Origin of the sequence: Rhodococcoides fascians A44A, from assembly GCF_000760735.1 — a bacterium.
Classification (GTDB): domain Bacteria; phylum Actinomycetota; class Actinomycetes; order Mycobacteriales; family Mycobacteriaceae; genus Rhodococcoides; species Rhodococcoides fascians_E.
In genome coordinates, this window is sequence record NZ_JMEX01000003.1 from 1 (window position 1) to 56,862 (window position 56,862).

At 65.1% G+C, this 56,862-nt stretch carries 54 protein-coding genes and 2 tRNA genes (1 of these 56 only partly in view); 15 read left to right on the plus strand and 41 right to left on the minus strand.

Translation table 11 applies throughout. The features are described from left to right. Positions 1–396: 396 nt before the first annotated feature. On the minus strand, positions 397–1,080 hold the full coding sequence (locus BH95_RS00530) for a pyridoxamine 5'-phosphate oxidase family protein (RefSeq protein ID WP_037180613.1): 684 nt from the start codon (positions 1,078–1,080) through the stop codon (positions 397–399). Positions 1,081–1,168: 88 nt separating this feature from the next. Between BH95_RS00530 and pdxR the strand changes: the two genes are divergently transcribed. Further along, on the plus strand, positions 1,169–2,557 hold the full coding sequence (pdxR, locus tag BH95_RS00535) for a MocR-like pyridoxine biosynthesis transcription factor PdxR (RefSeq protein ID WP_244164747.1): 1,389 nt from the start codon (positions 1,169–1,171) through the stop codon (positions 2,555–2,557). On the opposite strand, the gene murA is transcribed toward pdxR, so the two are convergent. Beyond that, positions 2,550–3,803, minus strand: coding sequence for a UDP-N-acetylglucosamine 1-carboxyvinyltransferase (gene murA, locus BH95_RS00540; protein ID WP_037180617.1), 1,254 nt, complete (start codon positions 3,801–3,803; stop codon positions 2,550–2,552). The two genes, pdxR and murA, sit on opposite strands and share 8 nt — an antisense overlap. Before the next feature lie 55 nt (positions 3,804–3,858). Between murA and BH95_RS00545 the strand changes: the two genes are divergently transcribed. Then, the gene (locus BH95_RS00545; protein ID WP_019667288.1) at positions 3,859–4,443 is read left to right on the plus strand and encodes a cob(I)yrinic acid a,c-diamide adenosyltransferase; all 585 of its coding nucleotides are present in this window, start codon (positions 3,859–3,861) and stop codon (positions 4,441–4,443) included. Position 4,444: 1 nt separating this feature from the next. Here the strand turns inward: BH95_RS00545 and BH95_RS00550 are convergent, their stop codons facing one another. The 23 genes from BH95_RS00550 to argS all read right to left on the minus strand — a co-directional run bounded on the left by BH95_RS00550 (position 4,445) and on the right by argS (position 28,316). Next, positions 4,445–4,882 (minus strand): DUF2550 domain-containing protein, encoded by a 438-nt coding sequence (locus BH95_RS00550; protein WP_037162297.1) that lies wholly within the window; start codon positions 4,880–4,882, stop codon positions 4,445–4,447. A gap of 32 nt (positions 4,883–4,914) precedes the next feature. Next, positions 4,915–5,274, minus strand: a complete 360-nt coding sequence (locus BH95_RS00555) for a F0F1 ATP synthase subunit epsilon (RefSeq protein ID WP_019667286.1) — start codon at positions 5,272–5,274, stop codon at positions 4,915–4,917. Positions 5,275–5,304: 30 nt separating this feature from the next. Beyond that, the gene (gene atpD / locus BH95_RS00560; RefSeq protein WP_019667285.1) at positions 5,305–6,753 is read right to left on the minus strand and encodes a F0F1 ATP synthase subunit beta; all 1,449 of its coding nucleotides are present in this window, start codon (positions 6,751–6,753) and stop codon (positions 5,305–5,307) included. Between the two features lie 3 nt (positions 6,754–6,756). Further along, positions 6,757–7,731 (minus strand): F0F1 ATP synthase subunit gamma, encoded by a 975-nt coding sequence (locus tag BH95_RS00565; RefSeq protein WP_019667284.1) that lies wholly within the window; start codon positions 7,729–7,731, stop codon positions 6,757–6,759. 55 nt (positions 7,732–7,786) lie between these two features. Continuing rightward, on the minus strand, positions 7,787–9,430 hold the full coding sequence (gene atpA, locus BH95_RS00570) for a F0F1 ATP synthase subunit alpha (protein WP_019667283.1): 1,644 nt from the start codon (positions 9,428–9,430) through the stop codon (positions 7,787–7,789). A 91-nt stretch (positions 9,431–9,521) separates the two neighbouring features. Continuing rightward, positions 9,522–10,343, minus strand: coding sequence for a F0F1 ATP synthase subunit delta (locus BH95_RS00575; protein WP_019667282.1), 822 nt, complete (start codon positions 10,341–10,343; stop codon positions 9,522–9,524). A 7-nt stretch (positions 10,344–10,350) separates the two neighbouring features. Further along, positions 10,351–10,914, minus strand: a complete 564-nt coding sequence (locus BH95_RS00580; protein ID WP_019667281.1) for a F0F1 ATP synthase subunit B — start codon at positions 10,912–10,914, stop codon at positions 10,351–10,353. Between the two features lie 6 nt (positions 10,915–10,920). Further along, a complete protein-coding gene (locus BH95_RS00585) occupies positions 10,921–11,172 on the minus strand; it encodes an ATP synthase F0 subunit C (protein ID WP_019667280.1) in 252 nt (83 codons plus the stop codon). Between the two features lie 93 nt (positions 11,173–11,265). Beyond that, positions 11,266–11,991, minus strand: a complete 726-nt coding sequence (gene atpB / locus BH95_RS00590; RefSeq protein WP_019667279.1) for a F0F1 ATP synthase subunit A — start codon at positions 11,989–11,991, stop codon at positions 11,266–11,268. A gap of 408 nt (positions 11,992–12,399) precedes the next feature. Further along, positions 12,400–12,840 carry a hypothetical protein gene (locus tag BH95_RS00595; protein ID WP_019667277.1) on the minus strand — a complete coding sequence of 147 codons (441 nt, stop codon included), beginning with the start codon at positions 12,838–12,840 and terminating at the stop codon, positions 12,400–12,402. Positions 12,841–12,871: 31 nt separating this feature from the next. After that, complete coding sequence (locus BH95_RS00600; RefSeq protein WP_019667276.1) at positions 12,872–14,086, minus strand: glycosyltransferase family 4 protein; 1,215 nt, start codon at positions 14,084–14,086, stop codon at positions 12,872–12,874. After that, on the minus strand, positions 14,083–15,366 hold the full coding sequence (gene glyA, locus BH95_RS00605) for a serine hydroxymethyltransferase (protein ID WP_019667275.1): 1,284 nt from the start codon (positions 15,364–15,366) through the stop codon (positions 14,083–14,085). Before glyA ends, BH95_RS00600 begins: the two co-directional genes overlap by 4 nt. Beyond that, complete coding sequence (locus BH95_RS00610; protein WP_026348158.1) at positions 15,363–16,028, minus strand: L-threonylcarbamoyladenylate synthase; 666 nt, start codon at positions 16,026–16,028, stop codon at positions 15,363–15,365. Before BH95_RS00610 ends, glyA begins: the two co-directional genes overlap by 4 nt. Positions 16,029–16,113: 85 nt before the next feature. Beyond that, complete coding sequence (gene prmC / locus BH95_RS00615) at positions 16,114–16,998, minus strand: peptide chain release factor N(5)-glutamine methyltransferase (RefSeq protein ID WP_037180668.1); 885 nt, start codon at positions 16,996–16,998, stop codon at positions 16,114–16,116. A gap of 41 nt (positions 16,999–17,039) precedes the next feature. Next, positions 17,040–17,780, minus strand: coding sequence for an SHOCT domain-containing protein (locus tag BH95_RS00620; protein WP_037180619.1), 741 nt, complete (start codon positions 17,778–17,780; stop codon positions 17,040–17,042). 61 nt (positions 17,781–17,841) lie between these two features. After that, complete coding sequence (gene prfA / locus BH95_RS00625) at positions 17,842–18,921, minus strand: peptide chain release factor 1 (protein WP_019667271.1); 1,080 nt, start codon at positions 18,919–18,921, stop codon at positions 17,842–17,844. 95 nt (positions 18,922–19,016) lie between these two features. Then, positions 19,017–19,250 (minus strand): 50S ribosomal protein L31, encoded by a 234-nt coding sequence (gene rpmE, locus BH95_RS00630; RefSeq protein WP_019667270.1) that lies wholly within the window; start codon positions 19,248–19,250, stop codon positions 19,017–19,019. Positions 19,251–19,451: 201 nt separating this feature from the next. Then, a complete protein-coding gene (rho, locus tag BH95_RS00635; protein ID WP_037180621.1) occupies positions 19,452–21,527 on the minus strand; it encodes a transcription termination factor Rho in 2,076 nt (691 codons plus the stop codon). A gap of 415 nt (positions 21,528–21,942) precedes the next feature. Then, entirely contained in the window at positions 21,943–22,869 is a 927-nt protein-coding gene (gene thrB, locus BH95_RS00640) for a homoserine kinase (RefSeq protein WP_037180623.1), read from the minus strand. Positions 22,870–22,886: 17 nt separating this feature from the next. Further along, positions 22,887–23,954, minus strand: a complete 1,068-nt coding sequence (thrC, locus tag BH95_RS00645) for a threonine synthase (protein WP_019667267.1) — start codon at positions 23,952–23,954, stop codon at positions 22,887–22,889. Beyond that, positions 23,951–25,249, minus strand: a complete 1,299-nt coding sequence (locus BH95_RS00650; protein WP_019667266.1) for a homoserine dehydrogenase — start codon at positions 25,247–25,249, stop codon at positions 23,951–23,953. The genes thrC and BH95_RS00650 overlap by 4 nt, the downstream gene beginning before the upstream one ends. Further along, entirely contained in the window at positions 25,246–26,667 is a 1,422-nt protein-coding gene (gene lysA / locus BH95_RS00655; RefSeq protein ID WP_037180625.1) for a diaminopimelate decarboxylase, read from the minus strand. Before lysA ends, BH95_RS00650 begins: the two co-directional genes overlap by 4 nt. Next, positions 26,664–28,316: an arginine--tRNA ligase gene (gene argS / locus BH95_RS00660; protein ID WP_020113161.1), complete on the minus strand. Its 1,653-nt coding sequence runs from the start codon at positions 28,314–28,316 to the stop codon at positions 26,664–26,666. The genes lysA and argS overlap by 4 nt, the downstream gene beginning before the upstream one ends. A 220-nt stretch (positions 28,317–28,536) precedes the next feature. Between argS and BH95_RS00665 the strand changes: the two genes are divergently transcribed. Both BH95_RS00665 and BH95_RS00670 read left to right on the plus strand, forming a co-directional pair. After that, positions 28,537–29,451, plus strand: a complete 915-nt coding sequence (locus BH95_RS00665; RefSeq protein ID WP_019667263.1) for a DUF3105 domain-containing protein — start codon at positions 28,537–28,539, stop codon at positions 29,449–29,451. Next, on the plus strand, positions 29,451–30,158 hold the full coding sequence (locus BH95_RS00670; RefSeq protein WP_020113160.1) for a DUF305 domain-containing protein: 708 nt from the start codon (positions 29,451–29,453) through the stop codon (positions 30,156–30,158). Before BH95_RS00665 ends, BH95_RS00670 begins: the two co-directional genes overlap by 1 nt. On the opposite strand, the gene BH95_RS00675 is transcribed toward BH95_RS00670, so the two are convergent. Further along, positions 30,151–32,547 carry a phosphoketolase family protein gene (locus BH95_RS00675; protein ID WP_037180627.1) on the minus strand — a complete coding sequence of 799 codons (2,397 nt, stop codon included), beginning with the start codon at positions 32,545–32,547 and terminating at the stop codon, positions 30,151–30,153. The genes BH95_RS00670 and BH95_RS00675 overlap by 8 nt on opposite strands. A 122-nt stretch (positions 32,548–32,669) precedes the next feature. Between BH95_RS00675 and BH95_RS00680 the strand changes: the two genes are divergently transcribed. Next, a tRNA-Arg gene (locus tag BH95_RS00680) sits at positions 32,670–32,742 on the plus strand. A 34-nt stretch (positions 32,743–32,776) separates the two neighbouring features. Continuing rightward, the gene (locus BH95_RS00685; protein WP_037180670.1) at positions 32,777–33,697 is read left to right on the plus strand and encodes a hypothetical protein; all 921 of its coding nucleotides are present in this window, start codon (positions 32,777–32,779) and stop codon (positions 33,695–33,697) included. Here the strand turns inward: BH95_RS00685 and BH95_RS00690 are convergent. Continuing rightward, the gene (locus tag BH95_RS00690; protein ID WP_037180629.1) at positions 33,627–34,421 is read right to left on the minus strand and encodes a TioE family transcriptional regulator; all 795 of its coding nucleotides are present in this window, start codon (positions 34,419–34,421) and stop codon (positions 33,627–33,629) included. The two genes, BH95_RS00685 and BH95_RS00690, sit on opposite strands and share 71 nt — an antisense overlap. A 52-nt stretch (positions 34,422–34,473) precedes the next feature. Between BH95_RS00690 and BH95_RS00695 the strand changes: the two genes are divergently transcribed. After that, entirely contained in the window at positions 34,474–35,706 is a 1,233-nt protein-coding gene (locus BH95_RS00695; RefSeq protein WP_037180630.1) for an erythromycin esterase family protein, read from the plus strand. On the opposite strand, the gene BH95_RS00700 is transcribed toward BH95_RS00695, so the two are convergent. Next, positions 35,667–36,812 carry a 3'(2'),5'-bisphosphate nucleotidase CysQ gene (locus tag BH95_RS00700; RefSeq protein WP_033190364.1) on the minus strand — a complete coding sequence of 382 codons (1,146 nt, stop codon included), beginning with the start codon at positions 36,810–36,812 and terminating at the stop codon, positions 35,667–35,669. The genes BH95_RS00695 and BH95_RS00700 overlap by 40 nt on opposite strands. Before the next feature lie 72 nt (positions 36,813–36,884). Between BH95_RS00700 and BH95_RS00705 the strand changes: the two genes are divergently transcribed. Beyond that, a complete protein-coding gene (locus tag BH95_RS00705; RefSeq protein WP_037180672.1) occupies positions 36,885–37,475 on the plus strand; it encodes a class I SAM-dependent methyltransferase in 591 nt (196 codons plus the stop codon). On the opposite strand, the gene BH95_RS00710 is transcribed toward BH95_RS00705, so the two are convergent. Continuing rightward, positions 37,441–38,004: a PadR family transcriptional regulator gene (locus BH95_RS00710; protein ID WP_244164749.1), complete on the minus strand. Its 564-nt coding sequence runs from the start codon at positions 38,002–38,004 to the stop codon at positions 37,441–37,443. The two genes, BH95_RS00705 and BH95_RS00710, sit on opposite strands and share 35 nt — an antisense overlap. Before the next feature lie 100 nt (positions 38,005–38,104). On the opposite strand from BH95_RS00710, the gene BH95_RS00715 reads away from it, so the two are divergent. After that, positions 38,105–38,551, plus strand: coding sequence for a DUF1707 SHOCT-like domain-containing protein (locus BH95_RS00715; RefSeq protein WP_033190598.1), 447 nt, complete (start codon positions 38,105–38,107; stop codon positions 38,549–38,551). A gap of 7 nt (positions 38,552–38,558) precedes the next feature. On the opposite strand, the gene BH95_RS00720 is transcribed toward BH95_RS00715, so the two are convergent. Beyond that, a complete protein-coding gene (locus BH95_RS00720; protein WP_019667253.1) occupies positions 38,559–39,500 on the minus strand; it encodes an NADP-dependent oxidoreductase in 942 nt (313 codons plus the stop codon). A 115-nt stretch (positions 39,501–39,615) separates the two neighbouring features. On the opposite strand from BH95_RS00720, the gene BH95_RS00725 reads away from it, so the two are divergent. Further along, the gene (locus tag BH95_RS00725) at positions 39,616–40,113 is read left to right on the plus strand and encodes a MarR family winged helix-turn-helix transcriptional regulator (RefSeq protein WP_019667252.1); all 498 of its coding nucleotides are present in this window, start codon (positions 39,616–39,618) and stop codon (positions 40,111–40,113) included. An 88-nt stretch (positions 40,114–40,201) separates the two neighbouring features. Here BH95_RS00725 and BH95_RS00730 read toward each other — a convergent pair. Further along, a tRNA-Cys gene (locus BH95_RS00730) sits at positions 40,202–40,272 on the minus strand. Between the two features lie 115 nt (positions 40,273–40,387). On the opposite strand from BH95_RS00730, the gene BH95_RS00735 reads away from it, so the two are divergent. After that, complete coding sequence (locus BH95_RS00735) at positions 40,388–40,921, plus strand: MarR family winged helix-turn-helix transcriptional regulator (protein WP_026348155.1); 534 nt, start codon at positions 40,388–40,390, stop codon at positions 40,919–40,921. Between the two features lie 77 nt (positions 40,922–40,998). Continuing rightward, on the plus strand, positions 40,999–41,850 hold the full coding sequence (locus tag BH95_RS00740; RefSeq protein ID WP_244164750.1) for a hypothetical protein: 852 nt from the start codon (positions 40,999–41,001) through the stop codon (positions 41,848–41,850). Here the strand turns inward: BH95_RS00740 and BH95_RS00745 are convergent. The 7 genes from BH95_RS00745 to BH95_RS00775 all read right to left on the minus strand — a co-directional run bounded on the left by BH95_RS00745 (position 41,840) and on the right by BH95_RS00775 (position 50,910). Next, a complete protein-coding gene (locus BH95_RS00745) occupies positions 41,840–42,616 on the minus strand; it encodes an enoyl-CoA hydratase (protein ID WP_037180634.1) in 777 nt (258 codons plus the stop codon). The two genes, BH95_RS00740 and BH95_RS00745, sit on opposite strands and share 11 nt — an antisense overlap. After that, positions 42,613–43,521 (minus strand): 3-hydroxyisobutyrate dehydrogenase, encoded by a 909-nt coding sequence (gene mmsB, locus BH95_RS00750; RefSeq protein WP_019667248.1) that lies wholly within the window; start codon positions 43,519–43,521, stop codon positions 42,613–42,615. Before mmsB ends, BH95_RS00745 begins: the two co-directional genes overlap by 4 nt. Continuing rightward, complete coding sequence (locus BH95_RS00755) at positions 43,518–44,615, minus strand: enoyl-CoA hydratase/isomerase family protein (protein WP_037180637.1); 1,098 nt, start codon at positions 44,613–44,615, stop codon at positions 43,518–43,520. The genes mmsB and BH95_RS00755 overlap by 4 nt, the downstream gene beginning before the upstream one ends. Next, the gene (locus BH95_RS00760) at positions 44,612–45,751 is read right to left on the minus strand and encodes an isobutyryl-CoA dehydrogenase (RefSeq protein ID WP_019667246.1); all 1,140 of its coding nucleotides are present in this window, start codon (positions 45,749–45,751) and stop codon (positions 44,612–44,614) included. The genes BH95_RS00755 and BH95_RS00760 overlap by 4 nt, the downstream gene beginning before the upstream one ends. Positions 45,752–45,754: 3 nt before the next feature. After that, entirely contained in the window at positions 45,755–47,260 is a 1,506-nt protein-coding gene (locus BH95_RS00765) for a CoA-acylating methylmalonate-semialdehyde dehydrogenase (RefSeq protein ID WP_037180638.1), read from the minus strand. A gap of 81 nt (positions 47,261–47,341) precedes the next feature. Then, positions 47,342–48,094 carry an SWIM zinc finger family protein gene (locus tag BH95_RS00770; RefSeq protein ID WP_020113146.1) on the minus strand — a complete coding sequence of 251 codons (753 nt, stop codon included), beginning with the start codon at positions 48,092–48,094 and terminating at the stop codon, positions 47,342–47,344. Further along, positions 48,094–50,910, minus strand: a complete 2,817-nt coding sequence (locus BH95_RS00775; RefSeq protein ID WP_037180640.1) for a DEAD/DEAH box helicase — start codon at positions 50,908–50,910, stop codon at positions 48,094–48,096. Before BH95_RS00775 ends, BH95_RS00770 begins: the two co-directional genes overlap by 1 nt. 142 nt (positions 50,911–51,052) lie before the next feature. Between BH95_RS00775 and BH95_RS00780 the strand changes: the two genes are divergently transcribed. The 3 genes from BH95_RS00780 to BH95_RS00790 all read left to right on the plus strand — a co-directional run bounded on the left by BH95_RS00780 (position 51,053) and on the right by BH95_RS00790 (position 53,577). After that, entirely contained in the window at positions 51,053–51,958 is a 906-nt protein-coding gene (locus tag BH95_RS00780) for an NADP-dependent oxidoreductase (RefSeq protein ID WP_037180642.1), read from the plus strand. Between the two features lie 115 nt (positions 51,959–52,073). Further along, positions 52,074–52,742: an HNH endonuclease family protein gene (locus tag BH95_RS00785; protein ID WP_037140428.1), complete on the plus strand. Its 669-nt coding sequence runs from the start codon at positions 52,074–52,076 to the stop codon at positions 52,740–52,742. A gap of 16 nt (positions 52,743–52,758) precedes the next feature. After that, the gene (locus BH95_RS00790; RefSeq protein WP_037180644.1) at positions 52,759–53,577 is read left to right on the plus strand and encodes a shikimate 5-dehydrogenase; all 819 of its coding nucleotides are present in this window, start codon (positions 52,759–52,761) and stop codon (positions 53,575–53,577) included. Positions 53,578–53,855: 278 nt separating this feature from the next. On the opposite strand, the gene BH95_RS00795 is transcribed toward BH95_RS00790, so the two are convergent. The 3 genes in view from BH95_RS00795 to BH95_RS00805 are tightly spaced (at most 8 nt apart) and all read right to left on the minus strand, a layout consistent with a single transcriptional unit that may run on beyond the window. Continuing rightward, positions 53,856–54,356, minus strand: coding sequence for a ribose-5-phosphate isomerase (locus tag BH95_RS00795; RefSeq protein ID WP_019667193.1), 501 nt, complete (start codon positions 54,354–54,356; stop codon positions 53,856–53,858). 3 nt (positions 54,357–54,359) lie between these two features. Then, the gene (locus BH95_RS00800; protein WP_037180646.1) at positions 54,360–56,084 is read right to left on the minus strand and encodes a dihydroxyacetone kinase family protein; all 1,725 of its coding nucleotides are present in this window, start codon (positions 56,082–56,084) and stop codon (positions 54,360–54,362) included. An 8-nt stretch (positions 56,085–56,092) separates the two neighbouring features. Continuing rightward, positions 56,093–56,862: the 3' portion of an ABC transporter ATP-binding protein gene (locus BH95_RS00805; protein ID WP_019667191.1), read on the minus strand. It continues 346 nt past the right edge of the window; 770 of the gene's 1,116 nt are visible here — the last part of the coding sequence; its start codon lies off the right edge, out of view; the stop codon is at positions 56,093–56,095.

The following is a 56,862-nucleotide window of genomic DNA, read 5'->3' on the forward strand; positions in this document are numbered from 1 at the left end:
ACATTCGGCACTGACATTCATCGACACACTGTTGAGTTCTCAAAGAACACGCACACACCGAACAGCCAAGAAACCGTAGCTTCAGGGTGTTTGGGGCAACTTCTCCAGCCTATCCCAGCTTGGTCTCGGATGCAAGCTCCGACTCTTGGTGGGTAGAACTGGAATTTCATGTTCCGTCAGGCTCCGACGTCCAACCTCGTGTCCGGGACCGTGTAGGCCCTGGTCGGTGTCCGTGTCGCTCTGACTCGACAAAAGTTACGCGAGCAGAATCCGTCGCGCAAATCGCCAGGTCGAGGAAATCCTGGACAACATTTCCGCAGGTAGCTCGCTCGTCACGACGAACTCGAAAGCGCCTCGTCGAAAAATTCGTGAATGTGACGCCGGACATAGACGCGTTCAGAATTGTCGAACGAGGGCCAGAACATGCTTGGGCACAGGGATTCTCACGTCCACGTCCGCCGCCCGAGTCGGCTCGGCGAAGTCGTCGCGCACGGGAACGACGCCTGCCCACACTCCACCCGCGTCGACATCTCGCTCGTCGTCCACCGGGTCTCCGGTCCGCGCCTTCACCGATGCCTCGTGGAGCGGGAGGGCGAGCACCACCGTTGCCGCCAACTCTTTCCGCGTGTGCGCACGAAGATGCTCACTGCGCCCGTCCACCACCTGATCGACGATCGCCGCAAGTGCGCGCACGCGTTCCTCGTCGTCGCCAACCAATCGCGGCCGGCCGTACACGACGGCGCTTCGGTAGTTCATGGAGTGATGGAACGCCGACCTCGCCAGAACCAGGCCGTCGAGCACGGTGACGGTCACGCAGATCTCCCCATTCGGCGCATCGACCAAGCTGCGAGCGGCCACCGATCCGTGCACGTACAGAGTGCCGCCGGGATCGGGACCGTCATGATCGACCGCGAACACAGTAGGAAGAACGCGCACGCTCCCGTCGACCACCACGCCGAGGTGGCATATCCGCGCGGTGGCCAGCACGTCCGCCAGGTCCGAGCGATCGGTTCGTGCTCGGACTCTGCCTCGCCTGATGGTGGTGCGTTCGGTCGGCGACAAATCGGCTTCGGTACTCATACTGTCGATCCTCGGTCATGATTGGCCTACTGTCATGATCCAATCAACTCGATTTCCAATAGACCACTTGGAGGCGAGCATGCTGCCGATGTCCCTGATCGTCTCGGTCGACCGGACGGATCCCCGCACGCTGCCGGTGCAGATCGCGGACGGGATACGCGCGGCCATAGACTCCGCTCGTATCGAACCGAACACCCGATTGCCAAGTAGCAGAGCGCTTTCGGTCGAGCTCGAAGTCGCTCGGGGCGTGGTGGAGAGCGCCTACGATCAACTGACCGCGGAGGGGTGGCTACAACCGCGCGCAGGATCGGGAACGTTCGTGCGCCGCCTCAGCGGCGTCACCACACCGACGCGGCCGTCGACCACATCCCGTACCGCCGGAACCACGGAAACCCTAGGCCGTATTCGACTTGCCACCGGAACACCGTGGGTGCCCCCGAGCTCGGCGGCGTGGAAGCGAGCGTGGCGGGACGTCAGCGCAGTCCCGCAACCGCAGGAATACCCGGACCCTCGCGGTGACCACCGACTCCGAGCCGCCCTTGCAGACCTACTGGGCCGCGCGCGTGGGCTTCACACGTCAGCCGAATCCATAGTGGTCACCACGGGGAGCATGCACGGGATGAGCCTGGCCCTGGCCGCACTGTCGACCGAAGACGGCACTTCACGTCCGGTCCTGGCACACGAGAACCCGGGCTACCGGGTCGCGACCACAGCCGCACGACGCTGGGGGTGGTCCGTCTTCGACGTTCCCGTCGACCTCGACGGAATTGTCACCGAACGTCTGGACATGACGCCACGGACCACACGCGCGGTGTACGTCACTCCGTCTCACCAGTACCCCACCGGCGGCCTTCTTACCGTCGGCCGCCGTCGCGCCCTCGCATCGTACGCACGATCACGCGACGCGATGATCATCGAAGACGACTACGATTCCGAATTCCGTTACGACGTAGCACCTTTGCCCACCATCGCGGAGCTGGCGCCCGACCGCACCGTCTATCTCGGAACGGTGGCGAAGACCCTGGGCGGAGGTATCAGACTCGGTTGGCTCGTTGCCCCGCCCGATGTCGTCGAACTCATCGCACACGTTCGCACCGACCTCGGCGACTATCCCTCCACACCGGTCCAACACGCGATGCTCTCGCTGCTACGCGACGGCGAGTGGGACAGAACTGTGCGTGCTGCCCGCCGCGTCTATCGGCAACGCGACAGACTGGTCGCCGCTGCTCTGGCGCCCTTCGGCGAACTTCGTGGTGTCGGCGCTGGAATGCACACCACACTCCTGCTCGACGCCACGGTCGCGGTCGCCGTGGCAGAACGAGCGGCAGCGGCCGGCGTCGATGTCGATACCCTCGCGAAATCCACACGTGCCCCGTCGCCCATGACGGGACTGATCGTCGGATACGGATCGGTGTCCGACGACGAACTGGCCTACGGACTCGACGTACTGGTCGACGCGCTGACGTCCGTCAGCTGACTCGCTCGATGCTTCCGCCGAGCTCCGTCAGGTTCTCCACGAACCTCGGGTAACCCCGATCGATGTGGTAGACGTCGTGCACCTCGGTGACCCCGTCGGCGCACAGTCCTGCGAGTACCAGACCTGCACCCGCCCTGATGTCGGACGACCACACGGGTGCACTCGACAACTGGGCTACGCCACGCACCACCGCGTGGTGACCATCGGTACGGGCGTCGGCGCCGAGTCGGATCATCTCCTCGACGAACCGGAAGCGCGCTTCGAACACGTTCTCGGTGATCATCGACGTTCCGTTGGCCACTGCCGCGAGGCCGATCGCCATCGGCTGCAGATCGGTGGGAAAACCGGGGAACGGCAACGTCGCGAAGTTCACGGCGGTCGGCCGCTCACGCTGGACCACGCGGAACCCGTCGGCCTCGGACGTCACCTCCGAACCCGCAAGCCTCAGCTTGTCCAACACGAGTGACAGATGCTTGGGGTTGACGCCTCGAACTCGCACGTCGCCCCGCGTCATCGCGGCAGCGATTCCCCACGTCGCGGCGACGATACGGTCACCGATCACTTTGTGCGTGGTGGGATTCAACGACTCGACGCCCCTGATGGTCAACGTGGAGGTGCCGGCGCCGCTGACCTGCGCCCCCATCTCGTTGAGCATGTTGCACACGTCGACGATGTCGGGTTCACGCGCAGCGTTGTCGATGACGGTGTCGCCCTTGGCGAGCACTGCTGCCATCAGGATGTTCTCCGTCGCGCCGACCGACGGGAAAGCAAGACGGATGTTGGCGCCCCGAAGTTCCTCGGCCTCCGCCACGACGCAGCCGTGCTGGATCTCGCTGTGCGCACCGAGCAGGCGCAGTCCCGACTGGTGCATGTCCAACGGACGAGACCCGATTGCGTCACCACCGGGAAGAGCCACCACCGCTCGTTTGCACCGGGCGACGAGCGGACCGAGGACACAGACCGATGCTCGGAACTGCGTGACGGCCGGGAAATCTGCATGGTGCTTGGGTTCCGCCGGCGTGGTGATGTGCACGACGTCGCCTTCCAGCACGACCTCGCACCCCAATCCTCGGAGAACCTCGGCCATCAACGGCACGTCGAGGATGTCGGGGCAGTTGGTGATGGTGCTCGTGCCCTCGGCGAGCAGCGCTGCCGCCATCAACTTGAGCACGCTGTTCTTCGCGCCGCCGACCGACACCTCACCGACGAGCCGGTTACCACCGGAGACCAAAAAGCGTTCACTCACAGTTCGACAGCGTAGCCAGGGTTCGGTCGCCCCATCCGGGCGGTACCGTAGCGCCATGGCTGTGCACCTGACTCGCATCTACACCCGCACCGGTGACGACGGAACCACCGGTCTCAGCGACTTCTCGCGGGTCGGGAAGAACGATCCGCGGCTCGTTGCGTACGCGGACTGCGACGAGACCAACGCGAGCCTCGGAGTCGTTCTGGCACTGGGCAATCCGTCGGAGAAGGTCGTTTCGGTCATTCGAACGATTCAAAGCGATCTGTTCGACGCCGGAGCCGATCTCTCGACACCCGTCGTCGCAGACCCCGAGTATCCACCCCTACGCATCGATCAGTCCTACGTCGACCGGCTCGAAGGATGGTGCGACGAGTTCAACGAAGGCCTGAAGGCGCTCGACTCGTTCATTCTTCCCGGCGGCACTCCCCTGGCGGCGCTGCTGCACACCTCCCGAACCGTGGCGCGTCGAGCAGAGCGCTCGGCATGGGCCGCGGTGGACGCCAACCCCGAGAACACGAGCGTCCTACCGGCGAAGTACTTGAACAGGCTCTCCGACCTGCTGTTCATCCTGAGCAGGTACGCGAACCCCGAAGGTGACGTGAAATGGGTGCCGGGAGCATCACGCTCCACCGACACGTAGATCAGGCGGCGGGCCGGCCCCGCCGAGAACGGCCGGACGGACGCGATTCCAACCACGACATGAATGCGGTGAGCGCACCGCGGTCGAGAGCGATCTCGTAGCCCTGGCCCTGATCGGTCAGCTCGAGAATCGCTATCTCGTCGGACATGATGTCGAACTCGTCGTTGCGTGGGGTGCGCCGCTCCCCGACCTCGATGCCCTGACGGCTCATCCGGTGGTCCGGGCCGGGCCGCAGGCTCGACAGCTTGAAGAACACCAGGGTGTTGTCTCCGTACCGGATGACCCCGTGCCGCCAACCGCTTCCACCCGCAGCGGGCGTCATGCGCAGAATGGCAGCCGTTCCACCGCGACGAAGAATGGTGAGACGGTACAGAAAAGCCGCGACGAGGCCTGCGAGCAGCACAACCAGAATGATCAGAACGATCACTCCCATGTGCATCACAGAACCTCGTCGCGGCTTTCTCTTGGAACCTAGGCCCGCTCGACGGCGCGAATTCGGCCCTTCGCCACAGCGAGGGCTTCCTTGTCGTCGCCGCCGGCGTCGAGGACCGAACGGGCTGCGTCGACGTCGATGTCCTGAGCGAAGTCCGCGGACTCCGCCAGGACCGTGACGGTCTTACCCGTCACGGACAGGAACCCACCGTGAACCGCAGCAACGATCTTCTCGCCGTCGGTCGTCGTGATGGACACCGTGCCTGCCTCGACGAGCTGGCCGAGCACTGGCTCGTGGCCGGCCATGATGCCGATCTCGCCCTCGGTCGTCTGAGCACTGACCAGAGTTGCGTTGCCGGACCACAACTCGCGCTCGACCGCGACGAGAGCGACCTCCATGCCGGAGCTTTCCGCAGAAGTCACGTCGGGCTACTTTCCGGCGATCTTCTTGGCTGCAGCCTCGACGTCGTCGAGTCCACCGCAGCTGTTGAATGCCTGCTCGGGAAGGTGGTCGTACTCGCCCTTGGTGACCTTGTCGAACGCCTCGATGGTGTCCGAGAGGGACACGACCGAGCCGGCCTCACCGGTGAACTTCTCGGCGACGATGAAGTTCTGTCCGAGGAACTTCTGGAGGCGACGTGCGCGACCGACCAGAACCTTGTCCTCTTCCTGAAGCTCGTCCATACCGAGGATGGCGATGATGTCCTGCAGTTCCTTGTACTTCTGCAGGATCCGCTTGACCTCGTTGGCGACGCGGAAGTGCTCCGCACCGACGATGCCCGGCTCGAGGATTCGCGACGTCGAGCTGAGCGGGTCCACAGCGGGGTAGATACCCATCTGCGAAATCGGACGCGACAGCTCGGTCGTTGCGTCGAGGTGGGCGAACGTCGTCGCAGGTGCCGGGTCGGTGTAGTCGTCGGCGGGAACGTAGATCGCCTGCAGCGAGGTGATCGAGCGTCCACGGGTCGAGGTGATGCGCTCCTGGAGCTCACCCATCTCGTCCGCCAGCGTCGGCTGGTAACCCACGGCAGAAGGCATACGTCCCAGAAGGGTCGACACCTCGGAACCTGCCTGCGTGAAACGGAAGATGTTGTCGATGAACAGCAGCACGTCCTGGCCCTGAACATCGCGGAAGTACTCCGCCATGGTCAGTGCGGACAGGGCGACGCGCATACGCGTGCCCGGCGGCTCGTCCATCTGGCCGAAGACGAGGGCGGTGTCCTGGAGGACGCCCATCTCTTCCATCTCGAGGTGGAGATCGGTTCCCTCACGGGTGCGCTCACCGACGCCGGCGAACACCGACGTACCGGAGAACTCACGCGCGATACGGGTGATCATCTCCTGGATCAGAACGGTCTTGCCGACACCGGCGCCACCGAACAGACCGATCTTTCCACCCTTCACGTACGGGGTGAGGAGGTCGATGACCTTGATGCCGGTCTCGAGGATCTCCGTCTTGCCCTCGAGCTGATCGAAGGCTGGTGGCTTGCGGTGGATGCCCCACTGCTCGCCGTCGCGTCCGAGGCCCGGGCTGTCGAGGCAGTCACCGAGGGCGTTGAACACGTGGCCCTTGACGACGTCGCCGACGGGCACCGAGATCGGCTTGCCGGAGTCGGACACCGAGGCGCCACGAACCAGACCGTCGGTCGGCTGCATCGAGATGGTGCGGACCAGGTTGTCACCGAGGTGCTGTGCAACCTCGAGTGTCAGGGTCTTCGCCACCGTCGGCAGCGTGATCTCTGCGTGGAGTGCGTTGAACAGGGCGGGGATGGAGCCGCGCGGGAACTCGACGTCCACAACGGGGCCGATGACCCGAACGACACGGCCGGACTGAGTGTCCGCTCCGCTCGCGTTCTCTTGGGCTACTGCTGCGGTCATTGCTTAGTCACTTCCTGCGCTGTCAGCCAACGCGTTTGCGCCACCAACGATTTCGCTGATTTCCTGGGTGATCTGGGCTTGCCGAGCCTGGTTCGCCTGACGGCTCAAGGTCTCGACCAATTCGTTCGCGTTGTCCGTGGCCGCCTTCATGGCAGTACGGCGCGCGGCCGACTCGGATGCAGCCGCATCGAGCAACGAAGAGTAGACCCTCGTGCTGATGTACTTCGGCAGCAGAGCCGACAGGAGAGTTCCGGCTTCGGGCTCGAAATCGTACTGAGCCTGAACCTCGGACGCCGACGGGGAATCGGTCAGAGCATCCGCGCCCAGCTCGATTTCCTCGTCCGTGTACGACACCTCGAGCGGAGCCATACGCCGGACCTCGGGCTTCTGCGTCAGCATCGACACGAACCGCGTGTAGACAATGTGCAGTTCGTCGACGCCCTCGACGGTGCCTTCACCGTTGGGAGCCTCGACCTCGGAGCCCGAACCCGCCATGAACAGCTCGACCAGGTGCTTGCTCGCCTTGGCTGCATCCGCGTAGCCGGGCTCCTGCGAGAAGCCGGTCCACGCGCCCTTCACGTCGCGCTGACGGAAGGTGTAGTAGCCGAGGCCCTTTGCGCCGAGCACGTAGATGACCGGATCCTTGCCCTCCTTGCGCAGAAGCTGGAACAGCTCCTCCGCTTCCTTGAGGACGTTGGAGTTGTAGCCACCGCACATGCCGCGGTCACTGGTGACGACCAGAACTGCTGCGCGCTTGGGCTCGTCACGCTCGTTCAGCAGCGGGTGGTCGAGCGAACCCGACGCACTGGCCAGTGCGGAGAGGACCTTGGTGATCTCCTCCGCGTACGGCTTCGACGCTGCTACGCGCGCCTGCGCCTTGGTGATTCGCGACGTCGCGATCAGCTCTTGAGCCTTGGTGATCTTCTTCGTCGAGTTGACCGACTTGATCCGGGAACGTAGCTCGAGAATGCTTGCCATCTAGCTGTTCACGCTCCCTTCTCTGCTCGTAAAGACACTTGGCATCTCGTAAGACCTACTTACTGACTGTCTTGCGAGTGACGTTGACCTGCTCCTGGCTGACCTCGTCGGGGTTCAGCGTGTCCGCCTCAGCCTCGTTGACGACGCGGTTGCCCTCGGAGTCGAGGAACCCTGCCTTGAACTTCTCAGTTGCCTCGAGCAGCGACTTCTGAGCGTCGTCGTCGAGAGCCTTGCCGCCGGCGATGCTGTCGTAGACGCCGCTCGCGTTGCGATGCAGGTCCTCGAGCAGCTCGCTCTCGAAGCGACGGACGTCGCCGACGGGAACGGAGTCGTACGTGCCCTGACCGGCGAGCCAGATCGAGACGATCTGATCCTCGACGGCGACCGGTGCGTACTGGTCCTGCTTGAGGAGCTCGACGAGGCGAGCACCGCGGTCCAGCTGAGCCTTCGATGCAGCATCCAGGTCCGACGCGAACGCCGAGAATGCTTCCAGCTCACGGAACTGAGCGAGCTCGAGACGAAGCGAACCGGAGACCTTCTTCATGCCCTTGGTCTGCGCAGCGCCACCGACTCGGGACACCGAGATACCGACGTTGATCGCGGGACGAACACCCTTGTTGAAGAGGTCCGACTCGAGGAAGACCTGTCCGTCGGTGATCGAGATGACGTTGGTCGGGATGTATGCCGAGACGTCGTTGGCCTTGGTCTCGATGATCGGCAGCGCCGTCAGCGATCCACCGCCGAGCTCGTCGGACAGCTTCGCCGAACGCTCGAGCAGACGAGAGTGCAAGTAGAAGACGTCACCGGGGTATGCCTCGCGGCCCGGCGGGCGACGCAGCAGAAGTGAGATGGCGCGGTACGCCTCGGCCTGCTTGGTCAGGTCGTCGAACACGATGAGGACGTGCTTGCCCTGGTACATCCAGTGCTGGCCGATGGCCGAACCGGTGTACGGAGCGAGCCACTTGAAGCCGGCCGAATCGGATGCGGGAGCCGCGACGATGGTCGTGTACTCGAGTGCACCCTGCTCTTCGAGCGCAGCCTTGACGCCTGCGATCGTGGAGCCCTTCTGACCGATGGCGACGTAGATGCAGCGAACCTGCTTCTTCTCGTCTCCGGACTCCCAGTTGGCCTTCTGGTTGAGGATGGCGTCGATGCAGACGGCGGTCTTGCCCGTCTTGCGGTCACCGATGACGAGCTGGCGCTGTCCGCGACCGATCGGCGTCATGGCGTCGATGGCCTTGATGCCGGTCTGCAGCGGCTCTTCCACCGGCTGGCGCTCGAGCACGGACGCAGCCTGCAGTTCGAGGGCGCGGTTCTCGCTGGACTCGATGTCGCCGAGGCCGTCGATGGGCTGGCCGAGTGGGTTGACGACGCGGCCGAGGTAGCCGTCGCCGACCGGCACGGACAGAACGTCGCCGGTGCGCTTGACTTCCTGGCCTTCTTCGATGTGCTCGTAGTCACCGAGGATGACGGCACCGATTTCGGTGGCATCCAGGTTGAGCGCCACACCGAGAACGCCACCGGGGAATTCCAGCAGCTCGTTGGACATCGCCGACGGCAGTCCGGACACGTGAGCGATACCGTCGCTCGTGTCGGTAACCGTGCCGACCTCCTCGCGAGAGGACTCCGGTGAGTAGCTCGCGGTGAAGTTCTCGATCGCGCTACGGATCTCGTCGGAGGAGATCGTCAGCTCCGCCATATTTTTTCCTGCTCTTCCTTCAATGTTCGCGGTGTGAAGGGCTTCGAAGGTTCGAAACGCTTCTTCGTAAGAAGTGGTGTCCGCTCGCGGACTACTTGAGGGTCTTTCGTAGTGCGGCGAGACGACCCGCCCCGCTGCCGTCGATGACCTCGTCGCCGACCCGGACCACCAGTCCGCTGAGCAGTTCGGCATCGACCTCGACATGCACGGTGACCGGCTTGCCGTAGGTGCGTGTGAGTGTCGCGGTCAGCTTCTCGAGCTGGCTGGCGCTGAGCGGAGCAGCACTCCGCACGTGTGCGACAGCCCGATCGCGAACCTGTGCCGCCAAGCCTGCAAGCGCATCGAGTGCGTCCGCAGGTGCCGTCTTGCGCAGGCGGCTGACCGTCTGGATTGCCAGGGCTTCGGTCACCGCGGTGACCTTGCCGTACAGCAACCGGCCCAGCAGCTCACGCTTCGCCTGAACCGGCTTGCCGAGATCCGACAATGCCTGTTCCAGCTGAGGATTCGCGGCGACGATGCGACCGAGGCGGAACAATTCGTCCTCGACCGTGTCGAGCTGATCCTGATCGGCCGCGGCGCGAAGCAGTGCTTCCCGACCCAGTTCGACCAGAGAGTTCAGCAGGTCCGACGCCTTGGACCAGTTGTCCGCGACGGCGGACTTCAGGATCTGCGCCGTGGTGGCGGAGACCTGACCGGCGAACACTTCCTCCGCGAGCGCGCTGCGACGTTCGGCAGAGACCGAAGCGTCGGCCAGCGCAGTACGCAACGTGCGCTGGCCGTCGAGGGCCTCCACGACTGCGAAGAGCTCTGCACCGGTCTGAGCAGCGACCGCTGTCGCGTCCCCCGCCTGTCCCAGTGCTTCGTTCGCAACCGAACGCGTGCGAGCGAGAGCCTCGCGAGAAGTTGCGTACATGGTTATCTCACTTTCCCGCTGCAGAGTCAGCGGTGACGGAGTCGAGTTCGCTCAGGAAGCGGTCGATCGAACCAGCGCGCTTGGCCTCGTCGGACAGCTGCTCTCCGATGACCTTCTCTGCGAGTTCGACTGCAGTGCGTCCCAGGTCGCCACGGAGTTCCGTCACGATCTGCTGGCGCTGCGCAGCGAGCTGGTTGTGGCCTGCAGCCACGATCCGGTCGCTTTCTTCCTGTGCCTTCGTCTTCATTTCGGCGAGGATGGCCTGGCCTTGAGTGCGCGCTTCCTCACGGATCTGCGCAGCCTCGGCGCGGGCGTCGGCAAGCTGCTTCTGGTACTGCTCGAGAGCAGCCTTGGCTTCTGCCTGAGCCTCTTCGGCCTTCTTGATGCCGCCTTCGATCAGATCGCTACGCTGCGCCAACACTTCCTGGAACTTCGGAAGGATGTACTTCCAGAAGACGAAGCCGATGACAGCGATGCAGACCGCAGACCAAACGATGTCGTATGTCGCGGGGAGGAGAGGATTGATGTCCTCGCCTTCCTCCGCGGCCAAGATCGCGATGTTGGTTGCCATAGTGGATTAACCGAACAGGAAGCCGGCGACGATACCGATCAGCGCGAGCGCTTCGGTGAACGCGATGCCGAGGAACATGTTGGTACGGATGGTGCCCTGAAGCTCAGGCTGACGAGCGATGCCCTCGATAGCCTTTCCGACCACGATGCCTACACCGATGCCAGGTCCGATGGCAGCGAGGCCGTAACCGATTGCGCCGTAGCCGCCACCCGTGACGGTGGTTTCGGTGACTTCCTGTGCCAGGTACGCGAGGCTCATTTGATTTCCGTTCCCTTTCTGTTGCCCATCACCGGTCGGTGCGTGGGTCAGGTAGATCTTGGTCGTGCGGTCTAGTGAGAATCGGCGTGCAGATCAGTGCGAGTCTGCATGCAGGGCGAGATCGATGTACACCGCGGTCAGCAGTGCGAACACGTACGCCTGCAGACCGATGACGAGCATCTCGAACAGCGTGAAGCCGAAGCCCGCTGCAAGGGAGAACACGCCGAAAATCTTCATTCCCGCCGCGGCCTGGAAGAAGAAGAACTGAGTCGCGCTGAAGAACAGCACGAGCATGAGGTGGCCGGCCAGCATGTTCGCCATGAGACGAACGGTGAGCGTGAACGGACGGAGGATGAACGTCGAGATGAACTCGATCGGAATCAGAATGATGTGCAGTGCGGGCGGGACGTCCGGAACCACGACGCTGCTCTTGACGTACTTGAAGAATCCGTACTTCTTGATTCCCACGTAGTTGAACGTCACGTAGGCGATCAGTGCGAGCACGATCGGCATACCGATTCGAGCGTTCGGCGAGATGTTCAGGAACGGGATGATGCCCGACAGGTTCATGAACAGCACGGCGAAGAAAATCGTCATGATGATCGGCAGGAACCGCCTGCCCTGCTCCTTGCCGAGAATCTCGTCGGCGATCTGCACCTTGACGAAGTCCAGCATGTACTCGATGCAGTTCTGCAGACCACGCGGAACGACCTTCGGGCTGCGCATGGCCACTGCGAACAGCACGACCAACACGAGGGTCATCAGGATGCGGATCAGCATCAGCCGGTCGAGTTCGAAGGGTGTGCCCTCGAACAGCACAGCGGGAGGAAAGAAGTCGGATAGTGACGGCGGGTGGAACTCCGCAGCCAGGTTGGTGACGCTCAGCGGTCTCTCCCGTGTTCGGGCCGCAGACGCCAAAGGACTGCGGTTCGATCGGACATTGACGATCTATCAAGTCGACGAGATCGGCTCGAGGTCGTCAGCAGCTGAGGCCTGGTCTTGAAAGGCCAGCGTCTGTCGGGTGTCGGCGACTCACGTCGACTCGGTAACTTTGCGGCCGCGTCTGTAAGCAATTTCACGCAGCTTCGGTTACCTGCAAGGGCTGTTCTGCACGCCTTTTGTCCTATTAGCGGCAGTCCTACCCTTACTTGGTCGGAACTTTATCAACACAACTACGACGTTGTGTAGGTGGGGCTACTTCTTGACCGATTACGACTGGTCGTCGTACTACGCCTTGTCGGATTCAGGATCGTCGACGTAGGGGGCCTTCGTACGGACGACACCGTATACCTCCGCGCCGAGAACCAGAACCAGTGCGGCGATCACCACCCCGGCAAGAGCTTTTCTGTTGTAGAAATCCATGTCCTTCAGAACCGCGAGCACGACAACGGCGATCAGCATCTTCACGATCCAGCCCCCGAGCAGCACCGCGCCTGCCATCGTCGGCGGAAACTTGGACGTCAGGGCGATGGACAGCGCCGTGGTGAGAATGAATCCCCCACCGAGTGCCGCACCGATGAGCGCACCCCACAAACCGGGAAGACCGGCGGCCACCGTGGCGACGACGGCTCCTAGAACCGTCAGCGCAAGGAGGCCGATGATTCCGTACCGAACCGCGGCTCGCATCGAGTCGGACTGATCGGGCACCGGAGAAGGAGAGAAGCTCACAGCCGCACAGACTACCCAGCCATGTCCGACTTCAGGCCCGACGGCCTCGTCCAGCGGACTTTCTGGTGCGCCTGCGCTGCCTGGCCATGTCGAGACGGATGCTCGGCACGGCCGTCACCACCAGCGCGAAGACCAATCCGGCAGCAACCAGCAACACCACTATTCGACGGTCGATCAACGACGAGCCGACGGCGCCGAACGCGAGGACGCCGACCCAGAGGTAGATCACCAACACCACGCGCCGGTGAGAGTGCCCGATCTGCAGCAAACGGTGGTGCAGGTGCATCTTGTCCGGACTGAACGGACTCCGGCCTGCGCGCGTCCGTCGGATCACCGCGAGAAGGAGATCGAGGATCGGGATGAACATCACCGCGCCGACCAGTAGCAACGGCGACAGCAGACCGAGGAGGTCGCGTGGGCCGTACGCGACGAGCGGGATTCTGCCCGACGCACTGGTCGCGACCGTCGCGAGCATCAGCCCGATCATCATGGACCCGGAGTCGCCCATGAAGATCCGCGCAGGCTGGAAATTGTGCGGAAGAAATCCCAGGCAGGCACCGGCCAACGTCGCCGCGATGATCGCCGGCGGATAGATACCGGTGTCGCCGCCCTGCTCGTGCAACAGTCCGACGGAGAAGACACAGATGGCGAGCGACGCGATCAACCCGAGCCCTGCCGCGAGGCCGTCCAGACCGTCGACGAAGTTCATGGCATTGACCATCACGACCGTCACCAGCACCGTCACCAGCCCGGCCTGGAGCTGATCGAGCACGAGAGTGCTACCGCCGTCCGGCCCCCAAGGCAGATAGACGATGTTCCAACTCACGCCCATCACGACGAGCACACCCGCCGCCGTCACCTGCCCGACGAATTTGGTGAGCGCGTCGAGGCCCCATCGGTCGTCGATGATCCCCACCGCCACGATGACGAAACCGGCGACGGCCGCAGCTCGGACGTCCTGGTTGTAGGCCGAGTCGAAACCACGTGCGAGAGCAGGCAGCTGCGACGCGAACAACAAGGCAACCAGCATCCCGAGGAACATTCCGGTTCCGCCGAGACGCGGCGTCGGCGTCACGTGCACGTCGCGGTCACGGGGAGCGGCGACGGCACCGAACTTGACGGCGAGCACCCGCACACCACCGGTCGCCAGGAAGGTCACCACCGCAGCCGTGAAGAACACCAGCAGGAGTTCGCGGATCGGAACGCCTGCGCCCTGGCCGGACTGAGCGAGAACCTCGACCGTCATATGCCGGGATACGCAGGCTTGCGTGCCACGAGGGTGGTGACCTCGTCCCTGACGGCGGCGAGTTCACGGTCACCGTTGGCGGTGCCTGCCTCGGCGCGCACCGCACGGGCCACGAGAGATCCGACCGCGTTCATGTCCGCCGCGTCGAACCCCTGTGTCGTCACAGCCGCGGAACCGACCCGGATGCCCGACGCCACCGCAGGCGGCGCGGGGTCGAACGGAATCGCGTTCTTGTTGAGGGTGATGCCGGCTGCGGCACATCGTGCTTCGGCGGTACGTCCGTCGATCCCCAGATGCTGGAGGTCGAACAGAATCAGATGTGTGTCCGTCCCTCCGGACACGGCACGCATCCCGGCGTCGGTCAAGGACGCGGACAGTGTCTGCGCGTTCGCGACGACCTGGGCTGCGTAGCGTGCATAGCTCTCGGTCTGCGCCTCGCCGAACGCGACGGCCTTGGCCGCGATCGTGTGCATCATCGGCCCGCCCTGGCCGAACGGGAACACAGCCTTGTCGATGGCGCGTGCGTGCTCCGCGCGGCACATCAACATTCCTCCGCGAGGCCCTCGCAGCACCTTGTGAGTGGTCGCGGACACCACGTCGGCGTACGGCACGGGCGAGGGAATCGCCTTGCCTGCCACCAGTCCGACGAAGTGCGCTGCGTCCACCCACAGGATGGCGCCCACCTCGTCGGCGATGGCTCTGAAGGCCGCGAAGTCGAGCTCACGCGAGTACGCCGTCGCCCCGGCGACGATGATGCGCGGGCGGTGGACCAACGCGAGTTCACGGACCTCGTCGTAATCGATCAGTTCCGTGTCTTTTCGCACGTGATACGGCACCGCGGTGAACCATCGGCCGGAGAAGTTGACCGTCGCCCCGTGGGTGAGGTGGCCGCCGTGCGGGAGGCTCATCGCCAGAATCGAGTCGCCCGGCTGCGCGAAGGCTGCATAGACCGCGAGGTTCGCCGAAGCGCCGGAATGAGGTTGCACGTTGACGTGATCCGCGCCGAACAGTGCCTTCGCTCGTTCGATCGCAATGGTCTCCGCACGATCGACGACCTCGCAGCCCCCGTAGTACCGCGCACCCGGGTAACCCTCGGCGTACTTGTTGGTCAGCACGCTCCCCTGCGCCGCGAGAACAGCAGGCGACGTCAGATTCTCGCTCGCGATGAGCTGCAGACCGCCACGTTGACGGTCCAGCTCGTCCAGGACGATGCCCGCGATCTCGGGATCGGACGCCTCGAGCGCCGCGAAGTCGGGTCCGTGGAAACGCGGCTCGGTCATGCCGAACTCCCCTGCGTCAGGCTCTCCGCCGTCACTCCGAGCACCTCGGCGACGGCTTCGGTCGCGATGGCTCCGGCGCGCAGGATCCTCGGCTGCTCGGACGTGAGATCGACGATCGTCGACGCTTTCGCGTGCGCCGCAGGCCCGCCGTCGAGATACACCGCCGCAGATCCGCCGAGCTGATCGCGAGCTTCGACGACAGTCGTAGCCGGCGGTTGTCCGGAGATGTTCGCACTCGAGACGGCGAGCGGTCCGACTTCGCGGAGCAGTTCGAGCGCCACCGGGTGCAGCGGCATCCTGAGCATCACCGTGCCCTGCGCGTCACCGAGGTCCCAGGCAAGGGACGGTGCCTGCTGCACGACGAGGCTCAGCGCGCCCGGCCAGAAGGCCCGAATCAGATCTCTGGTGCGCGGCCTGACACTGCCGACCAGCCCGTCGATGGTGTTCCACGAACCCACGAGAACAGGAACCGGCATGTCGCGCCCACGGCCCTTGGCGCGGAGAAGGTCGGTGACCGCGCTGCCGTCGAATGCATCGGCCGCGAGGCCGTACAACGTGTCCGTCGGCATGACCACGAGGCGGCCGGATTTGAGTGCGCCTCTGGCTGCAGACAACCCTGCTGTTCGTGAATCGGCGTGCTGGCAGTCGTAGACGGTACTCACCCGTTCATCTTCTCACCTGTGTCTCCCGCGGTGCAGGACGCCTCTGCCGTGCGTCGCCTACCCGTCCGGCGGCAGCCGAGTGATGTCAGCTGTCTGCGGACACTGCGCGCGACGCGACGACGAACCGGGGCCGTCCGGACAGGTCGGCATGCTCGACGACGTCGCCGAACACGCGGCGCTTCTCGAACAGCGCAGCCACGCGATCACCGTGAGAATCGTCGTGTTCGACGCCTACTCCCCCGCCGACGCGGAGCCACCGCGCGATGTTCTGGATCATCGGCTCGATGACCGACAGACCGTCGACACCTCCGAACAGGGCGAGATGCGGGTCGTGATCGATCACCTCGGGATCCAGCTCGGCGCCCTCCGGGATGTAGGGCGGATTGGCGACCACGACGTCGACGCGGCCGTCCAGCTCTCGTAGCAGTTCGCGGTCGGTGACATCGCCGTGGTGGAGGGTGATGGGCGTGTCTCCCCGCTCGGCCCGCAGGTCGGCGTTGCGTCTGGCCCACGCGAGAGCCGACGGGTCGAGTTCGACGGCGTGGACCTGAGCGTCGGGCCTGGCGTTGGCGAGCGCCAGCGCGAGTGCCCCCGATCCGGTACACAGATCGAGAATCACCGGCGGCTTGCGATCGACGCCCTCGAGGAATGCGAGCGCCCACCCGAGCAGCAGCTCCGTCTCCGGCCGCGGAACGAAAACCCCCGGTCCGACCTCGACGTCGATGTTGCCGAGCGCCGTCGTTCCGGTGATGTACTGCAACGGGATTCGCTTGGCACGCTGTTCGATGGTGCGGTTGTAGGCCTCGACCACCTCGGGTTCCACGAGAGGGACCAGCCCGAGCCGACCACGCTCGACTCCGACGAGATGAGACGCGAGGAGTTCCGCGTCCACCCGCGGGCTCGGAACACCGGCCGCTTCGAGTATCGCTGTTGCTTCGAGAATGGCCAGTCGAAGAGGTTTCCGGGTCACGGTTACAGCCTGCCACGTCCCGCCGGCCACCCACGCGACGGTCAGATTCGCTTCAGCAGCTCGGCCTTCTTCGAGAAGAACTCGTCGTCCGTCAGGATGCCTTTGCCGTGCAGTGCCGCCAACGCCTCGATGGCCGACGTGATCTCGTCGAGATTCGTCGACGGTGGCGCTACCGGGCTCGTCGCCGGCGCGGGATCTGGTGCGGAACCGGAGATCGAATCGGCCGGCGCGGGATCCACCAGCGGAAGACTTGCCGCGGTGAACGTTCCGTACTGGCTGGTGAACTCCACCGAGCCTGGACTCCCGCCCTGCTGTTGCTGAACACCGCCGATGGAGTGGTCGAGAGTGTCGTACACCGACAACCGTCCACCGACCAGAACCGCGAGCCGCCGCGCAGCAGGAAAATACGCGTACTGCGAACCGTTCTGCCCGCCGCTCGAACTGGGGCTTCCGAGGCCGCTCGGCCACCAGTTCCCGCCGAAACCCTGGTTCGACTGCAGCGGCGGATAGATCTGGTGCGAGGCCAGAAGCTCGGACAGATCGCGGCACAGGCCGTCGACGCGAGCTTTGAGACCGTGATCGAACATGTTGCCGACCATCGTCATTCCGCCGCGCATCCACTGCCCGCCGCCACCGAGCTCGGGAATGTGGAACTGCGCCATCGATCCCCGGCCTGCATTCACGGCGTCGAGCATCGCCCGCACAGCGTCGGTGGATACTCCGTGGCGAGCGGCCAGGTCCGCCACGGCGTCCTCGCCGGTGGGTGTGAGCTGCTGATGCATCGGTTCCCCTTCGTGTGCCCGTGCGGTGTCGTGCAGCGGAACCTACGCGCTCACGACCACATCATTCTGCCTGCATCCGAGCGTCGCGGTCGGCCTTGCCCAGAGCGTCGAGGAGAGCGTCGAGCTCGCCGTCGAGCACCGCGTCGAGATTGTGAGACTTGAACCCGATCCGGTGATCGGTGATGCGGTTCTCCGGAAAGTTGTACGTGCGGATGCGTTCCGAGCGGTCGACGGTACGGACCTGGCTCGCCCGACCGGCCGCGGCTTCCTCGTCGGCAGCCTCTTCGGCTGCGGCCTGCAACCGCGCGGCGAGTACCTGCATCGCACGCGCCTTGTTCTGCAACTGCGACCGCTCGTTCTGGCAGGTGACGACGATGCCCGTCGGCAAGTGCGTGATGCGCACCGCGGAGTCCGTCGTGTTGACGCCCTGACCACCCTTGCCCGAGGACCGGTAGACGTCGATGCGCAGGTCGGTCTCGTCGATCTGGACTTCCTCTACCTCGTCGGGCTCCGGATAGACGAGAATTCCGGCGGCCGACGTGTGCACTCGGCCCTGCGATTCGGTCACGGGAACGCGCTGCACGCGGTGGACTCCACCTTCGAACTTCAGCCGCGCCCAGACGCCGTCGAGCGGATCGCCTTTGGCTTTGATCGACAGGGTCGCGTCCTTGTAACCGCCGAGATCCGACACGTTCGCGTCGAGAATTTCGACGCGCCATCCGCGACGCTCGGCGTACCGGACGTACATCCGTGCGAGGTCCGCGGCGAACAGCGCTGATTCCTCGCCGCCCTCACCGGACTTGACCTCCATGACGATGTCGTCGCCGTCGTGCGGATCGCGCGGTGCGAGCAGATCGGCGAGCGTCTGTTCGAGCGACTCGACGGTGTGCTCGAGCTCCGGAATCTCGGCAGCGAAGGATGCGTCGTCGGCGGCGAGCTCACGAGCGGCAGCCAGATCGTCCGTGGCGGACATCAGCTTTCCGTGCACCGACATGATCGGCGCCAGCTCGGCGAAACGCTTGCCTGCCTTGCGCGCAGCGGACGGATCGTTGTGCAGAGCCGGATCGGCCAACTGCTGCTCGAGGCCTGAATGTTCGGCCAGAATGTCGTCGATGGCCGAAGGCTTCGTGGTCCTCGCCATGGTGTCGCTCCGCTCTGCTTCCCTGAAAAAGAATCGGTGGTGAAAAGCCGAACGCCCGCCCTGCAGACATCGCAGGACGGGCGTCGGGAGAGCAGCTAGCTGTCGGCTGCAGCCTTCTTGCCGGCGCGCTTTCCGTAGCGAGCCTCGAAGCGTGCAACGCGACCACCGGTGTCGAGGATCTTCTGCTTGCCCGTGTAGAACGGGTGGCACTGCGAGCACACCTCGACGTTGATGCGCTCTTTGTCGGTGGTGCTGCGCGTCTCGAAAGTATTTCCGCAACCGCACACGACCGTGGTCAGCGTGTAGTCGGGGTGAATTCCTGCCTTCATGGTGTCCCTTTCATATGGTCGCCGGGTCGACCTCGCCGTTCGAGGACGTGAACCGGAACCGGACTCGGCCGTTCAGTATGCCAGATATGCGATCCGACCTGCTAATCGCTCACCGACAGTGGCTTCAACACGAACCCCTGTCGGCTTGTTCCCCGCTGGGAGTACTTGTGTGTCCCAGGGGACACACAAGTACTCACGAGGTCAGTCGTCGAGCGCGCCGGGTGCCGTCTTCGACACCTGGATCAGGAACTCGATGTTGCTCTTGCTCTTCTTCAACCGGTCGATCAGCAGATCGATCGCCTGATGCGAATCGAGACCGGACAACACACGACGCAGCTTGTGCAGCACCGCGGCTTCGTCGGAACTCAGCAGCAGTTCGTCCTTGCGGGTACCCGACGGGTTGACGTCGACCGCAGGGAACACACGACGCTCGGCGATCTTGCGATCGAGCTTGAGCTCCGCGTTACCGGTGCCCTTGAACTCCTCGAAGATCACCGTGTCGCCGGTCGAACCGGTCTCGACCATCGCCGTGGCGATGATGGTGAGCGATCCACCGTTCTCGATGTTGCGAGCAGCACCGAGGAAACGCTTCGGCGGGTAGAGGGCCGTGGAATCGACACCACCGGACAGGATCCGGCCCGACGCAGGTGAACTGTTGTTGTACGCACGACCCAGACGGGTGATGGAGTCGAGCAACACGACGACGTCCTGACCGGCTTCCACGAGACGCTTCGCGCGCTCGATCGCGAGCTCGGCGACCGAGGTGTGATCGCCCGGCGGACGGTCGAACGTGGAGGCGATGACCTCACCGTTCACCGAACGCTGCATGTCGGTCACTTCCTCGGGACGCTCGTCGACCAGAACGACCATGAGGTAGCACTCGGGGTTGTTGACCGAGATCGCGTTGGCGATGGCCTGCAGAACGCTCGTCTTGCCTGCCTTCGGCGGGCTCACGATCAATGCACGCTGGCCCTTACCGATCGGCATGACCAGGTCGATGATGCGCGTGGTCAGGATGTTCGGCGTGGTCTCGAGCCGCAGACGCTGGTTCGGGTACAGCGGCGTGAGCTTGCCGAACTCGGGACGCTTGCGCGCGGCCTCGACGTCTCCGCCGTTGACCGTGTCCAGACGCACCAGCGGGTTGAACTTCTGACGCTGGTTCGACTGCTCACCCTCGCGGGCCACCCGGACGGCGCCGGTGATCGCGTCACCGCGACGAAGACCGTTCTTGCGCACCAGGTTCATCGACACGTACACGTCGTTCGGGCCCGCAAGGTAGCCGGACGTACGCACGAACGCGTAGTTGTCCAGGACATCCAGGATGCCCGCTACCGGCTGAAGAACATCGTCCTCGCGGATCTCGGGCTCGCGCTCGTTGCCACCACCGCCTTCGCCGCGGTCACGACCACGCCGACGCTCACGGAACCGACGGCCCCTGCGTCCGCGGCCGTCGCCGTCGTCCTCGGCGTTGTCCCGGTTGTCCCGGCCGTCACGCGGTCCGTTGCCGCGGTCTTCGGAACGGTTGTCGTTCTGATTGCGATTGCGGTTCCGGCCGTTCTCGCCGCGCGAGTTCTCCCGGTTGCCGTCACGGCTGTCCCGGTTGCCGTCACCACGGTTGCTGTCCCGGTTGCCGTCACCACGGTTGTTGTCGCGGTTGCGGTCTCCGCGGCCAGCCTCGGCGCGGTTGCCCTCGCCGTCCTGGCCTGCCGAATCACGACCGGGTGCGTCACCGCGCTGTGCGCGGGCACCGTCGTTGCTGTCGGCAGCGTTGCGGTTATCGGCAGCGTTGCGGTTGTCGGCAGCGTTGCGGTTCTCTCGGTCACCACGATCGGCGCGAGCGCGACGCGGTCGCGTCGATGAACCGGTGTCCGACGCCGGTGCATCGGGGGTCGATCCCGAGTCCTGCTGAGCGGCGTCCGAATCGACCGACTGCGAGGCAGTGTCGTCCAGCGGAAGCTGGTCGGGAGCGCCTGCTCGGCGGCCTGCGGTGCGTCGACCACGTGTCCGGCGGGGCGGCTCGGTCGACGCGTCGTCGGACGCGGGCGCATCTGCTGCGGCCGGGGCTTCGGCTGCAGGAGCCTCGGCAGCACGAGCGGCGTCCTGCGCACGAGCCTTGTCGGCTGCGCCTCGCCTTGTTGCCTTGGGCGCCTCGGTTGTTGCCGACGCACCACCGCCCTGACGTGCAGAGATGGCGGCGATCAGATCGCCCTTGCGCATGCCGGAAATGCTTTTGATTCCGAGTTCGCCCGCGAGAGTACGCAGCTCGGTGAGCACCATTCCGGACAGGCCAGCTCCACGACGCGTCTTTTCGGGCGCAGAGATCAGTTCCGTATCGGTCACGGAGGTCCTTTCCTTCCCTCGCTCGCAGTCTGCGCAGCCAAGGGTTCGTTCCGCAGCTCGAATCTCTTTCGAGCACGGATATTGCCGTTCACGATCACGCCACTTCCGACGGACGACCGACCCGCAGCCGTGTGAGAACCACGGTGGGTCGAAGCCGGCGACTTCCGGTCACTCCGCAGGCTCCTCTCCAAGGACGACCGCCGACTCGGGCGTGGAACCCCCCGAATGCGATGACGTGATTGCCCTGGCGAAAACCGGCGTCTGAAGCGCACGATGTACGGACGACCCTCAGGATAGCGTCGATCCTCTCGGTCGGCAAGAAGCACCTACCGGCGAGTCACGATAGGTTTTCTCAGGACGTGCTGACGCCGTCGGCGACGTCGAGTTCCAGGACCCGCAGGCCGTCGGCGACGGCTTCGTCCTTGAGGTCCTGCGGGAACGGTTCGGTGCAGAGAGCAAGGACCGTCGGTCCGGCACCGGACAGTACAGCCGCGATTCCCCTGGACCGAAGTGAAGCAATCAATTCCGTGGCACCCGGGAGCGCGCTCGCACGTTGCCCCTGATGCAGCATGTCCTCGGTCGCGGGAATGAGAAGGTCCGGACGCTGGGTGAGCGCGACGACGGCCAACGCGCCGCGGCTGACGTTGAACGCGGCGTCGCGATGCGGAACCAACTCGGGCAACAGGCCTCGCGTGTGCGATGTCGACGATCGCTCCGCGGGGACGAACGCCACCACGTGGATATCGGGGTGCACGGGCAGTCGCACCGCGGAGTACGTCCGCTGCGTGATGCTCGCGGGCTCGCTCCAGGAGACGACGGCACCGCCCAGGACGCTCGCCGACGCATTGTCCGGGTGACCTTCGAACTCGGATGCGAGCTGAACCAACTGGGCATCCGACAATGCGAACGACGAGTCCAGTTTGGCCGCAAGACCGTTCGCTGCCGACAGTCCACCGACGACAGCGGACGCCGACGAGCCGAGCCCACGTGAATGCGGAATCACGTTGGTGCACACCACGTCCAAGCCGTCAGCCCAGACACCGGCGGCTTCGAGGCCCCGTTCGATGGCACGGACGACGAGATGCGAAGGTCCCCACGGGACGTCGTCGGCACCTTCGCCCTCGACATGAATACTCAGACCCGACGCCGTGGTGGTGACCTTGATCTCGTCGTACAGCCCGAGGGCAATCCCCAAGGTGTCGAATCCGGGGCCGAGGTTGGCGCTCGACGCAGGAACCCGCGCCGTGACCGTCAAACCGTGCGGCAGTGTCGTCGTCATGGAACGAGACTCTGCCACTACGCCAACTCGAGCGCAGATGCCACAGCGACAGGGTCGACGGGAATGGGCTCGACCACCGGCATTCCGGACAACGCGGTGTCCGGATCCTTGAGTCCGTTGCCGGTGACCGTGCAGACGACGCGCAGGCCGCTGTCCAGCCAGCCTTCCTTGCGGGCTGCGATCAGGCCGGCGATGGAAGCCGCGGACGCGGGTTCGACGAAGACGCCTTCGGTCTTCGCGACCAGACGGTACGCCTCGAGGATTTCCTCGTCGGTGGCCGCGCGGAAGGCACCGCCGGACTCTTCTTTCGCGGCGACCGCACCGTTCCAGGACGCGGGCGAGCCGATCCGGATGGCCGTGGCGATGGTCTCGGGGTCCGCGACGGGCGCGCCGTGAACCAGCGGTGCAGCACCGGCGGCCTGGACGCCGAGCATGCGCGGCTTCACCGTGGTCAATCCGTCACGGAAGTACTCGGAGTAGCCCCGCCAGTAGGCGGTGATGTTGCCTGCGTTGCCCACCGGCAGCGCATGGACGTCGGGCGCGTTGCCCAGTGCGTCACAGATCTCGAACGCAGCCGTCTTCTGGCCCTCGATGCGCACCGGGTTGACCGAGTTGACGAGGCCGATGGTCGGGAACTCGGCCGTGGTCTTGCGCGCCAGCTCGAGGCAGTCGTCGAAGTTGCCCTGCACCTGAATGATCTTGGCGCCGTGCATGACTGCCTGCGCGAGCTTGCCCATCGCGATCTTGCCCTGCGGGACGAGGACAGCGCAGCCCATACCTGCCTTCGCGGCGTACGCGGCAGCGGACGCGGACGTGTTGCCCGTCGACGCGCACAGCACCGCTTCCTGGCCGCGCGCAAGGGAATCCGTCACGGCCATGGTCATGCCGCGGTCCTTGAACGAGCCCGTCGGGTTCAAGCCCTCGACCTTGAGATGGACTTCGCAGCCCGTCATCTCGGACAGACGCTCGGCGTGGATCAGCGGCGTGCCGCCCTCGAGCAGCGTGACGGTCTTCCAGTCCGGTCCGATCGCCAGACGATCGCGGTACGCCTCGATCAGTCCCGGCCACGGCGTATGCACGGTCATTCGGTGCCTTCCAATCTCAGAACACTGACTACAGAGGTGACGACGTCGAGCTTGTCCAACGCCGAGACGGTTTCGGACAGAGCGGAATCGGCGGCGAGGTGGGTGACGACGACGAGCCTCGCCCCGTCACCCGAACCGGCCTGGCGAACGGTGGAGATGCTGACGTCGCGAGTGGCGAACTCCGCCGCCACGGTCGCGAGGACCCCTGGCTTGTCCGCCACCTGCATGCTGACGTAGTACCGCGTGGGGATGTCGCCCATGGGAGCTACCTTCAGCTTCGCGTACTTCGACTCCAGCGGGCCTCGGCCGCCGTAGAACTTGTTGCGGGCAGCCATGACGAGGTCACCCAGAACTGCCGACGCGGTCGGGGCTCCGCCGGCACCCTGCCCGTAGAACATCAGGCGTCCAGCGGCTTCCGCCTCGACGACGATGGCGTTGAAGGCCCCGTTGACGGTGGCAAGCGGGTGGTCACGCGGAACGAGCGCCGGGTAGACACGCGCCGAGATGCGTTCCTTGCCCTTGGGCGTCGTGATGCGCTCGCAGATCGCCAGCAACTTGATGGTGCAGTCGAGCGAGCGAGCCGTCTCCAGGTCCGCCGAGGTGATCTTCGAGATTCCCTCGCGGTAGACATCCCCCGCGGTCACGCGGGTGTGGAAGGCAATGGACGCCAGAATCGCAGCCTTCGACGCCGCGTCGTATCCCTCGACGTCGGCCGTGGGATCGGCTTCGGCGTAGCCCAACCGTCCGGCCTCGGCCAGGGTTTCGGCGTAGTCCGCGCCGGTCTCGTCCATGGCGGACAGGATGAAGTTGGTGGTGCCGTTGACGATTCCGGCGACCTTGTTGACGCGGTCACCTGCAAGCGACTGCATCAACGGACGTACGACGGGAATGGCACCGGCGACCGCGGCCTCGAAATACAGGTCTGCGCGTGACTTCTCGGCAGCGTCGGCAAGCTCGCCGGTGTACTCCGCGAGAAGAGCCTTGTTGGCCGTGACGACCGACTTGCCCTTCTCCAGAGCCGACAGGATCAGTTTGCGCGGGATGTCGATACCACCGAGCACCTCGACGACCAGGTCCACATCGTCGCGGGCGACGAGGGACTCGGGATCGTCGGTGAGCAACGCGGTGTCGACTCCGCGATCTCCATCGACTCGCCGGACCGCGATGCCGCGAATCTCGAGAGGTGCACCGACACGTGCGGCGAGGTCCTCGGCGTTCTCGGTCAGAATTCGGACGACTTCACTTCCGACGTTCCCGAGGCCGAGAACGGCTACTCCCAACGGCTTCGTTGTCATGGCTGCACCTCCAAGCTGAGCAGGTCTTCGAGTGTCTCTCGGCGCAGGACGAGCCGAGACTTTCCGTCTTTCACCGCGACGACGGCGGGTCGCGTCAGCAAGTTGTACCGGCTGGACATCGAGTAGCAGTACGCGCCGGTCGCGGCGACGGCAAGCAGATCACCGGGGCCGACATCGCTCGGCATCCAGGTGTTCTTGATCACCACATCACCGCTCTCACAATGCTTTCCGACGACGCGAGCGAGCACTGCACCGGCGTCGGAGTCACGCGAGACGAGCCTGCAGTCGTACTCCGCCTGATACAGGGAGGTGCGAATGTTGTCGCTCATTCCGCCGTCGACGCTCACGTAGCGTCGACGAGTCTGCGCGTCGACGGTGACGTCCTTGATGGTCCCGACCTCGTACAGCGTCACCGTTCCCGGGCCCGCGATGGCACGGCCGGGCTCGACGTCGATGTTGGGCACCGGAAGACCCACCAGAGCGGATTCCGTGGCGACGATCGACTTCAGCTTCGCGGCGAGTTGATCGACCGGCGGCGGATCGTCGCTCGGCACGTAGGAAATTCCCATTCCTCCGCCGAGATCGACCGTCGAGATCTGGGACGTCTTCTCGACGCCGAACTCCGCCACCACGTCTCGCAGCAGGCCCAGCAACTTGTGCGCGGCCAGCTCGAAGCCGTCGACCTCGAAGATCTGCGAACCGATGTGGCTGTGCAATCCGACGAGGCGGAGGTTGTCGGTCGCGAACACGCGCTTGATCGCTTCGAGTGCCGAACCGTCGGCGAGGGAGAAGCCGAACTTCTGGTCCTCGTGCGCCGTCGCGATGAACTCGTGGGTATGAGCTTCCACGCCGACGGTCACGCGAACCAGAACGTCCTGGACCTTCTTCTCGTCCGCGGCGACTGCGTCGAGGCGGTCGATCTCGATCATGGAATCGAGCACGACGTGCTCCACGCCCGCTCGAACACCGGCCGTCAACTCCGCGACGGATTTGTTGTTGCCGTGCATCGCAATTCGCTCGGCGGGGAAGCCCGCCGCGAGTGCAATCCCCAGTTCACCGCCGGAGCAGATGTCGAGGGACAATCCTTCGTCCGCCACCCACCGTGCGATCTCGCCGCACAGAAATGCCTTCGAGGCGTAGTGAACCCGTGCGGGATCACCGAACGCTTCCGCCATTTCCCTTGCGCGGGAACGGAAATCGTCCTCGTCGATGACGAACAGCGGAGTCCCGTACTGCTCGGCCAACTCGGTGACCGGCACACCCGCAAGCGTGACCACACCGTCGTCGCCGCGAGCAGCGTTGCGCGGGTAGACGTGCTCGGGAAGAGCAGTCATGTCGGAAGCGACCTTCGGGCGTTCGGCGAGCCCGTCCTGGGAGCGTACGTCCGCGTGCTTCGGACCCGCCGGATGCGCGCTCACATCCGCTCCGGTGCGCTGACACCGAGCAGGCGCAGGCCGTTGGCCAGTACCTGACGGGTTGCGTTGCCCAATGCCAATCGAGCAGTGTTCACGGGGCCTGGCTCCTCGTCTCCTTGTGGCAGTACTCGGCATGCGCCGTAGAACCGGTGGTACGCGCCGGCCAATTCTTCCAGGTACCGCGCGATGCGGTGAGGCTCACGGAGGTCGGCAGCGCTGGCGACGACCCGCGGATACTCGCCGATGGTCCTGATCAATTCGCCCTCCTGATCCTGCGTGAGCAGGCTCAGGTCCGGATCGTCCCCACTGATACCCAGTTCGGCGGCGTTGCGCGCCAACGACGCGAGCCTCGCGTGCGCGTACTGCACGTAGTAGACCGGATTCTCGTTGCTCGCGCTCGCCCACAGTTCGAGATCGATGTCGATGCTCGAGTCCACCGACGAGCGGACCATCACGTAGCGGGCCGCATCCACACCGATGGCCTCGACCAGGTCGTCGAGGGTGATGACCGTGCCCGCACGCTTGCTCATCTTCACCGCGACACCGTCGCGGACCAGGTTGACCATCTGGCCGATCAGAACCTCGACCGTGTTCGGGTCGTCTCCGAACGCTGCCGCGGCGGCCTTGAGGCGGCCGATGTACCCGTGGTGGTCCGCGCCGAGCATGTAGATGCACAGGTCGAAACCACGTTGCCGCTTGTTCTGGAAGTACGCGATGTCCCCGGCGATGTAGGCGGCGTTGCCGTCGCTCTTGATGACGACGCGATCCTTGTCGTCGCCGTAATCGGTACTACGCAGCCACCACGCACCGTCGTCCTCGAAAAGACTTCCCGAGTTCTTCAGGAATTCGACGCTCTTCTCCACTGCACCGGATTCGAACAGCGAGTTCTCGTGGAAGTACACGTCGAAGTCGACACCGAACTCGTGCAGGTTGTTCTTGATCTGGTCGAACATCAACTCGACACCGATCGACCGGAACGTCTCGGCCTGCGGAACATCGGCCATGGCCAGAACCTCGGGGCTCTTGGCGAGCACCTGCTGCGCGATCTCGTGGATGTAAGCGCCTGCGTAACCGTTCTCCGGAGCAGGCTCACCCTTCGCCGCAGCGATCAGGGAGTTGGTGAACCGGTCGATCTGAGCACCGTGATCGTTGAAGTAGTACTCGCGTACCACCTCCGCGCCCTGAGCCGACAGAATGCGGCCGAGTGCGTCGCCGACCGCAGCCCACCGCGTTCCACCCAGGTGGATGGGACCCGTCGGATTGGCCGAGACGAACTCGAGGTTGATCTTGGTACCTGCCAGCGTCGACGAGGTGCCGTACGCGGCACCCGCGTCGAGCGCCTGCGCGACGATCGCGCCCTGGGCGTCGGCGTCGAGACGGATGTTCAGGAAGCCGGGACCTGCCACCTCTGCACTGGCGATCGATGCGTCGGCGCTCAAGGCCTCGGCGAGCCACCCGGCGAACTCACGAGGGTTCGCGCCTGCCTTCTTCGCGACCTGAAGGGCGACGTTGGTGGCGTAGTCGCCGTGTTCGGGGTTGCGTGGGCGCTCGACCGTCACCTTGTCAGGCAGGACGGATACGTCGAGGCCACGGTCGGCGAGTACCGCACTTGCGGTCGCGCGTAGTAGTTCGGCAAGGTCGGCGGGAGTCACAGGTGTCTATCCTATTGTCTGAGGTGCCCGAGGTTCGAGGCGCCCGTGGTCTGAGGCGGGGACTGTCGGCAACCACTGGCCCGAGGCAACGCGAGCCCGTACTGGCGGCACCTCAAAGCAAGCACTCAGACTAGGACCGTACAGTAAGGGCGCTCTGCGATCACAAGTAGTTTTTGCGCGCCCAACTGCACCTCCGACAACCGAAAGAGCGACGACAGCGATGCCCACGGGTTCCAACAACGGCGGTCCGGACAAGAAGTCTGCAGCCAAAGCCAACAAGGCCATCAAGGCTGCGAAGAAAAGCAGCGGCGTCCCCGCGACCAGAAAATCGGGCGCGCCGAAGAACCGCCAGGTCCCATGGCTGACCGTTGGAGCCGTCGTCGTCGTGGTCGGCCTCATCGCGGCTCTCGCCATCAACCTCTTCCCGAAGTACCAGGACCGCGCCGAGGCGCAGCGCTGGGAGCCCAGCGAAAGCAACCAGGACCCCTCGTCGGAAATCGCCGACGTGGTGGTTCAGCCGTACGAGGCTGCCCTGCACGTGTCCGCCACCCAGCGCGTCGCCTACGACCAGACGCCTCCGTTCGGCGGACCCCACGACGCGACGTGGGCCACCTGCACCGGCGTCGTGTACCCGGAAGCGATCCGCACCGAGAACGCAGTCCACTCCCTCGAACACGGTGCCGTGTGGATCACCTACAACCCCGACGCACTGTCCGAGGACCAGATCCAGGTTCTCGCCGACAAGGTCGACGGTGAGACGTACATGCTGATGTCGCCGTACCCCGGTCAGGAATCTCCCGTCTCGCTGCAGTCCTGGGGACACCAGCTCAAGGTGGACAGCGTCGACGACGAGCGCGTGGACCAGTTCATCTCGGCGCTCCGCCTCAACCGGTACCAGTACCCCGAGGTCGGCGCGAGCTGCTCGACGGTGCCCGGTGGCGGATTCGATCCCGACAACCCACCGCCGTTCGACGCCTCGGCACCCGGCCCCGACGCCGTCCCGATGGACGGCGCAGGCATCACACCCGACGCCAGCGAGACGGGCGCGACCGGCGGCCTGCCGTCGGACCTGCAGCTTCCGAGTGACCTCCAGATCCCGACCGAAGCACCGGCAGCTCCGGCACCTGCTTCCTGATGACTGCTCCCACGAAGCCGAGGGTCAGCAGGCCACAGTTGGTCGCCCTGTTGGCCCTCGGCGTCGTCGCCGCAGTCGCAATCGGGTTCGCTCTGGGTTTCTTGGCACGAACGAACTTCCTCGGCGGAAACGACAACGTTCCTGCATCCGATTCGGTGGACGTCGGCTTCGCGCAGGACATGTCGGTGCACCACAATCAAGCCATCGACATGTCGTCGATCGCGCTGACCAACGCCTCCGACCCACTCGTCCGTAACCTCGCGTTCGACATGCTCACTTCGCAGCAGAACCAGGTCGGCCAGATGCAGGGCTGGCTCGCCATCTGGGACCGCTCCCCCGTCGGGACCGACGGCTACATGGGCTGGATGTCCGGCGACGAGCACGGCCACTCGATGGCCGGAATGTCCGCCGGCTCCGACGGATCCGAGTCGACGGGCCCCGTCGCGGCAATGCCGGGAATGGCGACCAGCGACGAACTCGCCGCCCTCCGCCAGGCAACCGGACCGGCTGTCGACGTCATGTTCCTGCAACTGATGCTGCGTCACCACCAGGGTGGACTCTCGATGATGGAGTACGCGGCGGATCACGCCGAGACTCCGGCGCTCGTCCGTCTCGCTCAGTCGATGATCTCGACTCAGGAAAGCGAATCCACCCTGATGACACAGATGCTCGCCGAGAAGGGCGCTCAGCCCCTCGGTACTAACTGACGGTCGGCGAGTACGTCCAGTCCGCTACCTCGGGCATGTCCTCCATGTGCTCGACGACGTAGGTCGCATGCCGCTCGAGTTGGGCGTTGCAGTAGGACACCAGCTCTGCGCCGCGCTCCGGTACCCGCCTCGATCGACGCAGGGCCTCGAGCACGAGGTGGTAGCGGCTCATTCTGTTGAGCACCACCATGTCGAACGGCGTTGTGGTCGTGCCCTGTTCGTTGAAGCCGCGCACGTGGAACCGATCGACCTTCGGCCGGCCGTGCAGTAGTTCGTGGACCGCGCGGGGATAGCCGTGGAACGCGAACACCACGTCGGTGTCCGCGGTGAAGAGATCGACGAACTTCTCGTGCGTGAACCCGTGCGGGTGGTCCCCCGGCGTCACCAGCGCCATCAGATCCACGACGTTGACGACGCGGATCCGCAAGTAGGGAACCCACTCGGCGAGGATCTGTGCGGCGGCGAGGATTTCCTGGGTCGGTACGTCACCCGCTGCGGCGAGCACCACGTCGGGTTCGCTGGGGCTCCCGGCGGACTCGGTTTCCGTTCCCGCCCAGTGCCACACCGACGCGCCCGCGGCACAGTGCTCGGCCGCCTGTTGGAGCGTCAAATACTGCAGGTGAGGTTGCTTGTCCACGACGATCAGGTTCACGTGGTCCCTGCTGCGGAAGCAGTGATCGGCGATCGACAGCAGGGTGTTGGAGTCCGGTGGTAGCCAGATTCGCACGACCTCGGGCGAGAGCGGAATCGCGGCGTCGATCATGCCTGGTCCTTGATGGCTGAACCCGTTGTGGTCGTTGCGCCAACACGTACTGGTCAGCAGCACGTTCAGCGACGCCACCGGTTCTCGCCACGGCAGATCGGCGGCGTGCTGCAGCCACTTGACGTGCTGGATCATCATGGACACGCTCACCATCGCGAATGCCTCGTAGCTCGCGAACAGTCCGTGGCCTCCCGCCAGCAGATAGCCTTCGAGCCACCCTTCGCACAGGTGCTCGCTGAGTACCTCCATCACACGTCCGTCGGGTGAGAGGTGGTCGTCCCAGTCCTCCGTCGGGAGTTGCCAGCAGCGGTCGGTCTGCTCGAAGACCGCAGCCAAGCGGTTGCTCGAGGTTTCGTCCGGTGAGAACAACCGGAAGTTTCCTCCACCGTCGTCCGTGGTGTTCCCCGCGTAGATGTCGCGCATCAATTCACCGAGCACCCTCGTCGTCTCGTGGAAACCTGCGCCGGGCGACTCGACCGAGATCTCGTAGTTCTCGAGTGGCGGGATACGTAGTGGTTGCAGCAGACGGCCGCCGTTGGCGTACGGCGTCGACCCCATACGTTTGTCCCCCGCCGGAGCCAGCGCGGCGATCTGCGGGGCCAGGGCTCCGTCGCCGTCGAACAGTTCGTAGGGACGGTAGGACTGCAGCCAGGTCTCCAACTGCGCCAGGTGCTCCGGGTTGGTCCTGACACCGGACAGGGGCACCTGGTGCGCCCGGAAAGTGCCCTCGACGAGGACACCGTCGACGGTGTGAGGGCCCGTCCAGCCCTTGGGTGTGCGCAGGATGATCGCGGGCCATCGGGCACCGGTCTCGGGCTCCCCGGTTCGAGCGGCGCTTTGGATCGCTCGGATTCTCCGATGCGACTCACGAAGCACGCGGAGCAGTTCCGGGAACACCACACGTGGATCGTCACCGGCCACCACGACGGGTTCCCATCCTTGCCCGTGCAGGAAGTCGACGATGTCCTCGTCGCGACTCCGGCCGAACACCGTCGGCCCCGCGATTTTCGCGCCGTTCACGTTGACGATCGGCAGCACAGCACCGTCGCGTCGTGCGTTCAGGAAAGCCGGGAGCTTCCAGGAGCCCGCGAGCGGACCCGTCTCCGCCTCTCCGTCACCGATGACGCACGCAACCGTCAACTGTGGTCGGTCGAATGCTGCTCCGCCCGCATGAACGAGTGCATAGCCGAGTTCGCCGCCCTCGTGGATGCTGCCCGGCGTCTGCACGCTGACGTGACTCGGTATCCCTCCGGGAGCGGAGAACTGACGGCACAAGCGTCGTATCCCGTCCGCGTCGCGGGACACGTGCGGGTAGATCTCGGTGTACGTCCCTTCGAGATAGGTCGACGCCACGAGCGCCGGGCCGCCGTGTCCCGGTCCTGTCACGTAGAGCCAGTCGGTGTCGGTCTCTGTGATGTGACGGTTGAGCAGGGTGTAGATCATCGACAGGCAAGGGCTTGTCCCCCAGTGCCCGAGCAAGCGCGGTTTGATGTGCGACGCATCGAGCGGCTCACGCAGAAGCGTGTTGTCCTTCAGGTATATCTGCGCGACGGTCAGATAGTTCGCTGCCGACCACCACGCCAGGTCGAGATCGAGAGCGTCGTCCGAATACTCGTAGTCGGTCATGCCCTCGACTGTCCTCTTGTTGCGTTAACACCAGGTGCGATTTCAGGTGACGGTTGCAATGCGCTAGTCTTGGAGCCGCCCAACAGGCACGCCGGATACGCAGGTTTTCTTCGTCTCGGCGCGCCCCCGTAGCTCAGGGGATAGAGCGTTCGCCTCCGGAGCGAAAGGCCGCAGGTTCGAATCCTGCCGGGGGCACACATTTCTGCCGCGCGGTGCAACAATTGCGCACATGTCCTCTGCCGAACTCGACGACGTTGCAGCCGAGCTGTATTCCGTCGATCCGGCCGAGTTCGTCGCCGCTCGCACATCCGCTGCCGCAGCCGCCAAGGTCTCGGGGAATCGAAAACTAGCGGCCGCGATCATCAAGCTCCGTAAGCCGACGACCGTCGGATGGATGGTCAATCTCCTCGTCCGTGAAGAACCCGAGGACGTGGCAGATCTGTTCGACCTCGGCGACAGGCTTCGCGACGCCCAGCGCCGATCGGCCGCCGGGGACCTCCGAGAACTGTCGGCGGACCGTCAGAAATCGATCCGCGCCCTCTCCGCCCGTGCGGTCGAGATCGCCGCCGATCGCGGACGGACCACCACGGAGGACGCGGCCCGCGAAGTCGGTCAGACCCTCGGTGCCGCACTCGCGGATCCCGATGTCGCCGAGCGCGTACGCGGGGGACGAGTCGTGACGGCCGAGTCCTACAGCGGCTTCGGCCCGGCCGTGCTGTCGTTGGCGCCGGAACCGGCCACATCCACCGACACTGCCGAACCCGAGCAGCCGGACGAGGCGACGCACGATGAGGACACAGAGGCGGCCGCCAGGGCCGCGGAGGTGCGAGCGGAGGCTCGGAAGCGATTCGACGAGGCCAAGGAACGGCTAGAGGAGGCTCGGGAGGACGAGGAGGCAGCCGAGAACGCCGCCGCGGCCGCCGACGCCGCGGCCGAGGCTGCGTCGACCCGATTGACCGAGATCAAACAGCGGTTGACTCAGCTGCGCTCCGAGCTGCACGACGCCGAAGAGCACGAAGCCGACGCCAGAAAGGACGAGAAATCGACGGAGCGCGAATCCCGCCGTCTACGAAGGATTCTCACCGATGCACAGGCACGGACGGCGGAGCATCGGGCAGCTCTGGACGAACTCGACCGTCAAGATTCCTGAGCACGAGGTACCGGTCCAACTCTGCAGCACCGCTGAGCATCGCGCGCCCGCGAGCATGAATCCGGTCGCGCCAGTCGTCCATCAGATCCACAAGCGGTTCCACCCCGCCCGCGCTTCGAACGTGAGCAATCAGCGGCGCAATCCGGCTCAGCGCAAACCCTCCTCGCCGCAGCTGCCTGATCAGCTGCGCGTCGCGTACCGCGGACTCGGCGTAAACGCGATACCCCGTCTTCCTGTCACGGCCGGGTCGCACCAAACCGGCGCGCTCCCACTTGCGCAAGGTCGCGGGCTCGACACCCAGCTTGTGAGCAAGCGGGCCGATGAACAACCCGGCGGCCGACGAGGCCACAGGCTGCACTCCCCCTCGAGTCGTTCCTGCAGGCTGCACTCCTGCCAGAGCATGTTCGACCGAGCGCAGGGTTGCACGTTCTTCGCGCAGCTGTGCGTGTGCGTCGTCGATCGTCTGAAGCGCGGCGTCGACATCACCGGAGTTCACAGCGCACATGATTGCCGTCGACATCGCGTGACCGTGCCCCGCAGTGAGAGCTCGGAACGTCCTCAAGGCGTGCGCGTGCATCGGCGTGTACGTCCGATAACCGTGCTCGGTTCTCGTGGCCGCGGGAAGTATTCCGGCATCCTCGTAATTACGCACTGCCTGCGTCGACACCCCGTGTTCGCGAGCCAGGTCGACGGGACGCAATCTAGGCTTTTCGGTGGTCGACATGGCAGGATCCTTTCAAAGCTTCAAAGGACGGTTCAACGATAGCGTTCACTGTATGCCTGCTTCGATCGACCACGTCGTCCATCCAGCCCAAGGGTCTTCCCTCGTCCAACTGCTGGGCACCCGGCCGCACCTGCTCGCCGTCGGAGAGCCGACCCACGGCGCTCATGGACTCCTGGAACTGCGGAACGACCTTTTCCGCGAACTCGTCGAGAACGAGAGCTACCGCACCATCTCCATCGAAAGCGACTGCCTGATGGGTCGATTGGTGGACGACTACGTCGTGAGCGGCGTCGGCACGCTCGATCACGTTCTGACACACGGCTTCAGCCACGAGTGGGGCACGTTGGACGGAAATCGGCAGCTCGTGCAGTGGATGCGAGAGCACAACCGTCGGCACCCGGTCTCCGAGGCCGTCCGATTCGCTGGTTTCGATGCACCGCTGGAGATGGCGTCGGCAGCCAGCCCACGGCACGCGCTCACCGAACTCCATGCCTACCTCGCCCGTTGGGTGGAGTCGGATCTGATCCCCGTCACCGGTGAGACTCTGGATCGGTTGCTCGGTCCGGACGAGCGATGGACCGATCCCGACGCGATGCACTCCCCGTCCCGCTCCTTCGGACGCAGTGCACAAGCCATCGAATTACGGCTCGTCGCAGACGATCTGGCGAGCCTGCTCGATATGCAGGCGCCACGTCTCCGCGCGGTGACGACCCACGAGTCCTGGTTCGATGCGCACCTGTGTGCTCGGACCGCCGCCGGGTTGCTGCGCTACCACTACTGGATGGCGGACGACTCCGCGGCACGCATCACGAGGTTGTGCAGCCTACGAGACTCCATGATGGCGGAGAACCTCCTGGCACTCGCCGAGCGGGGACCGACGCTGGTATCGGCGCACAACAGCCATCTCCAACGCTGGAAGAGCAGCATGCAGATGTGGCAGGGGCGAATCGAATGGTGGAGTGCGGGCGCACTCGTCGACGCCCGACTCGGGGCCGACTTCGCGTTCCTGCCGACCGCAGTCGGCACGATCGAACGCCACGACGTCGGCCCACCGTTGCCGAACACGGTGGAGGGCCACCTGTTCTCGTTGCGTGCGGGGCGAAGCCTCGTCGACACTCGCGTGCTGGCCGAAGCGCTGGCAACGGAGTGCCCCGATGCCCGCGTGTCACCGTGGTTCGGTTACGCGCCGCTCGACCCCGATCACCTCGTCGACAACGACGGCTTGCTTTTCGTCGACGACGCCGATCACTCCGCCGAGGACGGTCCAGCGGGTTCGCCCGCTTGATCGTCGGGAACGACGATCGTCGTGATGGCGGTGATGTCGCCGGCGGGGATGGCGAAATGTTCGACCGTGGACAGTGTCGTGTTGTCGTCCAGTTCGATTCGGTACCGTGCGACGACGAAGGACTCCCACTCCTCGATGTCCACGTCACGGACCGCGGTGACGCGACGGTACCGCGACGACTGTTCCAGGTCGTCCCGAATGTGTTGCCCGCTCTCCCCGGTGACGTCGCCGTTCTCGACGCGTCGGCATCCCTCCGCGAGGCGCAATTTGGTGGCGTCGTGACTCGTCAAGGCCTTGATGTATTCGCGTGCCATCGCGACGCGTCCGGTGTCTGCTTGCCTCGTCGCATGCCGGGCGATGCTCGCCAGCAAGGGCTCTGCGAGTTCGGTACGGCAGATCAGCAGATCCGGGAGGTAGGGATGAGACTGGTTGTACAGCAACGGCGTTCCATCGATGCGTGAGCAGTGCAGGCCTGCCGCGAGGGCAACGCCCACTGGCGCAGCCGAATCCCATTCCCACTGACCGCCCGAGTGCACGTAGGCGTCGGCGTCCCCGCGGACGACGGCCATCGCCTTCGCCCCGGCCGATCCCATCGTGACGACATCTCCACCGACGTCGTCGGCGACCGCTTCGATGTAGTACGGCGGACGACTGTCGCTCACGACGAGGGTAGGCCTGCCGTTCGACGGCGCCCGTTGCCCCGTCTTCGTGGTCGAGTAGACGGCTCCGAGAGCAGGTTGAGCAACCGCGGACGCGGTCATCCCCTTCCCGGCCTCCCAGAGTCCGACGTGGACCGCCCAGTCCTCACGCCCCTGGATTCCGTACTCGCGCGACCCGTCCAGTGGATCGATGATCCAGACGCGCTGTGCGTCGAGCCGGGCCGGATCGTCGGCGGACTCCTCGGACAGCACGGCATCGCCCGGCCGATCGGCTCTCAATCTGGCGAGGATGAGACCGTTCGCCTCGGCGTCTCCGAGACGGCCGAGCTCGCGCCCTTCCGTTCTTCCGTTCTCGCGCGTACGAATGTCGAGCAGCACTCTGCCCGCGGCCTGCGCAACGTCGGCTGCGAACCGTGCGTCGTCTTCGGGTGTAAAGGATGCACTCACAGGTTCACAATTCCACGATTGCGCTCGATCGTGTGGCGGAGGTGTGCGCGGCGGCCGCCTAGAGTGTCCACCATGGCTCCGACACGCTGGCAGACCGAGAACGACGAGGCACAGTCCAGGAAATACGTCGACAGGTTCGCTCGGCTCGACGCTCGGGGCGTCGACTTGCACGGTGAGGCACGGATGGTCGACGCGCTCCTCACGCCGGGCAGTTCGGTCCTCGACGCGGGTTGTGGCACAGCGCGTCTCGGCGCGGAGCTCGCCCGTCGAGGACATCGGGTGACCGCAGTGGACCTCGACCCCGTGTTCGTCGACGCAGCCCGCCTGAACCCGGACATCACCGTTCACCAGGCCGACCTGACCCAGCTGGACCTCGGTGAGACGTTCGACGCCGTCGTCGCGGCCGGGAACGTGATGGTGTTCGTGGAGCCCGGAACCGAGCGCAGTGCGGTGGAGCGCATCGCGGCGCATCTGACGCCGGGCGGCGTGTTCGTCGCGGGCTTCGCCACCGACCGGGAGTACACCGTGGGACAGTTCGACGACGATCTCGCCGCGTCCGGCCTGATCGTCGAACATCGTTTCGGCACTTGGGATCTGCGACCCTGGCGATCGGACTCCGACTGGGCGGTCACCGTGGCGCGGGCGGCTCGGCTCCTGGCCTGAAGCTTCCGGCTCGAAGCTGGTCGGGTAGTGCATCGAACCAGTCGAGTGTCGCCTGCTCGTACCTGATTCCGAAATCCAATGTGGCCAGATCGAACACACTCGCGCCGCCCGACGCGGCGCGCTGCTCCCGGTAGCGAGCCAGGGTGTCCGCGTGCCGACGCCGGTGGTCGGCCAGTATCCCCGCCACCCGCCCCGGGGCGAGATGCTCGCCGAACGCCAGAGTCAGCAACAGCGGGTGTCGAATGTTCTCCTCACCGGGAGCCCGGTCGATCCACCGGGCGAACTCCGCCCGCCCGTCATCGGTGATGGTGAACGGTTTCTGAGCCCTGGCTCCCACCGCGCCTTCCTCGATCAGGCCCCTCGTGGTCAGCGCCGCAAGTTCCCGATACACCTGACTCCGCGTGACGGTCCAGAAGCCGCCGATGCAGGCAACGGCAGTGGCATGAAGGTCCCAGCCGGTCATGGAGCCGCGATGCAGGAACCCGAGCAGTGACGCCGCGGTCGCGTTCAACGGTGGTTTTTCTGGCACATCGTCATGCTCCCACACCTTGACATTCCACAGTGGTAGGTCGATGCTGGACACACCCCGACAGTCCACAATGGAACGTCAGTCCGGAGTTGGAGTGCAGATGCCGTACCAACCGAATGTCCGTGAAACGAACTCGAACACCCGCCTGTCCGACGCGCACCGCGACGCCGCCGTCGACCTCCTGACCAGCCATGTGGCGTCCGGCCGCCTGACGATCGAGGACTTCGACGGACGCGCCGCCCAGGCCTACGCCGCCGTCACGCGCGCCGACCTCGACGACGTGTTCCGCGACCTCCCCGCACCTGTCGCCTCGACACCGGTGGCCTCGACACTCATCGAGCCGCAGTCCCCGCAACGTCCACCGATGAGCCGCGAACTGCTGACGTGGGCGAGCGTCGGAGTCCTGTGCCTGACCATCTGGGCCGTCACCTCGGTCGCCACCGGGAACTTCCTCTACCCCTGGCCGGTGTGGGTCATCGGCCCATGGGGAGCGATGCTGGCACTGCACCGGGTCACCGGAATGCCGATGGGTTGCACCAGTCGCTGACACCACGTCACGAACCGGGAATCACGACGACCTTGCCCGGCAGGTTCCCCGCTGCGGCGCGGGCGTGCACCGTAGCGAGCTCACGGAGCGCAACTCGGTCGGCCACGTCGACGACGAGCTCGCCTCGGTCGACACGCGTCGAGAGTTCGGACAGTTGCGCGGCGTCGCTGCGGAGGTACATGTCGATGCCGCGAACACCGCGCGCCTCGTCACTCGGCGCGGGCATCCAGACCGTGGTGTTGACGACCACGCCGCCGTCCGCGACTCGGGTTGCCAAGGCGCCGAACAGGTCCGGCGTGATGGGCGCGAAGTTCACCAGAACGTCGACGGGCGTCGTCAGCGCGACCACGACGTCGACCGCCGAATGGTCGACGACCTCGTCGGCACCGAGCTTCCTCAGACGCTCTGTCTCCGACGCACGCCCCGTCGCGACGACGTATGCGCCTGCCGCGTGGGCCAACTGCACGGCGAACCCACCGACGGCCCCGCTCGCGCCGTTCACCAGGATGCGTTGTCCGCGCTTCAGCTCGGCGTGATCGAACAACGCCTGCCACGCGGTCAGTCCGACCACGCCGAGCACTGCCGAATCAGCGAGCGGAATCGACGTTGGAGCCGGTGCGAGCGCGTCGGCGTCGACGACCACGAATTCTGCTGACGCACCGTCCGTGACGAACGGAAGGAATCCGATCACCCGGTCCCCGACCTTTCGGTTGTCGACTCCGTCGCCCAGCGCGTCGACGGTTCCCGCGACATCGACACCCGGGATGTGCGGCAGGGTCAGTGGCATCGGCTCCTGCATGTTGCCCGCCCGGATGTTTCCGTCGACGCCGTTGAAGGTGGTTCCTGCAACGCGAACGCGAACCTGACCGGCTGCGGGAACGGGAGTCTCGACGTCCTCGTACCGCAGAACATCGGCGTCGCCGTACTGGTGGAAGCGAATGGCCTTCATGGTGTTGCCTCTCGTCGAACCCGAAGTGCTTCGATTTCGAAGCACACTGCAAAGCTAGCACTGTTGCGAATTCGAAGCAAGCCTTTCGAATACGAAGCAGTTGTAGAGTGGCCTCATGTCGGAACAACCGCCCGCCCTCGACTCCGTTCAACTCGGCGCGTACTTCTCGCTCATGGAGGTCGCCGGCCTGCTGCGTCACGCGGTGGAGCAGCAATTGAGGGAGGACGGAGACCTCAGCTACGTGCAATTCCAGTTGCTCGCCCGCCTGGCCCTCGACTCGCCATCGGGCAGCGAACGCATGACCGACCTCGCCGACGGCGTCGTCTACAGCCGTAGCGGACTGACCTACCAGGCTGGATTGCTCGAAAAAGCGGGTCTCGTGTCCCGCGGACCGTCGCCCGACGACGAACGCAGCGTCACCGTCACGGTCACCGACTCCGGACGGGCGTTGATCGCCAAGGTGATTCCCGGCCACGTCGAGATCGTTCAGCAGCAACTGTTCTCGTCGCTGTCGCCGTCGGACACCCGGGCTCTCGGCGAACTCCTGTCGCCGGTCCGCGATCACATGCGCACAGCACCCCCACGCTCGGCGGCAGCCCGCCGGAAGCGCTGAGCAGAACCAGCGCGGAACACGTCGGCCGGCGGACGGCGCAGGGTGAGAAAAGCGGAACCGCCAGGCATGTCGCCTGGCGGTTCCTTCGAGCGAGCGACGGGATTCGAACCCGTGTAAACGGCTTTGCAGGCCGGTGCCTAGCCACTCAGCCACACCCGCATCGAGGACAAGAGTGCCCCAGTGAACCCGATGTGACCATGGTTCTGCTCAGCGTGATTTCAAAGACACGGCAGACGACGGCGCCCAGGCCGGATGCCATGGGAGGATGGACGGCATGTCTGCTTCGTCGCCGCTTCCACTCGATCCCATTGCAGAGGCCCACCGTCAGTGGACCAAGCATGGATGGGGCGACGTCGCCGACGGGATGGCCGCGGTCACGTCGCTGATGCGCGCGCAGCAGATCATGCTCGCGCGGGTCGAGGAAGTGCTGAAGCCGACTGGTTTGACGTTCTCGCGCTACGAGTTGTTGACGTTGCTGACCTTCACCAAGACCGGTGCGATCCCGATGGCAAAAGCAAGTGCGCGCCTGCAGGTCCACCCGACGAGTGTCACCAATGCGGTGGATCGGCTGGAGACCGCCGGGTACGTGCGCCGGACGCCGCATCCGAGCGACCGACGCACCACCCTCGTCGAAATCACCGACAGCGGCCGCGAACTGGCGGTCGATGCCACCGAGAAGCTCAATGCGCAAGTGTTCGGCAAGCCCGGTCTGGCGAAGGACCGGTTGACGTCGCTGGTGCGAATCCTGGCCGAACTGAGGCGCACCGCTGGCGATTTCGAGGACGACGGGGCCACTGCGGCCTGGTGAATCGCGCTCGCTCACCCGTTTCATGATCAAATGGTCACCGGGTGTGGCGGGGGCCGCTCCCAGGTTGGAGCAAAGCAGTGTTGGTTGTGGGTGTAGGCGCGGGCGCACACGGTGCGCGCGCGATCCTGACGTATCTCGACAGTCCTCATCGCGCGCCGGTGGCGTCGCGTACCGTGCGTCGCCGACGAGGTCAGTCGTTGGTGTCCACGATCTCCGACGGGGTGTCCGCCCTGCATGCCATCGCCGCCAAACTGTCTCTACCGGTGCAGTATTCGGCCATCGCGTACCGGCTGGCCGAGGAAGCCGACGCCATCAGCGCTCACCGTGATCCGCGCTACGCCCAACTCGTGCACGAAACCGCGGCGCAGCTGCGTTACCTTCGGTTCACCGGAACCGTTCCCGCGCACGGATCGACGGTGCTGTGCGATCTGGGGAGCACCGGTATGACGGTGTCCGTGCTGGATCTGGCCGCGGGCAGAACCGTCGCCGCCCGTCGAACAGAGACGTTCTGCGGTGACGACCTGGACCACCTCGTTCGCCGACATCTCGCCGACCACGGAGTCCGGACGGACATCGACTCGTCCCGCGCACTCAAGGAGCGGCTCAGTGACGGCGGAGTGGTGAGCGCACACGATCCCGACGGCGCTGGCCACCACGTGCTGACGCGCCGCGACTTCGACAACATCATCGCCGGTCCGGTGCGCTACGCGACGATGGTGGTGGAACAGACGATCGAACTGTCCGGCACCAAACCTGCGTCCATCGTCCTGCTCGGTGGGGGCGCCAACGTCACCTCGATCGGCGCGGCCTTCGAGAAACGCCTGCGCCTGCGGACGGTGGTGCCGCAGCGCCCCGAGCTCGTGTCGGCCCGGGGCGCCGCGTTGCTGTCCACGATCAGTGGTGCAACCGATCAGCAGTTCAGCGATTGACGAACTTGGCCTGACGCTTCTCCACGAACGCGGCCATGCCTTCCTTCTGATCTTCGGTCGCGAACGTCGAATGGAACAGGCGACGCTCGAACCTGACTCCCTCGGCGAGCGACGACTCGAACGACCGGTTCACGGCGTCCTTCGCCATCATCGCAACAGGAAGCGACATCTCCGCGATCGTGGTCGCCGTGGCGATGGCGTCGTCGAGCAGGTCGGCTACCGGGACGACACGAGAGACGAGGCCGGCTCGCTCGGCCTCCTCGACCTTCATGTTCCGCCCGGTCAGCACCATCTCCATCGCTTTGGCCTTGCCGACCGCACGAGTCAGACGCTGCGAACCACCGATTCCGGGAATGACGCCGAGCTTGATCTCGGGCTGGCCGAACACCGCGGTGTCCGACGCGATCAGGACGTCACACATCATCGCGAGTTCGCACCCACCGCCGAGTGCATAACCGGACACCGCCGCCACGATCGGCGTCCTGGCCGCGGCGAGACGATCCCACGCCGTGAAGAAGTCGTCGAGGTAGACATCCATGTAGGACTTGGGCTGCATCTCCTTGATGTCCGCCCCGGCAGCGAAGGCCTTCTCCGAACCGGTGACGAGGATGGCGCCGATGTTCTCGTCACGATCGAGTTCCTCGACGACCGAGACGACCTCGTGCATCAGCTGAGAATTGAGCGCGTTCAGTGCTTTCGGTCGATTCAGGGTGATGATGCCGACGCGCCCACGACGCTCGAGCAGAATGGTCTCGAAATCCGTCACTGTGCTGCTCCTGTCGAACGCTCACGAATGTCGTTGATGATGCCGGAGAAGTCGACATCGGTACCGCCGCCGGACGTCTCCTTGAACTTCGCGTAGATCTCGGCGGCCTGCAACCCCAGAACTCCCTCGACACCATTGTCGCGCAACGCATTGGCGGCGAGACCGAGGTCCTTGTCCATCAGAGCAGCGGCGAAGCCCGGCTTGTAGTCGTTGTTCGCCGGCGACGTGGGGACCGGGCCCGGAACCGGGCAGTTGGTGGTGAGCGCCCAGCACTGACCGGACGCCGTCGACGCAACGTCGAACAGAGCCTGATTGCTGAGTCCGAGCTTCTCCCCCAGCACGAACGCCTCGCTGATCGCGATCATGGACACGCCGAGGATCATGTTGTTGCAGATCTTGGCGGCCTGACCGTTACCGGCCTGCCCGCAGTGCACGACCTTGCGGCCCATCACATCGAGAACCGCTGCTGCCGAGGCGAAGTCCTCCTCCGAGCCACCGACCATGAACGTCAACGTCCCCGCAGCCGCCCCGCCGACTCCGCCGGACACCGGCGCGTCGAGACCGCGGTGGCCCGCGTCGTCGATCAGCCTGTGCGCGGCGTGGGCGTCGGCGACATCGATCGTGGAACTGTCGATGAACAACGTGCCCGGCGCCGCCGCCGGCAGCAGATCCTTGTACAGATCGAGGACAAGCCTTCCGTTCGGAAGCATCGTCACAACGATGCCCGCGTCCTTCACTGCCGCCACCGCAGAGTCGACGACGGTCACCCCGTCGGACTCGGCCTGCGCCAATGCCGCCGGGACCAGATCGAAGCCCTGCACCGTGTACCCGGCCTTGACCAGATTGGCCGCCATCGGGCCGCCCATGTGGCCGAGACCGATGAAGCCGATCGTCTTCTCACTCATGTGTTCTTCTCCAGTCCCATCGGTCGTTTCTGCAGGCTCCACTCCAGCCCCAGTTCCCTGTCACCCAACGATGCGAAGTACCGATCGACGTCGGCGTCGGTCACGTCGGCGAGCGTCGCCGGCGACCACTTCGGGTTTCTGTCCTTCTCCACGACCTGCGCGCGGATGCCCTCGACGAGATCGTGTGATTCGAGGCTCGCGAGCGAGACTCGATACTCCTCGTTCAACACCTCCTCGAGCGACGACGCCGTAGCCGCGTGCCGCAGCGAGCGCAAGGTCACCTTCAGCGAGACAGGCGATTTCGATTCGATGTCGCCCGCAGCTTTCTCGGCGTCGGGTATCCCGCTGCCGCGCAGTCCGTCCACGATGGCCTGGACACTGTCTCCTGCGTAGTACCTGTCGATCCACTCACGCGATGCATCGAGCGTCGACGCAGGTGCTTCTTCGGTGAACTCGTCGAGAGCGTCGGACAATTCACCGGATTCCAGGGCGACGTAGAATTTCTCCAGATTCTCCGACGGCATGTAGTGGTCCGCAAATCCTGCTGCGATCGCGTCGCCTGCGTCCATGCGCGCCGTCGTCAGGCCCAGGTGGGTGCCGAGTTCTCCCGGCGTCCGCGCGAGAAGGTACGTGCCGCCGACGTCGGGGATGAATCCGATCCCGACTTCCGGCATCGCGATCTTCGATCGCTCGGTGACGATTCGGACGTTCCCGTGAGCGGACAACCCGACGCCGCCGCCCATGACCACACCGTCCATGATGGCGACGTACGGCTTCGGGAATCGGGCGATCGCCGCGTTGAGAATGTATTCGTCGCGCCAGAAGTCCTTCGAACCGCTGCCGCCGTCCTTGGCGTCGTGGTAGATCGAGACGATGTCGCCGCCCGCGCACAGACCACGTTCGCCTGCGCCGACGAGCAGCACCAGATCGATAGCGTCGTCGGCCGCCCACTGGTCGAGCTTCGGCGCAATCTGCTGCACCATCGCGTGATTGAGCGCGTTGATCGCCTTGGGGCGGTTCAGCGTGATCCGGCCGACTCCGCCGGCGACGTCGAACAGCACTTCTGCTTCGGATTCGGTAACTGCCTCGGTCATGCTGCTCCCACTATCGAGCGAGCCACCACGACTCGCATGATCTCGTTGGTTCCCTCGAGGATCTGGTGCACACGAAGATCGCGGACGATCTTCTCCACACCGTATTCCGCGAGGTAACCGTATCCACCGAGCAACTGCAGCGCAGCGTTGGCGACCTCGAAACCCGTGTCCGTGGCGAATCTCTTTGCCATCGCACACAGTTCGACCTTGTCCGCCTCGTCGTTCTGCAGTGCGTCGGCGGCGCGCCAGAGCATGGTGCGTGCAGCTTCCAGTTCGGTCTTCATGTCCGCCAGCCGGAACTGCAGAGCCTGCGAGTCCAGCAGCCGGGCACCGAACGCCTTGCGTTCGAGGAGATAGGCAACGGCCTTGTCCAGTGCGCTCTGCGCCCCGCCGATGGAGCAGGCTGCAATGTTGAGCCGGCCACCGTTGAGTCCGTTCATCGCGATGCGGAAACCGTCGCCCTCGTTACCGAGGACGTTGGCGGCCGGGACGCGAACGTCCTCGAAGATGACCTGGCGTGTGGGCTGGGCGTTCCACCCCATCTTCTTCTCGTTCGCCCCGAAGGACAGGCCGGGCGAATCCTTGGGCACGATGATCGCGGAAATTCCCTTGGGACCCGCAGTGCCCGTTCGGACCATCACGACGTACACGTCCGACGTACCTGCACCGGAGATGAACTGCTTGACGCCGTTCAGCACATAGTCGTCACCGTCGCGAACAGCCTTGGTACTCAAGGCCGCCGCGTCGGACCCCGCACCGGGCTCGGTGAGGCAGTAGCTGCCCAGCTGGTCCATCGAGCACAATCCCGGCACCCACTGGCGACGCTGTTCGTCGTTGCCGTAGGTGTCGATCATCCACGTCACCATGTTGTGGATGGAGATGTAGGCCGCGATCGACGGATCACCCGTCGCGAGCTGCTCGAAGATGCGGACCGAATCCAGCCGCGTCAAGCCGGACCCACCGACGTCCTCACCGATGTAGATACCGCCCATTCCCAGACCGGCCGCCTTGCGCAACACGTCCACCGGGAAGTGCTTGTTCTGGTCCCATTCGACTGCATCGGGAGCGAGGAACTCGTCGGCGAAATCCCGTGCGGTTTCGTTGATCGCCTTTTCGTCTTCGGTCAGTGTGAACATGCGTCAGTCCATGTTGGGGATGACGAAGTGATTGGCAGCTTGCTCCTTGGTGCCCGACGGCCACCGCTGCGTGACGGTCTTGGTCTTGGTGTAGAAGCGCACCGAGTCCGGTCCGTGCTGGTTGAGATCGCCGAAGCCGGACCGCTTCCAGCCGCCGAACGTGTGGTACGCGATCGGCACCGGAATCGGGACGTTGACGCCGACCATGCCGACCTGCACGCGCGAGCAGAAGTCGCGAGCAGTGTCGCCGTCACGGGTGAAGATGGACACGCCGTTGCCGTATTCGTGCTCGGTCGGCAGACGCAGTGCGTCCTCGTAGTCCTCGGCGCGCACCACGATGAGGACCGGTCCGAAGATCTCTTCCTTGTAGATGCGCATGTCCGTGGTGACCTTGTCGAACAACGTTGCACCCGCGAAGAATCCGTTCTCGTGGCCCTCGAGCACGAAGTCCCGGCCGTCGACGACGAGCTCGGCTCCTTCGTCGATCCCGATCTGGGTGTAGTCGTAGACCCGCTTCAGCGCGTCGCTTCCCACGAGCGGCCCGAAGTCCGCGTTCTCGTCGTCGGAGCGGCCGATCTTCAGCGTCGCGACGCGTTCCTTCAGCTTGGCGACGAGTGCATCGGCAGTCTCCTCACCGACAGGAACGGCAACCGAGATGGCCATGCAGCGCTCGCCCGCTGAGCCGTAGGCAGCACCGAGGAGGGCGTCGGCGACCTGATCGAGATCGGCGTCGGGCATGACGAGAGCATGGTTCTTGGCGCCACCGAAGCACTGTGCGCGTTTGCCGTTCCTGGCGGCTTCCTCGTAGATGTACTGCGCGATCGGAGTCGACCCGACGAAGCCGATGGCCTTGACGCGATCGTCGTTCAGCAGCACGTCGACGGCGTTCTTGCCGCCGTTGACGACGTTGAAGATGCCCGGCGGCAAACCGGCTTCGAGGAACAGCTCGGCCAGCTTGAGCGGTACCGACGGGTCACGCTCGGACGGTTTGAGGATGAACGCGTTGCCGCACGCAATGGCCGGGCCTGCCTTCCACAGCGGGATCATCGCCGGGAAGTTGAACGGGGTGATACCCGCGACGACGCCGAGGGGCTGACGCATCGAGTAGACGTCGATTCCGCCGCCCGCGCCTTCGGTGTACTCACCCTTGAGCAGGTGCGGGATACCGACGGCGAACTCGACGACCTCGAGGCCGCGCTGGATGTCGCCCTTGGCGTCGGCGATGGTCTTGCCGTGCTCGCTCGACAGCAAGCGAGCGAGCTCGTCCATGTCGCGGTTGATCAGCTGCAGGAACTTCATCAGCACGCGGGCGCGGCGCTGCGGGTTCCACGTCGCCCACTCGCGCTGCGCCTGCTCGGCGTCGGCGATGGCCGCCTCGACCTCGGCGTCACTGGCCAGCGGAACGAGCGCCTGAACCTCGCCGGTATTGGGGTCGAACACGTCGCCGAAATTCCCCGACTCTCCGGGAACGTGCTTGCCGCCGATGAAATGCGTGAGTTCGCGAGCCATGGAATCCGTCCTAACAGGTACGAGAATGAAGTGTGCTCATCCTATAGTCGGACTTCCATGTATGTCCAGCACGTGAGCGGGTCAGAGCCGGTCGTACAACGCCCGCAGCTCGGCAACAGCCCGGCTGACCTCGGCCTCGTTGGACCCGTCGGCTCGGAAGACCTTGCGCAGGATCAGCGGGTCCAGGTCGTCCATCGCCGGCGCCGACGTCGGTTTCGGAAGAGCCGGCAGTCTGGCGTCGTCCCCGAACCAGTCGCCGGAATCGAGTTCGTCGTCGCCGTCACCGACGCCCTCGATCAGCTGATCCAAATCGACGCCGCGGAGCGTCAGAATTGTCGCGGCGGACGCATCGACGTGTTCGGCGGCGATGTACATCAACGCAGCCGCATGCTTGCACGGCCAACCGTCGTCGGGGCAGGTGCAGTCGAAGTCCAGCTGACCGCGGTCGTGTGGAAGAAGAATCGACGCCAGTGCCTGTGGGATCGAGTTGGACGCCAGTTCGGCCAACATTCCTGGGTTGGATGCGACGCGGCTCATCAGCGCCGAGATCTGACCGTCGGTCAGCGGATCGACGGTGATCGACGCCGAGAACGGTTCCAGCTGGCTGCCCTGAACCTCGCCGTAGATCTGGCCGCGTTCGACACCGAGATTGAGCACCTGGCCCTGTCGCGCGTACGTCCGGCCACGGGCGATTCTGCCCGGATCGGCCAGGTCCTCCATGGCGGTGACGAAGTGCCTCCCCCACCAGGTCTGGCCGAATGCACCGCGCTTGTTGCGGGACTCGATGCCGCCCTTGGCTTTCCGACGCTTGCCGTACTGACTGAAGTCGACCATCACTCACCTACCGCGTCTTCGCTGAGACGGAACAGTTCGTGCAGTTCTGCGGTATCCATCTCGGTCACCCAGTTCTCGCCGGTGCCGACGGCGAGATTCGCGAGGTCTTGTTTGGAGTGCAACATCGAATCGATGCGCTCCTCGACCGTTCCGACACAGAGCAGCTTCTGCACCGAGACGTTCTTGCGCTGGCCGATCCGGAAGGCGCGGTCGGTCGCTTGGTTCTCGACCGCCGGATTCCACCAGCGGTCGAGGTGCACGACGTGGTTGGCCGCGGTGAGGTTCAACCCGGTTCCACCTGCCTTGAGCGAGAGCATCATGATCGGTGGGCCGCCGTCGGCTTGGAAGGCCTCCACCATCGCATCACGCTTCGATTTGGTGACGCCGCCGTGCAGGAACGGCACGGCGGTGCCGAACCTTTCCGCGAAGTACGGCGCGACGATGTCGCCGAACTCCCGAAACTGCGTGAACAGCAACGCTTTCTCGTTCTCCCCGAGGATCGAATCGAGCATGTCCTCGACGAGGCCGATCTTTCCGGAGCGATGGTGCCCGCGCTTGAGCACCGGCGAGCCGTCCGACAGGAAGTGCGCTGGATGGTTGCACACCTGTTTCAGCCTCGTCAGCGCAGACAGCACGGCGCCCTTGCGCTTCATCCCCTTGGCGTCGGCGATCTGGGCCATCATCTCGTCGACGACGGCCTTGTACAGGCCCGCCTGCTCGGCGGTGAGGTTCGAGCGCACCGTCATCTCGTTTTTCTCCGGAAGATCGGAGATGACGGCGGGATCGGTCTTGACCCGTCGGAGAATGAACGGAGAGGTGATGGCGCGCAGGCGTGTCACCGCGTTCTCGTCTTTCTCGCGTTCGATGGGAACGGAGAAGCGCTTGCGGAAATCCGTTGGTCTGCCCAGCATTCCAGGGTTGGCGAAGTCGAGGATCGAGCGGAGCTCGTCCAGTCGGTTCTCGACGGGAGTTCCGGTGAGGGCGATCTTGTGCTCGGCCGGAATGGCGAGAGCCGCCTTCGCCTGCCCCGTACCCGAGTTCTTGATGTGCTGCGCTTCGTCGAGCACGACCCGACGCCACGTCCGCTCCGCCAACTGCGCCCGATCGCGCGCCATCAGTGCATACGTCGTCACGACGAGATCGTGCGCGGAAATGGCGTCTCGAAGTTCGTCACCGCTCAACCGCGCCGCACCGTGGTGAACCATCACGCGTAGGCCGGGGGTGAACTTCGCGGCTTCGCGCTGCCAGTTTCCGACGACCGACATCGGCGCCACCAGAAGCGTCGGCGTCGTACTCCGTTCGTGCGCGAGCAAGGTGAGGACCTGCAGAGTCTTGCCGAGCCCCATGTCGTCGGCGAGTACCGCTCCGAGTCCCAGCCTGCTCATGAACGCCAGCCACTCCACACCACGCTGCTGGTACGGCCGCAGGGTTGCGTTCACGCCCGGTGGAAGCGGAATCGGCTCCGGGCTCGCTCCCGGCTCGAGCAGCGCCTTCGCCCATCCCGTCGCCCGGATGTCCTGAACGGACGCCGGAGGCGGATCGGCAAGGGTCATCTCGCGCATCAGCTTGCCGAGCGGGGTCCCGTCGCCGTGGTGCTCGGCGACGTATTTGGCGGCGCGGGCGAGTTGACCACCGTCGGCGAGCACCCACTGCCCGCGCAGACGCACCAGGTCACCCTTGGATACGGCCAGGCGGTTCATCTCGGCCTCGGTGAGGACCATGTCGCCGAGCTGAAGTTGCCAGTCGTAGGAGACCAGTTCCTCCATGCCGACGGCTCGGTCGGCGGCGGCCTTGGTCACCGCGGGTGATTCCACCCGCAAGCGCATCGACGGATCCAGCCGCGTCCATGCCCGGGGCAGCAGCACCGTCGTTCCGGTCGCCTGCAGTGCCGTCGCGCCGTGCTCGACGAGATCGATCACCACCGACGTGGGCAGCAGGAGATCGAGCGTGCCGTCCTCCGATGGCAGATCCCGCAGCCGCGGGTACGCCGCCACGGCCTCGCCGAGCTTGCGCACGGCTGTGGAGAGCAGGGTCGCGTCGACGCGGCGGTTCATCGGAACCGGCACGGGCGCTTCGCCGTCGGCGCGCAGACACACCTGCAAGGTCCAGAACGCTTCGCCGAAATCCGCAGCATCTTCGGGCTCGTCGTCGGTGGGTTCGAGCAATCGCAGTACCAGCGACGGCTCGTCGACGGTGAGGGTTTCCCGCCACTTCTCCAGCAGAGTCGACGCCTGCTGAGTGCCTTCCACGTAGGGGTCGTCCAGAACGAGGGCCGACAGCAGCGGGTGTTCCGGAAAGGGTCTGCCCAGCACCGACCTGACGATGGGATCGGTCAGCTCGGCCAGCATGTCGTCCAGGATTGCCTTGGGTCTGTGGGCCGCACGCTGCACGGACGGCATGGCCGCGGCGAGTTCGCTGGCCCAGGCCCGTTGGCGCTCCCCGCCCACCAGACGCCACCTCGGCCACCACGTCCCTTCCAGTCGGACGAGCGAGGGTACGACTCTGCCTGCGCGCGCCCACCGCTCGATGCCGTGCGCGACGTGCGCCAGATACTGCAGATCACCTGCGATCAGCGGATGCGGCGTGATCCTGAGCAGCAGGTCGGCTGCATTGAACGGCACGAGCGCGATCGCGGGAACGCTGACCGTCGGGGGCCGCCCCCCGTCGGTCGGCGGGAACGTGACCTCGACTCGGTGACGAAACGGTCTGCCGAGTACCTGCGCGAGCGCGGCAGGTAGAGCGGGCTCCGTACCGGTGGTGACCTCGTCGTCCCACAGCGCCAACCCGCTGCCGGGAGACCAGAGACCGTGAAGCACTCGTCCATCCAACCAGGGTGCTCGGTTACGGATGGGCGTGGTGTGCCGGTTGCCGCACCGTGCGCGGGGTCCGTGCGACGCCGACGGGCGAGAAATGGCACACCTCGCCCACCGACTACCGGACATTTGGCACAGTGGATGAATGATCGCTTATGGGTTCAGTGAGTACGGAGGTCCCGAAACCGAGTATTTCCTCGACGTGCCGATTCCAGACCCCGGACAGGGACAGGTGCTGGTAGCGGTGCATGCAGCCGGGGTGAACCCTGCCGATTGGAAGGTGCGGGCCGGCAACCGCAAGGACACCGTACAAACGTCCCTACCGGCAGTTCTCGGCCGTGAGGTGTCCGGCACGGTGGTTCAGGTCGGTACTCATGTGGACGGTTTCTCGGTGGGCGATCGAGTGTTCGGATCCACCGCGGCCGGTCACGGCGGGTACGCGCAGTACACGGTGCTGAACGCGTCCAGCGCCGCACACAAGCCCGATGCCGTGACGTTCGCCGCCGCCGCCACGCTGCCGGTTGCGGCAGGTACGGCCTACGACGGTGTCGACCAGCTGGGCCTCGCGAGCGGTTCGACGTTGCTGGTACTCGGCGCGGGCGGCGGGGTCGGTTCCGCCGTGCTGCAGATAGCCAAGGCGCGCGGTCTGAACACGATCGGCGTGGCCGGCACGGGCAAGCAGGAGTGGGTGGCCGGCCTCGGGGCTCGTTTCGTCCCCTCCGGCGAGCACTTCGCCGACGCCGTGGACACCGTGGTGGACGGCATCTTCGATCTCGTCGGCGGGGACACATTGAAATCGGCGGTATCGCTGACCAAGCCCGACGCACCTGTCGTCAGCGTCGCGGATCCCGTGCTCGCGACGTCGCTGGGCGGGTCGGGCGTGCACCGCAGGCGAACCACGGAGGCGTACGAGGCCGTGGCCGACCTGGTGGCCACCGGTGTGCTGACACCTCGGATCGACCAGGCCTTCCCGCTCGAGCGGGCAGGCGAAGCACTCGCGACGGTGGAGCGCGGCCACGCAACCGGCAAGGTGATCATCGAAGTCGGCTGAGCAATCACTGTCGGTGGGGTGCGGCACAATCGTGTCCGGATAGACCGAGTACGACGATTGGGCGTGTGTGAAGAAGCTGCGTGTGGCGCTGCTGTTGCTGGTGGCCGCTCTGGCCATGACTGCATTCGGGTCCTGCGACAGAGCGTCGATTCCAGGTTTTTCGCCGCCTCCCCCGGCGCCGGGTAGTCCCACACGAGTGCAGATCGAGGATCTACTTGCACGGGTTCAGGTGGTCGCGGACAGGCCCGACAACCCGGGATACGAGCGGGGCTGCAAAAGCGGGGAGGGCTGCGTGTTCGGTCCGGCGTGGACCGACGATTACGACGGGCCCGGCGGTCACGACGGCTGCGGTACTCGCGACAACGTCCTGGCGCGTTCCCTCACCGAGGTGACGTTCCGCGACGGGACTCGGAACTGCGTGGTCACGTCGGGGGTTCTCGCGGACCCGTACTCCGGTGAGTCCGTCGAATTCGTCAAGGCCGACGCAGGCAAGATCCAGATCGACCACGTCTACCCACTGTCCGCGGCCTGGGACATGGGCGCGAACGCATGGACACCGGACAAGCGAGTCCAGTTCGCCAACGACATCGACTTCAACCTCCTTGCCGTGAACGGGCCCGACAATCAGTCGAAGAGCGACTCCACTCCAGCGCAGTGGCTACCACCCAACGCCGCGTACCGATGCTTCTACGCGGGCAAGTACCTGTCCGTCGCGGCGCAGTACGCGCTGCCGATCACACAGGCGGACCAGCGCGCGCTCTCGTCGGTGGCGCAGAACTGCTGAGAGTAAAGTCCGAACGATGTCCTCGCGCAGCTTCCTCGACCGTGAAACACAACTGTGCATGTCGCTCTCCGGTCGCCCGAGCAACATCGGTACCCGTTTTCACAATTACCTCTACGACGAACTCGATCTGAACTTCGTCTACAAAGCCTTCACGACGACGGATCTCGCTGCCGCGATCGGAGGCGTCCGCGCTCTCGGAATCCGAGGGTGCGCAATCTCGATGCCGTTCAAGGAAGACGTCATCGCATCGATCGACGTGATGCACGATTCCGCGAGCGCCATCGAATCGGTCAACACCATCGTCAACGAGAACGGCATACTGCACGCGTACAACACCGATTATCAGGCAGTCGCGAATCTGCTTGCGTCATCAGGCTTCTCCACCGACTACACGGTTTCGGTGACCGGTAGCGGAGGAATGGCCAAAGCGGTCGTTGCAGCACTTCGTGATTCGGGATTCACCCGAGGCACCGTCGTCGCCCGCAACGAGGTCACCGGTCCGGCTCTGGCCGCCGCCTACGGATACGAGTGGTCTGCCCGCACCGTCCAGGCCGACCTGCTAGTCAACGTCACCCCCGTCGGAATGGCGGGCGGCCCCGACGCCGATGCCTCGCCATACTCCGACGAGCAGATCCACGGCGCCCACGCAGTGTTCGACGTAGTCGCCATGCCGTCGGAAACACCGTTGATCGTCGAAGCCCGGGCCGCAGGCAAGCCCGTTATCACCGGCGCCGAGGTCATCGCACTTCAAGCCGCCGAGCAATTCGTCCTCTACACCGGCATCCGGCCAACGAACGAGCAAATCCAGCGGGCGTCTGAGTTTTCGCGGAGCTAGCCCGAAGACCGTGCAGGGCTATCCAAACGACAGTTTACGTAGGCAACGTCTGAATGCTCACGGGTGACTGTGCGCGGCAGGGATTGGTTTGTCAGAAACTAGCTCTGAAAATAACAGCCCCCACTGGAATGTCAGCGGTCGAAATCAGTGATTTTCAGACGGTTTCAGTAGGTGACAGCACAATCGAACCCGCGGCATGGCACATTGAAACCATTCATGCCATATTCGAACCCTCCAGCGCGACGGCGGTGTTGCCCCGCCGTCGCATCCAGGTCAGCTCAGTCGCATACTGCTTTCGCTGCGTCCTCCGCGGTTGCGAGGGAACCGGTTTCGTATTCTCCGATTGCCGCGACCTTCGCTGCTGATGCCGATGTCGGGTCGAAGGTGTAGCCCAGCCATTCCCTTGCCAGGCGACGCGCGAGTTCGATTCCGATGACACGCTGGCCCATGCACAGCACCTGGGCATCGTTGCTGAGTACGGCACGCTCGACCGAGAAGCTGTCGTGTGCCGTGACGGCCCTGATACCGGGAACCTTGTTGGCGCTGATGGCCACTCCGAGACCGGTGCCGCACACCAGCAGCGCACGGTCGGCCGACCCGTCGGCGATCATGCGTGCCGCGGTGACGGCCACGTGCGGGTAGGCGGTGTGCTCGTCGGTTCCGACGCCCACGTCGGCGACCGATTCGACTCGATCGTCCTTCTCCAGATCGGCCAACAGTGCTTGCTTGTACTGCAGTCCGGCGTCGTCGCATCCGACGACGATTCTCAGCTTGCTCATGATCTACGTTCCTTGCTTCGTGAAGAGTTCGGCGACGGTGGCGACGCACATGCTGAGCGACACCGCGCCCGCGTCGGGGGTCCCGACGCTTTTCTCGGCCAGGGGACGTGCTCGTCCCACCTTCGGACGGAGTTCCGCGGTGCGCTGCGCAGCGTCACCCGCCACGTTCACTGCGTCGGACCACGCAGTCCGCCAGTCACTTCCGCCGGCAACGGCTTTCTCGACGGCCCCGACGAACGGGTCGAGAGCGTCGAGCATTGTCTTGTCTCCCAGCGATGCACCGCCCAGGGATGTCAGGGCGTCGTACCCTGCTCGCAGTGCTTCGGCGACGGCCGCGTCGTCCGGTACGCCGTTGTTGCCCAGTCTGTTTCCAATGGCTGTCAGTGCGGCACCCCACAACACTCCGGAGGTTCCACCTGCTTTCGCTGCCCATGCCGAGCCTGCGGCCGCGAGCACCGATCCCGTGCCGCCGTCTCGGTTGACGGCATCGTCCGCGGCTTCACGTGCAGCAGCCGTCCCCTTCACCATTCCTCGGCCGTGGTCGCCGTCTCCCGCGACGGCGTCGATGCGGCCGAGTTCGTCCTCCGCAGCAGCCATTCGCTCCGCCAGGGCTTCGAGGGACGATGCCACGAACCGAGCGCACTCCCGCGAATGCTCGTCGGACTCCGGCATTACCGCGGACGCAGCCTCGGCCACGTCGTCGGCCGACCGACGCTCCCCGGTATCGCCGGCGACAACTCCCTTGCGATAGGCGGGAGTGTCCGCCGGCGCGGTCCAGAACCTCTCGAGTTCGTCGTCGAGCCACATGACGGTGAGCGAGCAGCCTGCCATGTCGAGGCTCGTGACGAGTTCCCCCACTTCCGGGTCGACGACGCTGTATCCGTGCTCGCGTAATCGACGTGACACCGTCTGCCACACGACGAACAGTTCCTCGTACTTGGTTCGGCCGAGCCCGTTGAGGATCACCGCGATGCGCTCGCCGCTGCCTTCGGGCTTCTCGGCGAGCACGCCATCGACGAGCAGGTCCGCAAGCTCGGCGGCCGTCGGCATGTCGTGGGAGGACACCCCGGGCTCTCCGTGAATACCGAGACCGAGATCCATCGTCCCCTTCGCCACCGTGAACAGTGGGTCCCGGGCACCGGGCATCGTGCAGCCGTCGAAGGCCACGCCCAGCGTGCGGGTGGCGTCGTTCGCGGCGATTCCGACCCGCTCGACACCGTCCAGGTCGTATCCCTCGTCGGCAGCGGCCGACGCGCACCGGAACACCGTGAAATCACCGGCGATGCCGCGCCTCTTGGCGATCTGATCCTTCGGTGCGCTGGCGATGTCGTCGGTGACCGCGAGGTACCGGGCGTCGATTCCCTCGGCTCGCAGCTTCTGCACCGCGAGACCGAAGTTCATGACGTCGCCCGCGTAGTTGCCCGTCGTCAGCAGCACTCCCCCGCCGCGCTCGACTGCACGCGCCACCGACGCGGCATCGTCGGCCGACGGCGAGGTGAAGATGTTTCCCACCACGGCACCGTCGGCGAATCCACGACCCACCACTCCGCAGAACGCCGGATAGTGCCCGGACCCGCCGCCGACGACAACCGTGGCCTTGCCCTCGGGTGTCGCTGTCGCGCGCACCACCCCGCCGGGGACACCGACGACGTACCTCGAGTTGGCGTCGAGGAATCCGTCGAGCATGTCCTCCATGAACGACGCTGGATCGTTGAAAAGCCTTGTCATGACTGGTCCTATCGGAGTCTGAGACCGGATTCGCGGTCGAACAGGTAGATGCGTTCGGCCGGAGCGGAGAGCGCGCATCGATCGTGGCTGCGGTAGCTTTCGCGTGCGGGGGTCTGCACCAGAAGTTCGCCGCCGCCTGCGACGGAAATTTTCGCCTGGCCGAACTCCATCAGGTGCTCGAAGTAGTCCACCGACGCCGCGATCTGCCCGTCACCGGCCACGCCCGCGACGATCGACGCGTCCTGCGGGCGGATACCGACCTTGACGGATGTGCCGTCGGAGACATCGGTGACGTTCACCGACAGTGTGCCGTCCCCGATTTCGACGACACTGGACGTTCCCGAACGACGGACGACACCGTCGAGAACGTTGATCTGCGGCTCGCCGACGAACCCTGCGACGAACAGATTGGCCGGATCGTCGAACACTTCGTCCGGAGTGCCGAACTGCTGAATGACTCCGCCGTCCATGACCGCCAAGCGGTCCGCGAGGCTGAGCGCCTCGACCTGGTCGTGGGTGACCACGATCGTGGTGTACCCGAACTCGCGCTGCAACATCTTGAGTTCGCGTCGAACTCGTTGGCGTGCAGAGGCATCGAGGTGCGAGAGCGGCTCGTCGAGGAGCAGCACCGGAGGGTTCCGAACGAGGGCCCGCGCCAATGCGACGCGCTGCTTCTGGCCACTCGACAGTCCTGCCGGACGCAGCTCGAGTAGATCCTCCATCTCGAGCCTGCGAGCGATGGAGTTCACGAGCTCGTCGGCACCCTTGACCTTGCGTG

Excerpts from the sequence above, each read along its gene's own strand:
- BH95_RS00530 (WP_037180613.1), bottom strand. The coding sequence starts at position 1,080 with ATGAGTACCGAAGCCGATTTGTCGCCGACCGAACGCACCACCATCAGG.
- pdxR (WP_244164747.1), top strand. The coding sequence starts at position 1,169 with ATGTCCCTGATCGTCTCGGTCGACCGGACGGATCCCCGCACGCTGCCG.
- BH95_RS00545 (WP_019667288.1), top strand. The coding sequence starts at position 3,859 with ATGGCTGTGCACCTGACTCGCATCTACACCCGCACCGGTGACGACGGA.
- BH95_RS00550 (WP_037162297.1), bottom strand. The coding sequence starts at position 4,882 with ATGCACATGGGAGTGATCGTTCTGATCATTCTGGTTGTGCTGCTCGCA.
- BH95_RS00555 (WP_019667286.1), bottom strand. The coding sequence starts at position 5,274 with ATGGAGGTCGCTCTCGTCGCGGTCGAGCGCGAGTTGTGGTCCGGCAAC.
- atpD (WP_019667285.1), bottom strand. The coding sequence starts at position 6,753 with ATGACCGCAGCAGTAGCCCAAGAGAACGCGAGCGGAGCGGACACTCAG.
- BH95_RS00565 (WP_019667284.1), bottom strand. The coding sequence starts at position 7,731 with ATGGCAAGCATTCTCGAGCTACGTTCCCGGATCAAGTCGGTCAACTCG.
- atpA (WP_019667283.1), bottom strand. The coding sequence starts at position 9,430 with ATGGCGGAGCTGACGATCTCCTCCGACGAGATCCGTAGCGCGATCGAG.
- BH95_RS00575 (WP_019667282.1), bottom strand. The coding sequence starts at position 10,343 with ATGTACGCAACTTCTCGCGAGGCTCTCGCTCGCACGCGTTCGGTTGCG.
- BH95_RS00580 (WP_019667281.1), bottom strand. The coding sequence starts at position 10,914 with ATGGCAACCAACATCGCGATCTTGGCCGCGGAGGAAGGCGAGGACATC.
- BH95_RS00585 (WP_019667280.1), bottom strand. The coding sequence starts at position 11,172 with ATGAGCCTCGCGTACCTGGCACAGGAAGTCACCGAAACCACCGTCACG.
- BH95_RS00600 (WP_019667276.1), bottom strand. The coding sequence starts at position 14,086 with ATGACGGTCGAGGTTCTCGCTCAGTCCGGCCAGGGCGCAGGCGTTCCG.
- glyA (WP_019667275.1), bottom strand. The coding sequence starts at position 15,366 with ATGACCGAGCCGCGTTTCCACGGACCCGACTTCGCGGCGCTCGAGGCG.
- BH95_RS00620 (WP_037180619.1), bottom strand. The coding sequence starts at position 17,780 with ATGCATCAGCAGCTCACACCCACCGGCGAGGACGCCGTGGCGGACCTG.
- prfA (WP_019667271.1), bottom strand. The coding sequence starts at position 18,921 with ATGGCGAGGACCACGAAGCCTTCGGCCATCGACGACATTCTGGCCGAA.
- rpmE (WP_019667270.1), bottom strand. The coding sequence starts at position 19,250 with ATGAAGGCAGGAATTCACCCCGACTACACGCTGACCACGGTCGTGTGC.
- rho (WP_037180621.1), bottom strand. The coding sequence starts at position 21,527 with ATGGTGCTCACCGAGCTGCGTACTCTCGCGGGCGAACTCGGAATCAAA.
- thrB (WP_037180623.1), bottom strand. The coding sequence starts at position 22,869 with ATGACGACGACACTGCCGCACGGTTTGACGGTCACGGCGCGGGTTCCT.
- thrC (WP_019667267.1), bottom strand. The coding sequence starts at position 23,954 with ATGACCGTGCATACGCCGTGGCCGGGACTGATCGAGGCGTACCGCGAT.
- BH95_RS00650 (WP_019667266.1), bottom strand. The coding sequence starts at position 25,249 with ATGACAACGAAGCCGTTGGGAGTAGCCGTTCTCGGCCTCGGGAACGTC.
- BH95_RS00665 (WP_019667263.1), top strand. The coding sequence starts at position 28,537 with ATGCCCACGGGTTCCAACAACGGCGGTCCGGACAAGAAGTCTGCAGCC.
- BH95_RS00670 (WP_020113160.1), top strand. The coding sequence starts at position 29,451 with ATGACTGCTCCCACGAAGCCGAGGGTCAGCAGGCCACAGTTGGTCGCC.
- BH95_RS00675 (WP_037180627.1), bottom strand. The coding sequence starts at position 32,547 with ATGACCGACTACGAGTATTCGGACGACGCTCTCGATCTCGACCTGGCG.
- BH95_RS00685 (WP_037180670.1), top strand. The coding sequence starts at position 32,777 with ATGTCCTCTGCCGAACTCGACGACGTTGCAGCCGAGCTGTATTCCGTC.
- BH95_RS00690 (WP_037180629.1), bottom strand. The coding sequence starts at position 34,421 with ATGTCGACCACCGAAAAGCCTAGATTGCGTCCCGTCGACCTGGCTCGC.
- BH95_RS00695 (WP_037180630.1), top strand. The coding sequence starts at position 34,474 with ATGCCTGCTTCGATCGACCACGTCGTCCATCCAGCCCAAGGGTCTTCC.
- BH95_RS00705 (WP_037180672.1), top strand. The coding sequence starts at position 36,885 with ATGGCTCCGACACGCTGGCAGACCGAGAACGACGAGGCACAGTCCAGG.
- BH95_RS00715 (WP_033190598.1), top strand. The coding sequence starts at position 38,105 with ATGCCGTACCAACCGAATGTCCGTGAAACGAACTCGAACACCCGCCTG.
- BH95_RS00720 (WP_019667253.1), bottom strand. The coding sequence starts at position 39,500 with ATGAAGGCCATTCGCTTCCACCAGTACGGCGACGCCGATGTTCTGCGG.
- BH95_RS00725 (WP_019667252.1), top strand. The coding sequence starts at position 39,616 with ATGTCGGAACAACCGCCCGCCCTCGACTCCGTTCAACTCGGCGCGTAC.
- BH95_RS00735 (WP_026348155.1), top strand. The coding sequence starts at position 40,388 with ATGTCTGCTTCGTCGCCGCTTCCACTCGATCCCATTGCAGAGGCCCAC.
- mmsB (WP_019667248.1), bottom strand. The coding sequence starts at position 43,521 with ATGAGTGAGAAGACGATCGGCTTCATCGGTCTCGGCCACATGGGCGGC.
- BH95_RS00755 (WP_037180637.1), bottom strand. The coding sequence starts at position 44,615 with ATGACCGAGGCAGTTACCGAATCCGAAGCAGAAGTGCTGTTCGACGTC.
- BH95_RS00760 (WP_019667246.1), bottom strand. The coding sequence starts at position 45,751 with ATGTTCACACTGACCGAAGACGAAAAGGCGATCAACGAAACCGCACGG.
- BH95_RS00765 (WP_037180638.1), bottom strand. The coding sequence starts at position 47,260 with ATGGCTCGCGAACTCACGCATTTCATCGGCGGCAAGCACGTTCCCGGA.
- BH95_RS00770 (WP_020113146.1), bottom strand. The coding sequence starts at position 48,094 with ATGGTCGACTTCAGTCAGTACGGCAAGCGTCGGAAAGCCAAGGGCGGC.
- BH95_RS00780 (WP_037180642.1), top strand. The coding sequence starts at position 51,053 with ATGATCGCTTATGGGTTCAGTGAGTACGGAGGTCCCGAAACCGAGTAT.
- BH95_RS00785 (WP_037140428.1), top strand. The coding sequence starts at position 52,074 with ATGACTGCATTCGGGTCCTGCGACAGAGCGTCGATTCCAGGTTTTTCG.
- BH95_RS00790 (WP_037180644.1), top strand. The coding sequence starts at position 52,759 with ATGTCCTCGCGCAGCTTCCTCGACCGTGAAACACAACTGTGCATGTCG.
- BH95_RS00795 (WP_019667193.1), bottom strand. The coding sequence starts at position 54,356 with ATGAGCAAGCTGAGAATCGTCGTCGGATGCGACGACGCCGGACTGCAG.
- BH95_RS00800 (WP_037180646.1), bottom strand. The coding sequence starts at position 56,084 with ATGACAAGGCTTTTCAACGATCCAGCGTCGTTCATGGAGGACATGCTC.